This window comes from Sphingobium sp. TomTYG74 (assembly GCF_055393875.1).
The window spans coordinates 1,792,370-1,847,166 of record NZ_AP027341.1 but is presented as its reverse complement, the minus strand read 5'-3'; the positions used below and the strand labels follow the sequence as shown (position 1 = coordinate 1,847,166).

Annotated in this window: 54 protein-coding genes, 2 tRNA genes and 1 pseudogene (2 of these 57 running past the window's edge); 30 read left to right on the top strand and 27 right to left on the bottom strand. The window is 63.3% G+C overall.

Annotation, left to right across the window (positions count from 1 at the left end):
* Positions 1–1,061, bottom strand: the 5' end (the start) of a protein-coding gene (locus ACZ5TB_RS09260; protein ID WP_464791023.1) for an Rne/Rng family ribonuclease. 1,564 nt of this gene lie to the left of the window's left edge; only the first 1,061 of its 2,625 coding nucleotides appear in the window; its start codon is at positions 1,059–1,061; its stop codon lies beyond the left edge, outside the window.
* A gap of 473 nt (positions 1,062–1,534) precedes the next feature.
* Between ACZ5TB_RS09260 and ACZ5TB_RS09255 the strand changes: the two genes are divergently transcribed.
* Entirely contained in the window at positions 1,535–2,473 is a 939-nt protein-coding gene (locus ACZ5TB_RS09255; protein ID WP_464792520.1) for an N-acetylmuramoyl-L-alanine amidase family protein, read from the top strand.
* A 66-nt stretch (positions 2,474–2,539) separates the two neighbouring features.
* Positions 2,540–5,077 (top strand): penicillin-binding protein 1A, encoded by a 2,538-nt coding sequence (locus ACZ5TB_RS09250; protein ID WP_464791022.1) that lies wholly within the window; start codon positions 2,540–2,542, stop codon positions 5,075–5,077.
* Positions 5,078–5,098: 21 nt separating this feature from the next.
* On the opposite strand, the gene ACZ5TB_RS09245 is transcribed toward ACZ5TB_RS09250, so the two are convergent.
* A complete protein-coding gene (locus ACZ5TB_RS09245) occupies positions 5,099–5,608 on the bottom strand; it encodes a hypothetical protein (protein ID WP_464791021.1) in 510 nt (169 codons plus the stop codon).
* Positions 5,609–5,823: 215 nt separating this feature from the next.
* Between ACZ5TB_RS09245 and prfB the strand changes: the two genes are divergently transcribed.
* From prfB to ACZ5TB_RS09230, 3 genes are all read left to right on the top strand, one after another.
* On the top strand, positions 5,824–6,951 hold the full coding sequence (gene prfB, locus ACZ5TB_RS09240) for a peptide chain release factor 2 (protein ID WP_196224571.1): 1,128 nt from the start codon (positions 5,824–5,826) through the stop codon (positions 6,949–6,951).
* Positions 6,951–7,685, top strand: a complete 735-nt coding sequence (locus ACZ5TB_RS09235) for a class I SAM-dependent methyltransferase (protein WP_464791020.1) — start codon at positions 6,951–6,953, stop codon at positions 7,683–7,685. Before prfB ends, ACZ5TB_RS09235 begins: the two co-directional genes overlap by 1 nt.
* Before the next feature lie 101 nt (positions 7,686–7,786).
* A complete protein-coding gene (locus ACZ5TB_RS09230) occupies positions 7,787–8,098 on the top strand; it encodes a PilZ domain-containing protein (RefSeq protein ID WP_464791019.1) in 312 nt (103 codons plus the stop codon).
* A gap of 3 nt (positions 8,099–8,101) precedes the next feature.
* Here ACZ5TB_RS09230 and ACZ5TB_RS09225 read toward each other — a convergent pair whose 3' ends face one another.
* Genes ACZ5TB_RS09225 through ACZ5TB_RS09215 form a run of 3 tightly spaced genes read right to left on the bottom strand, consistent with a single transcriptional unit; the run spans position 8,102 to position 10,204 of the window.
* Positions 8,102–8,257 (bottom strand): hypothetical protein, encoded by a 156-nt coding sequence (locus ACZ5TB_RS09225; protein WP_464778171.1) that lies wholly within the window; start codon positions 8,255–8,257, stop codon positions 8,102–8,104.
* 18 nt (positions 8,258–8,275) lie between these two features.
* Positions 8,276–8,986: a hypothetical protein gene (locus ACZ5TB_RS09220; protein WP_464791018.1), complete on the bottom strand. Its 711-nt coding sequence runs from the start codon at positions 8,984–8,986 to the stop codon at positions 8,276–8,278.
* A 3-nt stretch (positions 8,987–8,989) separates the two neighbouring features.
* Positions 8,990–10,204: a toxic anion resistance protein gene (locus ACZ5TB_RS09215; protein WP_464791017.1), complete on the bottom strand. Its 1,215-nt coding sequence runs from the start codon at positions 10,202–10,204 to the stop codon at positions 8,990–8,992.
* A 191-nt stretch (positions 10,205–10,395) separates the two neighbouring features.
* On the opposite strand from ACZ5TB_RS09215, the gene typA reads away from it, so the two are divergent.
* Together typA and ACZ5TB_RS09205 are read left to right on the top strand one after the other, a co-directional pair.
* Entirely contained in the window at positions 10,396–12,213 is a 1,818-nt protein-coding gene (typA, locus tag ACZ5TB_RS09210) for a translational GTPase TypA (RefSeq protein WP_464791016.1), read from the top strand.
* A 125-nt stretch (positions 12,214–12,338) separates the two neighbouring features.
* A complete protein-coding gene (locus ACZ5TB_RS09205; protein ID WP_464791015.1) occupies positions 12,339–13,391 on the top strand; it encodes a DUF1176 domain-containing protein in 1,053 nt (350 codons plus the stop codon).
* Between the two features lie 26 nt (positions 13,392–13,417).
* Here the strand turns inward: ACZ5TB_RS09205 and ACZ5TB_RS09200 are convergent, their stop codons facing one another.
* The 3 genes from ACZ5TB_RS09200 to gluQRS are packed head-to-tail and all read right to left on the bottom strand — an operon-like array spanning position 13,418 to position 15,146.
* Positions 13,418–13,987: a cob(I)yrinic acid a,c-diamide adenosyltransferase gene (locus tag ACZ5TB_RS09200; protein WP_464791014.1), complete on the bottom strand. Its 570-nt coding sequence runs from the start codon at positions 13,985–13,987 to the stop codon at positions 13,418–13,420.
* Positions 13,988–13,994: 7 nt separating this feature from the next.
* Positions 13,995–14,228 (bottom strand): twin transmembrane helix small protein, encoded by a 234-nt coding sequence (locus ACZ5TB_RS09195; protein ID WP_464791013.1) that lies wholly within the window; start codon positions 14,226–14,228, stop codon positions 13,995–13,997.
* 9 nt (positions 14,229–14,237) lie between these two features.
* Positions 14,238–15,146: a tRNA glutamyl-Q(34) synthetase GluQRS gene (gene gluQRS / locus ACZ5TB_RS09190; protein WP_464791012.1), complete on the bottom strand. Its 909-nt coding sequence runs from the start codon at positions 15,144–15,146 to the stop codon at positions 14,238–14,240.
* A gap of 96 nt (positions 15,147–15,242) precedes the next feature.
* Between gluQRS and ACZ5TB_RS09185 the strand changes: the two genes are divergently transcribed.
* A complete protein-coding gene (locus ACZ5TB_RS09185) occupies positions 15,243–15,809 on the top strand; it encodes an HNH endonuclease (RefSeq protein WP_196224561.1) in 567 nt (188 codons plus the stop codon).
* Between the two features lie 14 nt (positions 15,810–15,823).
* Here ACZ5TB_RS09185 and ACZ5TB_RS09180 read toward each other — a convergent pair whose 3' ends face one another.
* Positions 15,824–16,558, bottom strand: coding sequence for a Crp/Fnr family transcriptional regulator (locus ACZ5TB_RS09180; RefSeq protein WP_464791011.1), 735 nt, complete (start codon positions 16,556–16,558; stop codon positions 15,824–15,826).
* A 211-nt stretch (positions 16,559–16,769) separates the two neighbouring features.
* Between ACZ5TB_RS09180 and murA the strand changes: the two genes are divergently transcribed.
* Both murA and ACZ5TB_RS09170 read left to right on the top strand, forming a co-directional pair.
* The gene (murA, locus tag ACZ5TB_RS09175; protein ID WP_464778162.1) at positions 16,770–18,053 is read left to right on the top strand and encodes a UDP-N-acetylglucosamine 1-carboxyvinyltransferase; all 1,284 of its coding nucleotides are present in this window, start codon (positions 16,770–16,772) and stop codon (positions 18,051–18,053) included.
* Positions 18,046–19,569, top strand: coding sequence for a PAS domain-containing protein (locus tag ACZ5TB_RS09170; protein WP_464791010.1), 1,524 nt, complete (start codon positions 18,046–18,048; stop codon positions 19,567–19,569). The genes murA and ACZ5TB_RS09170 overlap by 8 nt, the downstream gene beginning before the upstream one ends.
* On the opposite strand, the gene ACZ5TB_RS09165 is transcribed toward ACZ5TB_RS09170, so the two are convergent.
* The 3 genes from ACZ5TB_RS09165 to ACZ5TB_RS09155 form a co-directional block, all read right to left on the bottom strand.
* Entirely contained in the window at positions 19,514–19,951 is a 438-nt protein-coding gene (locus ACZ5TB_RS09165; protein ID WP_464791009.1) for a response regulator, read from the bottom strand. The genes ACZ5TB_RS09170 and ACZ5TB_RS09165 overlap by 56 nt on opposite strands.
* 69 nt (positions 19,952–20,020) lie before the next feature.
* Positions 20,021–20,251: a DUF2188 domain-containing protein gene (locus tag ACZ5TB_RS09160; RefSeq protein ID WP_464791008.1), complete on the bottom strand. Its 231-nt coding sequence runs from the start codon at positions 20,249–20,251 to the stop codon at positions 20,021–20,023.
* A gap of 4 nt (positions 20,252–20,255) precedes the next feature.
* On the bottom strand, positions 20,256–20,873 hold the full coding sequence (locus ACZ5TB_RS09155) for a DNA-3-methyladenine glycosylase family protein (RefSeq protein WP_464791007.1): 618 nt from the start codon (positions 20,871–20,873) through the stop codon (positions 20,256–20,258).
* A gap of 78 nt (positions 20,874–20,951) precedes the next feature.
* Between ACZ5TB_RS09155 and ACZ5TB_RS09150 the strand changes: the two genes are divergently transcribed.
* Positions 20,952–21,269, top strand: a complete 318-nt coding sequence (locus tag ACZ5TB_RS09150) for a 2Fe-2S iron-sulfur cluster-binding protein (protein WP_449474120.1) — start codon at positions 20,952–20,954, stop codon at positions 21,267–21,269.
* A 21-nt stretch (positions 21,270–21,290) separates the two neighbouring features.
* Here ACZ5TB_RS09150 and ACZ5TB_RS09145 read toward each other — a convergent pair whose 3' ends face one another.
* Positions 21,291–22,037, bottom strand: a complete 747-nt coding sequence (locus tag ACZ5TB_RS09145; protein ID WP_464791006.1) for a hypothetical protein — start codon at positions 22,035–22,037, stop codon at positions 21,291–21,293.
* Positions 22,038–22,089: 52 nt separating this feature from the next.
* The gene (locus ACZ5TB_RS09140; protein WP_464791005.1) at positions 22,090–22,830 is read right to left on the bottom strand and encodes a TrmH family RNA methyltransferase; all 741 of its coding nucleotides are present in this window, start codon (positions 22,828–22,830) and stop codon (positions 22,090–22,092) included.
* Positions 22,831–22,937: 107 nt separating this feature from the next.
* Between ACZ5TB_RS09140 and ACZ5TB_RS09135 the strand changes: the two genes are divergently transcribed.
* From ACZ5TB_RS09135 to ACZ5TB_RS09120, 4 genes are all read left to right on the top strand, one after another.
* Positions 22,938–23,024: transfer RNA gene (locus ACZ5TB_RS09135), tRNA-Tyr, on the top strand.
* A gap of 97 nt (positions 23,025–23,121) precedes the next feature.
* Positions 23,122–23,442, top strand: coding sequence for a DMT family transporter (locus ACZ5TB_RS09130; RefSeq protein WP_464778155.1), 321 nt, complete (start codon positions 23,122–23,124; stop codon positions 23,440–23,442).
* Positions 23,443–23,512: 70 nt separating this feature from the next.
* A complete protein-coding gene (bglX, locus tag ACZ5TB_RS09125; protein ID WP_464791004.1) occupies positions 23,513–25,792 on the top strand; it encodes a beta-glucosidase BglX in 2,280 nt (759 codons plus the stop codon).
* 293 nt (positions 25,793–26,085) lie between these two features.
* A complete protein-coding gene (locus ACZ5TB_RS09120) occupies positions 26,086–27,954 on the top strand; it encodes an ABC-F family ATP-binding cassette domain-containing protein (protein WP_464791003.1) in 1,869 nt (622 codons plus the stop codon).
* A 6-nt stretch (positions 27,955–27,960) separates the two neighbouring features.
* Here the strand turns inward: ACZ5TB_RS09120 and ACZ5TB_RS09115 are convergent, their stop codons facing one another.
* Both ACZ5TB_RS09115 and ACZ5TB_RS09110 read right to left on the bottom strand, forming a co-directional pair.
* Positions 27,961–28,407 carry a nuclear transport factor 2 family protein gene (locus ACZ5TB_RS09115; protein ID WP_464791002.1) on the bottom strand — a complete coding sequence of 149 codons (447 nt, stop codon included), beginning with the start codon at positions 28,405–28,407 and terminating at the stop codon, positions 27,961–27,963.
* Between the two features lie 206 nt (positions 28,408–28,613).
* A complete protein-coding gene (locus ACZ5TB_RS09110; protein WP_464791001.1) occupies positions 28,614–29,918 on the bottom strand; it encodes an NtaA/DmoA family FMN-dependent monooxygenase in 1,305 nt (434 codons plus the stop codon).
* 543 nt (positions 29,919–30,461) lie between these two features.
* On the opposite strand from ACZ5TB_RS09110, the gene ACZ5TB_RS09105 reads away from it, so the two are divergent.
* Positions 30,462–31,643 (top strand): HlyD family secretion protein, encoded by a 1,182-nt coding sequence (locus ACZ5TB_RS09105; RefSeq protein ID WP_464791000.1) that lies wholly within the window; start codon positions 30,462–30,464, stop codon positions 31,641–31,643.
* A 6-nt stretch (positions 31,644–31,649) separates the two neighbouring features.
* Positions 31,650–33,767: a glycosyltransferase gene (locus tag ACZ5TB_RS09100; RefSeq protein WP_464790999.1), complete on the top strand. Its 2,118-nt coding sequence runs from the start codon at positions 31,650–31,652 to the stop codon at positions 33,765–33,767.
* 63 nt (positions 33,768–33,830) lie between these two features.
* Here the strand turns inward: ACZ5TB_RS09100 and ACZ5TB_RS09095 are convergent.
* Positions 33,831–33,921: transfer RNA gene (locus tag ACZ5TB_RS09095), tRNA-Ser, on the bottom strand.
* A 225-nt stretch (positions 33,922–34,146) separates the two neighbouring features.
* Here ACZ5TB_RS09095 and ald point away from each other — a divergent pair.
* Positions 34,147–35,262, top strand: coding sequence for an alanine dehydrogenase (gene ald / locus ACZ5TB_RS09090; RefSeq protein ID WP_464790998.1), 1,116 nt, complete (start codon positions 34,147–34,149; stop codon positions 35,260–35,262).
* Between the two features lie 21 nt (positions 35,263–35,283).
* Here ald and ACZ5TB_RS09085 read toward each other — a convergent pair whose 3' ends face one another.
* Positions 35,284–36,486 (bottom strand): phospholipase D-like domain-containing protein, encoded by a 1,203-nt coding sequence (locus ACZ5TB_RS09085; RefSeq protein WP_464790997.1) that lies wholly within the window; start codon positions 36,484–36,486, stop codon positions 35,284–35,286.
* A 123-nt stretch (positions 36,487–36,609) separates the two neighbouring features.
* On the opposite strand from ACZ5TB_RS09085, the gene rpoZ reads away from it, so the two are divergent.
* Positions 36,610–36,954 carry a DNA-directed RNA polymerase subunit omega gene (rpoZ, locus tag ACZ5TB_RS09080; protein ID WP_196224478.1) on the top strand — a complete coding sequence of 115 codons (345 nt, stop codon included), beginning with the start codon at positions 36,610–36,612 and terminating at the stop codon, positions 36,952–36,954.
* A gap of 225 nt (positions 36,955–37,179) precedes the next feature.
* Here rpoZ and ACZ5TB_RS09075 read toward each other — a convergent pair whose 3' ends face one another.
* Positions 37,180–37,626: a hypothetical protein gene (locus ACZ5TB_RS09075; RefSeq protein ID WP_196224477.1), complete on the bottom strand. Its 447-nt coding sequence runs from the start codon at positions 37,624–37,626 to the stop codon at positions 37,180–37,182.
* 139 nt (positions 37,627–37,765) lie between these two features.
* Here ACZ5TB_RS09075 and ACZ5TB_RS09070 point away from each other — a divergent pair, with 139 nt between their 5' ends.
* A complete protein-coding gene (locus tag ACZ5TB_RS09070) occupies positions 37,766–38,437 on the top strand; it encodes a spermidine synthase (RefSeq protein ID WP_464778141.1) in 672 nt (223 codons plus the stop codon).
* Between the two features lie 92 nt (positions 38,438–38,529).
* On the opposite strand, the pseudogene ACZ5TB_RS09065 reads toward ACZ5TB_RS09070, so the two are convergent.
* Both ACZ5TB_RS09065 and ung read right to left on the bottom strand, forming a co-directional pair.
* A pseudogene (locus ACZ5TB_RS09065) lies at positions 38,530–39,530 on the bottom strand (IS30 family transposase).
* 128 nt (positions 39,531–39,658) lie between these two features.
* A complete protein-coding gene (gene ung / locus ACZ5TB_RS09060; protein ID WP_464790996.1) occupies positions 39,659–40,351 on the bottom strand; it encodes a uracil-DNA glycosylase in 693 nt (230 codons plus the stop codon).
* Positions 40,352–40,435: 84 nt separating this feature from the next.
* Between ung and ACZ5TB_RS09055 the strand changes: the two genes are divergently transcribed.
* The 3 genes from ACZ5TB_RS09055 (at position 40,436) to ACZ5TB_RS09045 (ending at position 42,962) form a co-directional block, all read left to right on the top strand.
* Positions 40,436–41,407, top strand: coding sequence for a serine hydrolase (locus ACZ5TB_RS09055; protein ID WP_464790995.1), 972 nt, complete (start codon positions 40,436–40,438; stop codon positions 41,405–41,407).
* A gap of 64 nt (positions 41,408–41,471) precedes the next feature.
* Complete coding sequence (locus ACZ5TB_RS09050) at positions 41,472–41,837, top strand: Mpo1-like protein (RefSeq protein ID WP_464790994.1); 366 nt, start codon at positions 41,472–41,474, stop codon at positions 41,835–41,837.
* A gap of 57 nt (positions 41,838–41,894) precedes the next feature.
* Positions 41,895–42,962 (top strand): GNAT family N-acetyltransferase, encoded by a 1,068-nt coding sequence (locus ACZ5TB_RS09045; protein WP_464790993.1) that lies wholly within the window; start codon positions 41,895–41,897, stop codon positions 42,960–42,962.
* Here the strand turns inward: ACZ5TB_RS09045 and ACZ5TB_RS09040 are convergent.
* Both ACZ5TB_RS09040 and ACZ5TB_RS09035 read right to left on the bottom strand, forming a co-directional pair.
* Positions 42,940–43,800 (bottom strand): cupin-like domain-containing protein, encoded by an 861-nt coding sequence (locus ACZ5TB_RS09040; protein WP_464790992.1) that lies wholly within the window; start codon positions 43,798–43,800, stop codon positions 42,940–42,942. The genes ACZ5TB_RS09045 and ACZ5TB_RS09040 overlap by 23 nt on opposite strands.
* Entirely contained in the window at positions 43,797–44,927 is a 1,131-nt protein-coding gene (locus tag ACZ5TB_RS09035; RefSeq protein WP_464790991.1) for a GNAT family N-acetyltransferase, read from the bottom strand. Before ACZ5TB_RS09035 ends, ACZ5TB_RS09040 begins: the two co-directional genes overlap by 4 nt.
* A gap of 190 nt (positions 44,928–45,117) precedes the next feature.
* Between ACZ5TB_RS09035 and ACZ5TB_RS09030 the strand changes: the two genes are divergently transcribed.
* The 4 genes from ACZ5TB_RS09030 to ACZ5TB_RS09015 all read left to right on the top strand — a co-directional run bounded on the left by ACZ5TB_RS09030 (position 45,118) and on the right by ACZ5TB_RS09015 (position 48,809).
* On the top strand, positions 45,118–46,116 hold the full coding sequence (locus tag ACZ5TB_RS09030) for an NAD-dependent epimerase/dehydratase family protein (protein WP_464790990.1): 999 nt from the start codon (positions 45,118–45,120) through the stop codon (positions 46,114–46,116).
* 287 nt (positions 46,117–46,403) lie between these two features.
* Entirely contained in the window at positions 46,404–47,411 is a 1,008-nt protein-coding gene (locus tag ACZ5TB_RS09025) for a KpsF/GutQ family sugar-phosphate isomerase (protein ID WP_464792519.1), read from the top strand.
* A 41-nt stretch (positions 47,412–47,452) separates the two neighbouring features.
* Positions 47,453–48,214 carry a cytidylyltransferase domain-containing protein gene (locus tag ACZ5TB_RS09020; RefSeq protein ID WP_464790989.1) on the top strand — a complete coding sequence of 254 codons (762 nt, stop codon included), beginning with the start codon at positions 47,453–47,455 and terminating at the stop codon, positions 48,212–48,214.
* Between the two features lie 4 nt (positions 48,215–48,218).
* The gene (locus tag ACZ5TB_RS09015; RefSeq protein ID WP_464790988.1) at positions 48,219–48,809 is read left to right on the top strand and encodes a histidine phosphatase family protein; all 591 of its coding nucleotides are present in this window, start codon (positions 48,219–48,221) and stop codon (positions 48,807–48,809) included.
* 119 nt (positions 48,810–48,928) lie between these two features.
* On the opposite strand, the gene ACZ5TB_RS09010 is transcribed toward ACZ5TB_RS09015, so the two are convergent.
* The 4 genes from ACZ5TB_RS09010 to ACZ5TB_RS08995 all read right to left on the bottom strand — a co-directional run bounded on the left by ACZ5TB_RS09010 (position 48,929) and on the right by ACZ5TB_RS08995 (position 51,698).
* Positions 48,929–49,717 carry a hypothetical protein gene (locus ACZ5TB_RS09010; protein ID WP_464790987.1) on the bottom strand — a complete coding sequence of 263 codons (789 nt, stop codon included), beginning with the start codon at positions 49,715–49,717 and terminating at the stop codon, positions 48,929–48,931.
* 148 nt (positions 49,718–49,865) lie between these two features.
* Positions 49,866–50,411: an LptA/OstA family protein gene (locus tag ACZ5TB_RS09005; RefSeq protein ID WP_464778130.1), complete on the bottom strand. Its 546-nt coding sequence runs from the start codon at positions 50,409–50,411 to the stop codon at positions 49,866–49,868.
* A complete protein-coding gene (locus ACZ5TB_RS09000; RefSeq protein ID WP_464790986.1) occupies positions 50,411–51,058 on the bottom strand; it encodes an LPS export ABC transporter periplasmic protein LptC in 648 nt (215 codons plus the stop codon). The genes ACZ5TB_RS09005 and ACZ5TB_RS09000 overlap by 1 nt, the downstream gene beginning before the upstream one ends.
* A gap of 22 nt (positions 51,059–51,080) precedes the next feature.
* Positions 51,081–51,698, bottom strand: a complete 618-nt coding sequence (locus ACZ5TB_RS08995; RefSeq protein ID WP_196224467.1) for a ribonuclease D — start codon at positions 51,696–51,698, stop codon at positions 51,081–51,083.
* Positions 51,699–51,940: 242 nt separating this feature from the next.
* On the opposite strand from ACZ5TB_RS08995, the gene ACZ5TB_RS08990 reads away from it, so the two are divergent.
* From ACZ5TB_RS08990 to ACZ5TB_RS08980, 3 genes are all read left to right on the top strand, one after another.
* Complete coding sequence (locus ACZ5TB_RS08990; protein WP_464790985.1) at positions 51,941–52,777, top strand: cold-shock protein; 837 nt, start codon at positions 51,941–51,943, stop codon at positions 52,775–52,777.
* 308 nt (positions 52,778–53,085) lie between these two features.
* Positions 53,086–54,138 (top strand): DNA cytosine methyltransferase, encoded by a 1,053-nt coding sequence (locus ACZ5TB_RS08985; protein ID WP_464790984.1) that lies wholly within the window; start codon positions 53,086–53,088, stop codon positions 54,136–54,138.
* A protein-coding gene (locus tag ACZ5TB_RS08980) for a hypothetical protein (protein ID WP_464790983.1) crosses the window boundary here: on the top strand, positions 54,138–54,797 show its 5' portion. The gene runs 408 nt beyond the window's last position; only the first 660 of its 1,068 coding nucleotides appear in the window; it begins with the start codon at positions 54,138–54,140; its stop codon lies off the right edge, out of view. Before ACZ5TB_RS08985 ends, ACZ5TB_RS08980 begins: the two co-directional genes overlap by 1 nt.

Sequence of the window (54,797 nt, the reverse complement as noted above, 5' to 3'; positions counted from 1 at the left end):
TCCTCGACGCCTGCCCGCTGGAACAGCGACACGGCGTCGGCATATTGCTGCACCCGGCGCGCATGGCTGGGCATCAGCAGCTTCATGAAGTCCTTGGCGGCCTTATAGCCATATTCGCCCTCAACAATGACCTCTTCGATATCCTTGTTGTAGATATCGCGGATCGCGCGCTTGATGAGGTCGCTGTCATTGTGGATCAGCGCGGGCGCTTCGGACTTCAGCGTCTTTTCGCGAATCTCGTCCCACAGGCGGGCGAGATAGTCGAAATCGCGCTTGATCTCCGGCTTGGTACGCTGGAGCCCGGCGGTGCGGACGATGCAGCCCATGGTCGAGGGCAGGTTCATCTCCGCGACGATCGTCTTCAGCCGCTTGCGGTCGGCGGCGTTGCTGATCTTGCGCGAAATTCCGCCGCCATGCGACGTGTTCGGCATCAGCACGCAATAGCGACCGGCCAGCGAAAGATAGGTGGTAAGGGCCGCGCCCTTGTTCCCGCGCTCTTCCTTGACGACCTGCACCAGCAGCACCTGACGGCGCTTGATGACATCCTGGATCTTGTAACGGCGGCGCAGAGCCATGCGCTTGCGGCGCAGTTCGTCGGCGGCTTCATCACCACCGCGCTTGCGGCGGCCACCCTTTGCGGGGCCTTCGCTGCTTTCGGCGGCCTCGCCTTCATCCTCTTCATGATGGGTGGCTTCGACCAGTTCCAGCCCATCGTCGCCATGATGATCCTCGTCATCCTCGAAATCGGCACGCAGCGCGGCCTCTTCCTCGGCATGCTCGCGCTCTTCGCGCAGCAGCGCCTCGCGGTCTTCGCGGGGAATCTGGTAATAATCGGGATGGATTTCGCTGAACGCCAGGAAGCCGTGGCGGTTGCCGCCATAATCGACGAACGCCGCCTGAAGCGAGGGTTCTACACGGGTAACCTTGGCGAGGTAGATATTGCCTTTGAGCTGCTTGTGCTCGGCCGATTCGAAATCAAACTCCTCGATCCGGTTACCTTTGACGACCGCGACCCGGGTCTCTTCCCGGTGGCGCGCATCGATCAGCATACGCATTGTCATTTATTATTCTCCGGCGAAGGCGGCCAGCGGCACTGGGCCGGGCTGCCACGCGATAGTGAAGGGACGAATGCAGTCGCGCCGCCAGCGGCGCGGGTGTTGCTATCGTCCGGTTTGACAGGAAAAACTGCGCTTCTGCTGCATCGGCAGGGCCGGGCAAATCGCCGGTCCGCTCCATCCACGCCGCATCGCCCGCTATCGGGCTCAGCGTGGAATGGAAATCATGCCTCATGCAGCGTCAACCTGTTCGTCGCATCGGGCCTCAAGCGCCTTGGCGCTCGCCGATGCTGCCGTGAAAGTTCCTGATTAAGAAACGGGCCTAATGTGGGCGTTTCTTTCAGGAATGTGAATGGGTAGCAGCCTAAGGCCAGCCTAGCAACGTCCCCCGCAAAATTGTTTGGTCCAGGACGAATGCTGCCATAACTGCGTTTAATCGCCCAACATGGTGAAGCAAAGGTAAACGCGGCGGCGAATGGCTGCCGCTGAAATGGGGCTGGACGGCATGGGGCGGGGCGGGGCACAAGCGCGCCATGCTGCACGCTCTTGCCCTGGCAACTGCTTTTCTGGCCGGTCCTCAGGGAGCGGAGCGCATCAGCTTCGATAAGCCAGCCTCCATGGCGCCCCGTCCAGCCAAGCGGCTGCACAGCATCACCGTGCCGATCCCGCCGGTGGCGCGCGGCCTCTCGCTACCACGGGTGGAAGGATCATCCGACGCGTCACGCCCGCTGATTGTCATCGACGCGGGGCATGGCGGGCATGATCCCGGCGCGATCAACGCGGAAACCGGCGAACGGGAAAAGGATCTGACGCTCGCGATCGCGCAGGCGATCCGGGATCAGCTGGTGAAGTCCGGCAGACTTCGCGTCGCGCTGACAAGGGATGACGACCGCTTTCTGGTCCTGCAGGAACGCTATGGCATCGCGCGGAAGATGAATGCGGATCTCTTTATTTCGGTCCATGCCGATTCGGCGGAAAATCATGACGCGCGGGGTGCGACGATCTACACCTTGTCGGAGGTGGCATCGGACCGGGAAGCGGCGAGGCTGGCGGCGCGGGAGAACAGGGCGGACGTTTTGAACGGCGTCAATCTGGGCGGGCAGCCCGATCAGGTGTCGTCTATCCTCATCGACCTTACGCAGCGCGAAACCATGAAGGAATCGGCGAATTTCGCTCGTCTTCTTCAGCGGGAGGGGGCGCCGTTCCTGACCTTTCGTACCACGTTCCACCGCTATGCCTCACTCATGGTTTTGAAGGCGCCGGACACGCCGTCGGTCCTGTTCGAGACCGGCTATCTCAGCAATGCCGAGGATGCCGCTTTCCTCGCCTCACCCGAAGGGCGTAGCCGCATAGCCAAGGGCGTTGCGAAGGCGGTCGAGATATATTTCGCCCGCAAGCTGCCCCTTGGCGGCGGCTGACCGGAACGCGGCCCATCGATCCGCACTGGCGCTGACCGCATTTTGACCTTAGAGCCTCCTCTCGTCATGGAAGAGGCCCGTCCCCACACCGCCCGCTTGTCCTTTGCCAACCGTTTGCGCGGGCGTGGACGGGATTTCCGGGAAAGGCTTTCCCCGCTGTGGCAGCGGCGCTGGTTCCGGTGGGCCGCGATCGCGCTCGGCGGAATTTTCCTCGCCATCCTGCTGTTCTGGATCATCTTCGCGCGCGGCCTGCCCGATGCGGCGACGCTTCTGGAATATGAGCCGCCGCTGCCCACGATCGTGCGCGACATCAATGGCCAGCCCGTGCACAGCTATGCACGCGAGCGCCGGGTCCAGCTGCAATATAGCGACTATCCGCCCCTGCTGATCCGCACTTATCTGGCGGCGGAGGACAAGACTTTCTTCGATCATCATGGCGTGGATATCCCCGGCTTTTTCGGCGCGGTGTTCGACTATGTGACGAAGATCGGCTCCGGCCAGCGCGCCAAGGGCGGATCGACCATCACCCAGCAGGTCGCCAAGAACCTGCTGATCGGCGATGAATATTCGCCCACGCGCAAGGTGAAGGAGATGATCCTCGCCTACCGCATGGAAGATGTGCTGACCAAGCAGCAGATCCTCGAACTTTACCTCAACCAGATATTCCTCGGCCGCAACGCCTATGGCGTGCAGGCCGCTGCGCGCGCCTATTTCGACAAGGATGTCGGCGATCTGAAGCTGCACGAGATGGCTTATCTCGCCATCCTGCCCAAGGGGCCGGCCAATTACCGTCCCGAAAGCCCGACTGGCCACGCACGCGCGCTCGATCGGCGCAACTGGGCGCTGGGCGAGATGTACAAGAATGGCTGGATCAGTCAGGCGCAACTGAACGAGGCGCAGGCACAACCGCTGGGCACGGTGCCACCGCATGGCTCCAGCTTCGACGCGCGCGCGGGCGGCTATTATATGGAGGAGGTTCGCCGCCGCCTGATCGACCGGTTCGGCGAAAAGGCGGAGGACGGCCCCAACAGCGTCTATGCGGGCGGCCTGTGGGTCCGCAGCCCCTATGATCCCAAGTTGCAGGAAGGCGTCGCGACGGCATTGCGCAACGGCCTGCTGCGTTTCGACGCGGGCAAGGGATGGTCTGGTCCGGTGGGCAAGATCGACATGGCGCGCGGATGGAAACGCGAACTGGCAGCGAGCTATATTGGGATCGATTATGCAGGCTGGCGCATAGCGGCGGTTATCAACCGCGATTCTTCGCGCGCTGAAATAGGCTTTTCCGATGGATCGACCGGAACGCTGCCCGCCAGCGCCGCGCAGATGCCCTATCGCCGCGTGGGCGGCCCCGCATTCAACGGCATGAAGGCGGGAGACCTGATCGCGGTAGCCCGCAATGGATCGACCTGGGCGCTGCGCAACGTGCCCGAAGTGTCCGGCGGGATGATGGCCGAACAGGTCCATTCCGGGCGCGTCCTGGCGATGCAGGGCGGCTTCGATAGCCGCCTGTCCTCCTATAATCGCGCGACGCAGGCGATGCGTCAGCCCGGTTCGACCATCAAGCCGTTCGTCTATGCCGCCGCGCTCGACGGCGGGATGACGCCCGCCTCCATCATCGTTGATGGGCCGCTATGCGTTTATCAGGGCGCGGGGCTGGGCCAGAAATGCTTCCGCAACTTCTCCGGCGGCAGTGCCGGACCGCAGACGATGCGCTGGGGCGTCGAACAGTCGCGCAACCTGATGACCGTGCGCGCCGCCAGCCAGACCGGCATGGATCGCGTGGTTCGTACGATCAAGGCGATGGGGATCGGCGATTATCAGCCCTATCTCTCCTTCGCTCTGGGCGCGGGCGAAACGACGGTCGAGCGGATGGTGAACGCCTATGCGATGCTCGCCAATCATGGCCGCCAGTTGTCGCCCAAGGTGATGGACTATGTGCAGGACCGGCGCGGCAAGGTGATTTGGCCGCTGCGCTGGCGTGCCTGCGACGGCTGCAACATGGCGAACTGGGATGGAAAGCCCATGCCGCGCTTCGGTTTTGAAGGGCGACAGGTGATGAACCCGATGACTGCCTATCAGGTGGTGCATATCGCCGAAGGCGTGATCCAGCGCGGCACCGCGACGGTCCTTGCCGACCTGAAGCGGCCGCTGTTCGGCAAGACCGGCACCACCAACGGGCCGACCAATGTGTGGTTCGTCGGCGGATCGCCCGACATCGTCGCGGGCGTCTATATGGGCTATGACCAGCCGCGCAGCCTGGGCGGCTGGGCGCAGGGTGGCCGCATCGCCGCGCCCATCTGGAAGGCGGCGATGGCGCCCGTGCTGGAAACCATGCCCAAGACGCCTTTTGTTGCCCCAGCGGGCGTCCGCATGGTCACGATCGACCGCCGTTCGGGCAAGCGCGTCTATGGCGTATGGCCGACCGACGACCCCAAGCCTGCGGTGATCTGGGAAGCGTTCAAGCCCGAGACCGAGCCGCGCCGATCGATCCGCAAGGAAGAGGTGGCCGCTCAGGAACAGGCCGCCGCCCGGCGCGAGGCAGGGTCGCAGACGCGGCAGCGGACGGACAGCGACTTCCTGCAGGATCAAGGCGGGATTTACTAACCTCCCGCCTTTGCTGACCCGTTATTGCGCCTTTGCGCGTAACCCGCCGGAGAAGCGCTTCATCAGAAATGCGAGGCTCCCGACATAGGCTGCCGCTGTCACGATGGCGACTGCCGCAGCGGCGAAATCGGCGTCCCTTTCAAATATGATCGGGTTGCCGAGCGTTAGCAGCAGCATGAAGGCATTGTTGACTATCAGGCTGGCTTGGCCGCGAATGAGCAGATAAATGGCAATGACCACGCCAACCAACCCAATGGCCATTCCGGCCATGCCCAGAACCGTCGGCAGGCTGTGCAGCAGAAATGCCAGGCCCAATCCGCCAAGCGAACCGCATAGCGCGGGTGCGAATTCCGCAGGTTTCATGCCTTTTATGCCAGCCCAATAAAGCACGAAGATGAAACCGAAGAAAAGGAAGCTCGCCACGCCCAAGGCGGATCCGATGGCGTAGAAAATGCCGATGATCGGTACGAGCGCGAGTATCACGAGAACGGCCTGCGCCGGTGCGGGATGGGTAGATTGTCCTTCAGCCAAGATGTCGTTCCTCTCCTTGCGCCTCTTTTGGGCGTGGTCGAGCTGTATGGCATAGCCTCTGGAGGGACAAGGCTTGCCTGGCCTGTTCGGAGACTGCGCGGCCATGGCTTGGAGGATTGAATCTTCCCAAATCCGCTGCCCTCGGATAGGGGCAGGCGTTTAGTGCGTTTCCTGCCTGATGCGGGGGAGCGCCCCGAATTGTCTGGAGATTTCCCATGCGCGCCGAAGCGCAGCAATATATCGACCGTATCGACGCCGCGCTGGACCTGCTGCGCCGCTTCCTCGACTGGGATCGCGCGCTGCGCCGCCTCGACGAGTTGAATGCACGCGTCGAGGACCCGACGCTGTGGGACAATCAGAAGATGGCGCAGGAAGTCATGCGTGAGCGCACGCGTCTGGAAGCCGCGATCGGCGCGACCCGGGCGATCGACAGCGAGAAGACCGACACCGCCGAACTCATCGAAATGGCCGAGGCCGAGGGCGATGAGGATATGGTGAATGAAGGCGTTGCGTCCCTGAAGGCGCTGGCCGACCGCGCGGACGAGGACAAGATCAAGGCGCTGCTCGCCGGTGAGGCGGATGCCAGCGACACTTACCTTGAAATCCATGCAGGCGCGGGTGGCACGGAAAGCCAGGATTGGGCGGAAATGCTGTCCCGCATGTACCGCCGCTGGGCGGAACGGCGCGGCTACAAGGTCGAGCTGGTCGATTATCAGGCAGGCGACCAGGCGGGCATCAAGTCCGCGACGTTCCTGTTCAAGGGCGAAAATGCCTATGGCTATGCCAAGACGGAAAGCGGCGTGCACCGGCTGGTGCGCATCAGCCCCTATGACAGTTCGGCGCGGCGGCACACCAGCTTCTCGTCTGTCTGGGTCTATCCGGTGATCGACGACAATATCGAAATTGAGGTCAATGAAGGCGACCTTAAGATCGATACCTATCGCGCGTCGGGCGCGGGTGGGCAGCACGTCAACACGACCGACTCCGCCGTCCGCATCACCCACATTCCCTCGGGCATCATCGTCGCGTCACAGAATGACCGTTCGCAGCACAAGAACCGCGCGACGGCCATGAACATGCTGAAGGCGCGGCTCTACGAAGCCGAGTTGCAGAAGCGCGAGGCGGCGGCTTCCGGCGAATATCAGGCGAAGACCGAGATCGGCTGGGGCCACCAGATTCGCTCCTACGTGCTCCAGCCCTATCAGCTGGTGAAGGACCTGCGCACCGGCGTTACCTCCACATCACCCGACGATGTGCTGGACGGTGCGCTCGACCCGTTCATGGCGGCCGCCCTGTCGCAGAAGGTGACGGGCGAGAAGGTCGATGTGGAGGATGTCGACTGATGATGCGGGGCGCGCTGGCGGGATCATTGTTCCTGCTGGCGGGCTGCGGCCTGTTGTCATCCGCCAAGCAGGATGACCGGCCCGCCGCCGCGCGCGATTTTCCGCGAGCCGACAGGCCGGTCGCACCCATCGTTTCTACCCGCTGGTCCAGCGAGGAAGCGCGCGATCGCGTCAACGAAGCCGACGATATCATGGACCGCGCGGGCATCCGGCCGGGCATGACCGTCGCGGATATCGGCGCTGGCGAAGGCTATTATACCGTTCGTCTCGCAAACCGGGTGGGTCCCAAGGGTCGCGTGCTGGCCGAAGACATCATGCCCGAGGTGATCGAGGCCCTGTCCCGCCGCATCACGCGGGAGGATTGGCGCAACGTCAGCGTCCGGCTGGGCGCGCCAGAGGACCCGAAGCTGCCGGAAAACAGCTTCGACCGTATTCTGATGGTCCATATGTATCATGAGATCGCGGAACCCTATGCCTTTCTGTGGAACCTCAGCCCCGCGCTCAAGAAGGATGGCGAGTTGATCGTCGTCGATGCGGATCGTCCGACCGGACAGCATGGCACGCCGCCACGCCTGCTGATCTGTGAACTTGCATCGATTGGTTTCCGGCTGGAGGAACTGGTGCCCAAGCCAACGGCGGGAGGCTATTTTGCCCGCTTTCGCAGAATCGCGGCCCGGCCCTCGCCCCAGAGCATCGTACCCTGTGCGATCAAAAGCACAGCTGATACAAATTAGCGGTTTCCCTAGGGGGAAAGGGGGCTAATGGCCAGTTAACCATGATTCTGTGGATGGCCTTGACCTTTTTGTGATTGATTGGCCGGAGGGAGAAGCTCGGTATGATCGACCAAGGCAAATTCCTGTCGGGCAACGCCGAACAGCGGCGGCACACTGCACGACACAAAATGTTCGGCCCTGTCACTCTATGCGTCGGCAATGCGGAGATGCGCGGTCATTTTCTCGACCTGTCCACATCGGGAGCGTTGGCGCACTGCGAAACCCCGCCGACTGCCGGCAGCTATGTGGCGATAAGGGCCATTGGCGTGGAAGCAAGTGGTCGGGTCATGTGGGCGCAGGGGAAGCGCTTCGGCATCCAGTTTAGTCAGCCCATGGCCGACGAGGCAATCGACACCCTCATTCGCGGCAGTTGAGGGTCAGCCTCGTTTGCGCCATTTCCTGAACAGGGATGCGCCGACCAATCCGCCGCCCAGCAGCGCCGCGATGGCGCCCCCGGCAGAGGCGAGCGCCCAGGCGCCAGCGGCCAGCAGTCCGGTCAGAAAATCGACGATGATCAACGTCAGATGGATCATGGCGGAAGGATCGCTGGCCTAGCGGCCAAGTTCCTTGGCTTCCTGATATTTGAGTTCCAGGAAACGGTTCTGCACCGCCAGTTTGTCCATGTCCCCACTGGCGAGTGTCTCGCTGATCCGCGCGAGTTCTCCGTCGATCACCTTCAGTCCTTCGATCAGCTGTTGCTCGGGGACGCGGCCGTTGCGTTCCTCGCGGCGAAGCGGATCGGGAATGGACTCATAGCCTGTGACCAGTTCGGGCAGGTGATCGGCCAGCAGCTTGCGGATTTCCTGCGCGGCTGGTTCCTTGTCGTTGAGGCGTTCGAGCTGTGGGGCAAGCGTCTCCAGCTTGATCCCGATGCTGTCCGCAACTGGAACGGCGGGAGCGGGAAGGGCTTTGCGCTGGTTGTTCAGCCATATTTCGGTCTGAAGCGGGAGCGTGGTTAGCGGGGCGGAAGCAAGCGACTGCGTCCGGATGCGCGGCTCGGAGGGGAGGGCCGCGATCAGCAGAAGCGCGGCGATCAAGATACCAAGCGCAATCATCAGGCCGCTTGTACCGAGTGGAATGAAGAAGCCGGCAACCATGCAGCCAATGAGCACCGCGAGTACCGACCAGAAGGCCCATTTGACCTTCCGCATCAGGGCCGCGATGCGCCTGCGCCGGGCGCGTGCCGACAGGCTGCGCGCTCTCAAGCCGTGACGGCGAAGCACTGCTTCGGCATTGGCAAGGACACGGTCGGACCTGCTCACGGCTTACGCCTCGATCGCGCTCAACAGGGGATTGTCGGCGCGCGCCTGCTGCGCTGCCTGCGCCTGGCCCTCAGCGCGGGCGATATAGCCTTTCGACTTTTCGACCTCCGCCGTCAGCGTGTTCACCGTCGTCTTCATATTCTCCAGCGCCTTGGCCTTGAACGTGTCGATATTGTCCATCGTGTCGTAGATATTCTGGAAGGCGCGCTGAAGCGTTGCGATGGGGATCGTGCTGGATGCCGCCTGCTCATGAATCTGGGCGGTCTGGTTCTTCAGCATCTCACCGGTCGAATCGATCATGTTCGCCGTGGTGGTGTTGAGCGCGGTGATCTGTTCGAGCACAAGCTTCTGGCCCGCGAGCGCCTGCGCCACGGTGACAGCGGTGCGTAGCGCGGCGACGGTGGTGGTGCTGGCGCGGTCGACGCCCTTCACCAACTCCACATTGTTCTTCTTGACGAGGTCGAGCGCCAGATAGCCCTGCACCGTCACGGCCATCTGCGTCAGCAGGTCCTGCGTGCGCTGGCGGATGTAGAAGAGCGCGCTTTCGCGGATCGCCTTCGCTTTGGTGGGATCGGCGGAATCGAGTTCCAGCGCCTTAGCCTCCAGCCGCGCGTCGAGCGTCTTGGAGATGTGGATCATCTGCTCCAGACGGCCCATCGTCGCCCACATATTCTGCCGCTCGACATCGATGGCGGCGTTGTCCTTGATGAGGACGTCCTTGCCGCTGGCAAGGGAGCCGAGGATTGAGTTGATGTGACCCTGCGCGCTTTTATAGCCGTCGAAATAGTCGCGCAGCTTGTTGCCGAAGGGGATGATGCCGAACAGCTTCTTGGGCGCCAGCAGGCTGCCGCGCTTGCCCGGATCGAGATCCTCGACCGTGCGGCGCAGTTCGGCAAGGTCCGCGCCCACCTTGTTGTCGCTGTCCATTGCACGCACCGGGCGATCGAGGAAGCGGTTGGAATGGCCGGCAGCCTCCGCGATTTCCTTGCGCCCCATATTGGTCAATTGATCGACGCGCTGGCCGAATTCGGGCGAGTTGGCGTCCTGCGCGACGAGATCGTCGATGAAGGCATCGACCTTCTCATCCAGCTTGGATCGCTGTCCGTCATCAAGCGGGACAAGACCCGCCGCCTTGTCGGGCGCGATCGGCGGCACCGGATCGGGCGGCGTCAGGTTGAGCGTGTCGGCTGTCGCCGTGGTGGGCGCGGTGCTGGCCATAACGTCTCCTTCAAGCTGTTATATGTAACTATAACAGTGGTGCTTCAATGTGGAATATGGTCTTGCGTTCCGGCCGATGCAAATGCGGCCCTCGCCCTTGCCGCAACGCGTCATTTCCTGTAGGGGCGCGCGCGATACATCTGGTCAGGCGTGGTGCCGGCCGGGAAAACCAAAATCCCAAAGGCACATGCATGTCCCTGCGTAATATCGCGATCATCGCGCACGTTGACCATGGCAAGACGACACTCGTCGATCAGCTATTCCGCCAGTCCGGCACCTTCCGCGACAACCAGCGCGTCGAAGAGCGCGCGATGGATTCGAACGACCTCGAAAAAGAACGCGGCATCACCATTCTGGCGAAGCCGACCTCGGTCGAATGGAACGGCACCCGCATCAACATCGTCGACACCCCCGGCCACGCCGACTTCGGCGGCGAGGTGGAGCGCATCCTCTCCATGGTCGACGGCGTCATCCTGCTGGTCGATTCCTCCGAAGGCGCGATGCCGCAGACCAAGTTCGTGACCGGCAAGGCGCTGGCGCTGGGCCTGCGTCCCATCGTCGTCGTCAACAAGGTTGATCGTCCCGACGAGCGCATCCAGGAAGTGCTGGACGAAGTGTTCGACCTGTTCGTGACGCTCGAAGCCAATGACGAACAGCTCGACTTCCCCGTCCTCTACGCCTCGGGCCGCAACGGCTATGCCAGCGAAGACCCGCAGCGCCGCGAAGGCACGCTGGAGCCGCTGTTCCAGAAGATCGTCGATCATGTGCCACCGCCGTCGCTGGAGCAGGATGCGCCGTTCAGCTTCCTCGTGACGCTGCTCGACCGCGACAACTTCCTCGGCCGTATCCTCACCGGCCGCGTCCAGTCCGGCACGGTCAAGGTGAACCAGGCGATCCACGCGCTCGACATGGACGGCAAGGTGATCGAAACCGGCCGCGCGTCGAAGATCATGTCGTTTCAGGGCCTCGACCGCGTGCCGGTCGATGAAGCCAAGGCGGGTGACATCATCAGCCTTGCGGGGCTAACCGTCGCGACCGTCGCCAACACCATCTGCGACACGTCGGTCAGCGAGCCGATCCAGGCGCAGCCGATCGATCCGCCGACCCTGTCGATGCGTTTCGCGGTGAACGATTCGCCGATGGCGGGCCGTGAAGGCAGCAAGGTGACGAGCCGCATGATCCGCGATCGCCTCGCTCGCGAAGCCGAATCCAACGTCGCCATCAAGGTGACGGAATCGGATGACAAGGACAGCTTCGAAGTCGCCGGTCGTGGCGAACTCCAACTGGGCGTGCTCATCGAAACCATGCGCCGCGAAGGCTTTGAACTCGGCATCTCGCGTCCCCGCGTGCTGTTCGGCGAAGACGAGAATGGCAACAAGACCGAGCCGTATGAAACCGTCGTCATCGACGTGGACGATGAGTTCTCCGGCACGGTCGTGGACAAGATGAACATCCGCAAGGCCGAGATGACCGACATGCGTCCGTCCGGCGGCGGCAAGACCCGCATCACCTTCTCCGCCCCCTCGCGTGGCCTGATCGGCTATCATGGCGAATTCCTGTCGGACACGCGCGGCACCGGCATCATGAACCGCCTGTTCGAGAAGTACGGCCCCCACAAGGGCAAGATCGAAGGCCGCAAGAATGGCGTCCTCATCTCGAACGGTGCGGGCGAAGCCAATGCCTATGCGCTGGGTCCGCTGGAAGAACGCGGCATCCTGTTCGTGGGCGTGGGCGAAGCGCTCTACGAAGGCATGGTGATCGGCGAGAACGCCAAGCCGGAAGACCTTGAAGTCAATCCGATGAAGTCGAAGGCGCTCACCAACTTCCGCGCCAGTGGCAAGGATGACGCCGTCCGCCTGACCCCGCCCAAGCGCATGACGCTGGAGCAGGCGATCGCCTATATCGACGATGATGAAATGGTCGAAGTGACGCCCAAGAATATCCGCCTGCGCAAGCGCTATCTGGACCCGAACGAGCGCAAGCGCATGTCGCGCGCCAAGGCGGCTTGATCAAAAAGGTCGGTGTCGAGGGACACCGACCTTTTTCATTATGGGATTCCCGTTGGCCAAAGGCTCATCGGGTCGCGCGAAGGAAGCTACTACCGTCCGCCTATGAATTAAGTTATACTTAACCAATGGGGGACACACGCTTAACCGCGCTGGCAGCGATGCTGTGCGCGTTCATCGCATCGGCGCCGCTTTCGGCCCAGACGCCTCGGCCCGGCACTTTGGAAACCTATAAGGACTGGATCATCGGTTGCGACAATCGCAGCCGGTGCGAAGCCGTGTCCCTGTTGCCGGAGGGAGCCGACTGGCCGGACAAGCCGGTCATGCTGGGTATTCAGCGGGATGCCGGTGGCGCGTCCCAGCCGGAAATCTGGATAAGCCGCGACGCGCGTGGACAGGAAGACATCAGTTTCCTGGTCGATGGCCGCAAGATCGCGACGGCCGCGAGCAGGGATGGGGAAGCCCGGCTGCAAGGACCGCAGGCGTCGGCGCTCGCCATTGCGATGGCGCGGGGGTCGAAGCTGGAGCTGCGGTCGGCTGGCACGCTGATCGCGCGTCCCTCACTTGCCGGTGCTGCCGCTGCCATGCGCTATATGGACGCAAGGCAGGGGCGCGCGGGCACGATGGCGGCGCTGGTCGCCACAGGTCCGCTGGCCGCCAGCGCCGTGCGGGCAGCGCCGCCGATGGTTGCGATAAGACGGGCGCCCATCCCGGCTGGCACTACGCCGGTGACGCTATGGCGCGAGGAACTGGCGGCGCTCGGCAAGTTCACCGCCTGTGCCGACGAGATGCGCGACGCATCCCCGCCGGAGCTTTACCGCCTCTCCCGAACCGAGACGCTGGTGCTGGTTCCCTGCGGCGCGGGTGCTTATAATTTTTCCGCGGTTCCCGTGATTGCGACCGGCATTCCGGGACGGCGCAGCTTCCGCTACGCGTCCTTCGATTATCAACCGGGGTGGAGCGAGAATGCGGCCAAGCCCATGCTGGTCAACGCATCCTGGACTCCCGAAAGCGCGTCGCTGGAAAGCTATGCCAAGGGCCGGGGCCTGGGCGATTGCGGCAGCAGCGAAAGCTATGTCTGGGACGGCATGAGGTTCCGGCTGGTATCCGCCAGCGCGATGGGCGAATGCCGTGGCGCGTGGCATTGGATCACCACCTGGTCGGCGAAGGTCCTGCGATAGGACTGCGGCGCCTTTGACCCGCCGCCTTAACGAGAGGCGCCGGGGACCCACTTGATGTCGTCTGCGCCATTGCCATTCAGGCGCCGGGCAAGGACGAAGAGCAGGTCGGACAGCCGATTGAGATAGGCGAGCGCCTGAGGGTTGAGCGGAACTTCCGCAGCCGCTGCCGTAGCGCTGCGTTCGGCCCGGCGCGTGATGGCGCGGGCGAGATGGACGGCGGCTGCTGCGGGCGATCCGCCGGGCAGGATGAAGCTGTCCAGAGGTTGCAAATCGGCGTTCATGGCGTCGATCTGGTCTTCCAGCCGCTTGACCTGCGTGGCGATGATACGCAGCGCCCAGGGTTCGTCCTGCCCATCCGGCACGGGCGTCGCCAGGTCGGCGCCCAGATCGAACAGATCATTCTGGACCGTCGTCAGCCAGCCCGCTTCAGGCCGTTCGCCGATGGCCAGGATGGCAAGGCCGATCGCGCTGTTCGCTTCATCGACATCACCGACCGCCTGCATGCGCGGCGCATGTTTGGGCAGGCGTGATCCATCCACAAGGCCGGTCGTGCCCGCATCGCCAGTGCGGGTGTAGATCTTGTTGAGCTTCACCATCGGCGGATCAGCCGTTGCCCTTCATCAGCAGCAGGATCGCGACGATGATGATGGCTGCGGCCTGAAACAGGATGCGGTTCATCATCATCTTGTTCTGCTTGAGGCTGGAAGGGCTGGGCGTGCCGTCCGGCGCGTTCAGTTGCTCCTTCGAGGCCTGAAGAAAGGCGATGATGCCCCGGATCAACGCAAAGAGCGTCGCGGCCATGGCAAGGATGAGGGCGATGATGAGAACGGTGTTCATGGCCTGAATCTAGGCCTTGGCTAACGAAATGCCAACCGGAAAGCGCCCGCCGCGCAGATCGGCGGCGAGGGCAGCGGGATCGACGCCCTGCGCGCGCAGGTCTGCAAGGGCGATCGAGCCATCGCGCTTGGCAAGACGCTTGCCATCCGCGCCGACGAGCAGCGGATGGTGACAGTAAACGGGTGTCGGCAGGTCGAGCAGCGCCTGAAGCAGCCGGTGAACATGTGTGGCGGCAAACAGGTCGTCGCCGCGCAGCACATGGGTCACGCCCATCGCGGCATCATCGAGGGTGCAGGAAAGATGGTAGCTCGCGGGCGCATCCTTGCGGGCGAGGACGACATCGCCTACGGGCTGGGGCTTCGCTTCTATCACCTGTTCGCAGAGGGGCAGCGGGGGAGTGGGGAGGGGAACAGACGTCCAGTGCAGTTCCCCTGCGGCTGCAATGGCGCTCGCCATATCCAATCGCCATGCATGGGGTTCGCCCGCCGCGATGCGCCGTTCGCGCTCAGACGGAGGCAATGCGCGACAGGTGCCCGGATAAACCGGCCCCTCTGGCCCGTGCGGCGCGCTGGTGCTGGCCGCGATGTCGGCGCGGGTGCAGAAGCAGGGGTAGATAAGGTCCGTCTGCCGCAATCTTTCCAGCGCGGCTTCATAATGATCGAGCCGGTCGGACTGAAAGACGATGTAGCCATCCCACGCCACCCCCAACCAGTTGAGGTCCTCCACGATGCCCGCGACATGTTCGGGACGGCTGCGAGTGCCGTCGATATCCTCGATGCGGAGGTGAAACGAGCCGCCATTCGCACGGGCAAAATCCATGGCCAGCAAGGCCGACCAGCCATGGCCGATATGCAGCCTGCCGGTAGGGCTCGGGGCGAAGCGGGTTACCACATGCTGTGGCGATGAGGATTGGATCATACAGGCCCTTGACGGGTCGGGGTGGTTAATGCTGTCATGTTGCCGTCACGTTCCTGATCAATCAGAAACTTGGCAAATGGGGGTTCGAGGGTTCTTATGTACCATCCCGACCTGATACGACATCCGGAAAACTGTCCGGCGCTGGTCCTGAACGCGGACTATACGCCGTTAAGCTATTATCCGCTCAGCCTTTGGCCCTGGCAAACCGCTATCAAGGCGGTTTTTTTGGAACGGGTGGACATCGTCGCCAGCTATGAGCGGGAGGTGCACAGCCCCAGCTTGCAGATGAAAATTCCCTCGGTGATCGCGCTCAAACAATATGTGAGGCCATCGGAACATCCCGCCTTCACCCGGTTCAACCTGTTCCTGCGCGACCGTTTCACCTGCCAATATTGCGGGTCGCCCAGTGACCTGACCTTCGACCATGTCGTCCCTCGCCGGGCGGGCGGGCGAACGACATGGGAAAATGTGGCCACGGCCTGCTCCCCCTGCAATCTGCGGAAGGGCGGGCGCACGCCGAAGGAAGCGGGCATGCGCCTGCATGTCACGCCGATCCGGCCGACAAGCTGGCAGTTGCAGGAACATGGCCGCGCCTTTCCGCCCAACTATCTGCATGAAAGCTGGCGAGACTGGCTGTACTGGGATGTCGAACTGCTGGCCTGACGCCCGCCAGCCCGTCAGCTTACGCCGGGTATCCAGTCCAGATCCACGTCCTTGTGGCGATTGGTGTAATGGCCAATCTCTTCCAGCCTCGCCATGTTCAGCAGGGTGATGCGGCCGTTCGCCCGGCTGATCAGCCCTTCCTGTTCCATCTGCCGCACCATGCGGTTCACATGGACGGACGTCAGCCCGATGGCGTCGCCGATTTCCTCCTGCGTCAGCTTCAGGTCGAAGCTGTCGGTGACGCCGTCATCCGTCACGCGCAGCCGGTCGAAAATGTCGAGCAGGAAGGACGCGACGCGCGCCTTTGCCGAAGTGCGGCCCAGCGAGGCAAGCCGATCGGTGAGGGCGACCTTTTCCGAACTGGACAGCAGAAACAATAGCGCCGCGACCCTGGGATATTCCTCCAGCAACCGGCGCAAGGCGTGCTTGTCGAACGGGCAGACAATGGCGTCGGACAGCGCGACGAGCGATTCGGGCGCCTTGCTGTAGATCGTGCTGGCAGACCCGATGAAATCGCCAGGGAAATAGACGCGCAAAATCTGTCGGCTGCCATCGGGCAGGATGACGAAGCTCATCACCCGTCCTTCGCGCAGCACGAACAATTCGGTCACGGTATCATTGACGCGCTGGATCATGGCCCCGCGCTTTATCTTGCGCGGATTTTCCTCCAGTCTGGTCAGCGCGTTCCTTTCCTCGTCGGACAAGGGCACATGCTTTGCGAGCCTGTCCGCGAAACAACCTGTCGCCACCCACAGCACCTTTAATCAAATTTGTCGTTACGGTGGCAAAACGCCCCTTGCGCCTTTTGGCTGCATTTGCGGGCCGCGCACTAAACTCGATCAATTTCAGCGACCCGAAAGTGTAAATGTTTCGCGAGCGTATGCCGGGAAGCACTGTCGCGTTAACCGCAATGATCGCTCGCGCCTTGCGCCAGACGCAATTAGCGTTAAGACCCAGCCGATGGACCGCATTCAAATACGCGGCGGCAATAAGCTCAGCGGCCGCCTTCCCATCTCCGGCGCCAAGAACGCCGCGTTGACCCTGCTGCCTTGCGCGCTGCTCACGGATGAGCCGGTCACGCTGCGCAACCTGCCTCGCCTGGCGGACGTGGACAGCTTTGGTCACCTGCTGAATCAACTAGGTGTGTCCACCATGATCGAAGGCGCGCGGCCGGAGGATTTCGGGCGCGTCATGACCATGCGCGCGGGCCGGGTCACTTCGACCGAAGCGCCCTATGACATCGTTCGCAAGATGCGCGCCTCCATTCTGGTGCTCGGCCCCTTGCTCGCCCGCGCGGGTGAAGCGCGGGTTTCGCTGCCCGGCGGCTGCGCGATCGGCAACCGCCCGATCGATCTGCACCTGAAGGCGCTGGAGGCATTCGGCGCGGTGATAGAGATTAATGCAGGCTATGTGCGCGCCTCCTTGCCCGATGGTGGATTGCCGGGCGGGATATACACATTCCCGGTGGTCTCCGTGGGCGCGACGGAAAATGCCCTGATGGCGGCGGTGCTTGCCAAGGGCACCTGCGTTCTGGAAAATGCGGCGCGCGAGCCGGAGATCGTCGATCTCTGCAAATTGCTCATCGCGATGGGCGCGGACATCGAAGGCGTGGGCACCGACAAGCTGATCATCCACGGTCGCGACCGTCTGCATGGCGCAACCTACAGCGTCATGCCCGACCGGATCGAGGCAGGCAGCTACGCATGCGCGGCAGCGATCACCGGCGGTTCGCTCGAACTGGCGGGCGCCTGCGCCGATGACATGCACGCCATTCTGGCCGCCCTTCGCGATGCGGGTGTGCAGGTCGATGAGCTGAAAGACGGCATCAGGGTGTCGGCCGACGGCAAGCTGAAGCCGCTGACATTGTCCACCGCGCCCTTCCCGGCATTCCCGACGGACATGCAGGCACAGTTCATGGCCATGCTGACGAAGGCGGACGGCGCATCCGTGTTGACCGAAACCATCTTCGAAAACCGCTACATGCACGTGCCCGAACTGGCGCGCATGGGGGCGGACATTGGCGTCAACGGCCGCACCGCCGTCGTGCGGGGCGTCGATCGGCTGGTGGGGGCGCCGGTGATGGCGACCGACTTGCGCGCTTCCATGAGCCTTATCCTTGCCGGGCTTGCCGCCGAGGGGGAGACGCAGGTCAACCGCGTCTACCATCTTGACCGCGGCTATGAGCGGCTGGAGGAAAAATTGTCGGCCGTGGGCGCGGACATCGAACGGGTTAGCGATGGCTGACGGCAGGGGGCTGGAGACGGATCGCGCGGCCGTCCTGGCGCGCTATGATCTGGATGTCGGCGGTTTTCGCACGCTGGACCAGATAACCGACTTCGCCGCCGCGCTTTGCGAAGCGCCGATCGCTCTGGTCAGCATTGTCGAGGACGAACGCCAGCGCTTCCTGGCTCGCACGGGGCTGGATGCGGAAGAAACGCCACGGGACCTCTCCTTCTGCGCGCATGCCATGCAGGATGGCGCGATCTTCGTCGTGCCGGACGCCAGTGCCGATCCGCGCTTCGTGGCAAATGCCCTGGTGACTGGCCCGCCGCATATCCGCTTCTATGCCGGGGCGCCCTTGCTGAACGGGGAGGGGGTGCCACTCGGCGCCCTGTGCGTCATTGATGTTAAGCCGCGCGACGACCTTACATCCCTTCAACGCCAGGGCCTTACCCTGCTCGCGCACCAGGTGATGATGGAATTGGAGGGCCGCCGTCGCGACCAGGATATCATTGCCCAACAAGTCAAGGATGCCGAGGCGGTAGCCGAAAGCGACCGGCTATTCCGCACATTGGCCGACACCATGCCGCAAATGGTCTGGTCCACACTGCCCGATGGCTATCATGATTATTATAACGCGCGCTGGTATGAATATACCGGCGCGGCCGAACATTCGACGGATGGCGACGGCTGGAACGGCAACTTTCACCCGGACGACCGCGAACGCGCATGGCAGTGCTGGCGCCATTCGCTGATGACCGGCGATCCTTATGAGATTGAATATCGGCTCCTCCATCACAGCGGCGAATATCGATGGACCCTTGGCCGGGCGCTACCCATCCGCGATGATGAAGGCCGCATCACGCGGTGGATCGGCACCTGCACGGAAATTCACGAGCAGAAACTGATGATGGAAGAGCGCGAGGTCATCGCGCACGAACTGTCGCACCGGATCAAGAATATCTTTTCGGTGATTTCAGGGTTGATCGGGCTATCGGCGCGTCAGGACCCGGCGATCCGTCCGGTGGCGGATGATTTGCGCGACCGGATCATGGCGCTGGGTCGCGCGCATGACTTCATCCGCCCGCACAGCGCGGAGGGCGACGAATATCTGCGGCACAGTCGCCTGCGCGGCATATTGGAGCAAATCTTCGCGCCCTATACCGATGCGGGGGAAAGCCGCATCGTATTTTCCGGCGAAGATCCCGCGATCGATGACCGATCGGCCACGCCGCTCGCGCTGCTTTTCCATGAACTGGCGACCAATGCGGCCAAATATGGCGCGCTTTCGGTGCCTTCGGGGCGTGTCCATATCGACGTCCGGCACGAGGACGCGGACATCTGCATCGAATGGCGGGAAGAAGGCGGGCCGCCGGTAAAGCCGTCGAGCCGTGAAGGCTTCGGCAGCCGCCTCATGGCACTCAGTGCCGAGCGGCAACTGGGCGGACGGATGCAACGTGACTGGCGGCCTGAAGGGCTGGTGATCAGCCTGTGGATTCCATCCCGTTCCATGAGCCGGGCCGTGGCTGAAATGGCGTGAAGCCGTAAATATCGGCTGTCTCCAAATCGCTTTGTTCAGACGCTGCGAGGCGAAGGGTTTCGGCAATGCTGTGCGGGCGAAACGGCTTGGTTATGACCCCCAGCGCGGCTTCGGCCGCGACACCGATCTGCGCGGGATTGGCGGTGACATAGATCACCCGAACGCCATATCGGGCGGCAAGCTCCATGCCGATGCCCGGCCCGGTAGGCCCGTCGCGCAGGTTCAGATCGACCAAAGCGATGTCGCAGTCATTGGCGGCCATAAGGGCGCTTTCACGGTCGGCGGCAATGGCGCTGACCGCGAAACCCGCGTCCTCCACAATCTGCTCGATTTCCAGTGCGACGAAAATTTCGTCCTCGACGATTAGAACCTTTTTATTCATGCCTCAGCCCGCGAAACTGGACCCGATAATGTCCAGTCCGCCATCTGGTTCCGCAACAATCGAAAAAAGTCAGGAAGACGCAGCGCCTTCCTGGTTCGTCCAGAGCGTGTCGAACTTGGTTCCCTGCATCAGCAGGACGCTGGCGGGGTAGCCACCATCCCCGGCCTTGCGTGCCGTCTCGGTCGCGTTTCCGACAGCGGCTTCGCGGGTGGCGAAGGGGCCATAATAGCGGTTGTCCAGATTGATCTTCCAGACGCCCTCATGTTCCAGGACGATGTAGCGGGCATGGGGCAGGGACATGGGTTTAGAGTACCTCCGTATTATAATGATGCCAGGCCATGATTGCGGCAGCACCCCTATGGGGCCGCCACCGTTCAGCAAGCGCCCGTGTCTCGCGCTCGCTGGGTCGTTCGGGCAGGCCAAGGATGCGGCCCACCTCGATCTGCACAGCGAGGTCGCCCGCAGGCCAGACGTCGGGCCGACCCTCGGCGAACAGCAGGTAGATTTCGGCTGACCAGCGGCCGATGCCCTTGATCTGGGTGAGGAGGGCGATCGCCTCCTCATCATCCTGGGGCAGGGTGTGAAGGTCGACCTGCCCGCTGGTGACCAGTTCAGCGAGGCTCCGGGCATAGCTCTGTTTCTGACGGGACAGGCCGCAGGCGCGGAGCGCGTCGAGATCGCGGGAGAGCAGCTGGTCCGGCGCGCATCCCTCGCCCAGTTCCGCCTCCAGCTTGCGCCACACGGCGGCGGCCGCCGCGACGCTCACCTGCTGACCGACGATGGTGCGCAGCAGCGTCTCATAGCCCGGCTCCCGCACGCGCGGCAGGGGATAGCCGACACGCGCCAACGCAGCGGCAAAACCGGGTTCGAGGACGGCGATCGCATCCAGGCTTTCGCGCAGCTGTTCCGGGGTGGTGACCATGCTCTGCTTGTTTCCGGCTCTTGATTTATCGGCGCCCCCGCCTATGAGCGGCGGTGGAAAATTTTGGGATCGAGGTACATGCCTAAACTGATAGTGGTCAACCGTGCGGGTGAAGAGCAGGCTGTCGAGGGCGACAGCGGCCTGTCCGTGATGGAAGTCATCCGTGACAACGGCTTTGACGAGCTTCTGGCACTGTGCGGCGGTTGCTGCTCCTGCGCCACCTGCCACGTTTATGTCGATCCCGCTTTCGCCGAAAAGCTGCCTGCGCTGAGCGAAGACGAAAACGACCTGCTCGACAGTTCGGATCATCGCAATGAGAGCAGCCGCCTGTCGTGCCAGCTGGTGATGAACGACGATCTGGACGGCCTGCGCGTCACCATTGCGCCGGAAGACTGATCCTCCCGGTCGGGGCGCCCGTTACCGGCTGACGCGCAGCGTCGCCATGGGCGCCTCGCTCGTCAGCGGGGTGATCCGCCAGACGATCCGCTTGCCGTCGGTGGTGCTTTGCGCACCATCCTCCTGATTCTGACTGACGATTTCCGCGTTGGTGGTCAGCGTGAAGTGGCCGTCGAGCGCCTTTGACGCGTCCTCTCCTGGCCCGCTTTGCCCCATCGGTTCACGACTCTTGTCGAACCCGTTGGAATAGCCCGGAGCCTTCACCCGCACCCTGTCGTCGCCACGCAGTTCAATCGCGACGAAGGGCAGGACGATTTCCGCGTCGCTGTTGAAGGGGAAGAGGAAGCCGTGGGTCAGCCGCCCGCTGATCGCATAGTCGATCTCGAACTTGTGGTTGCCCATATAGCGGGCGGAACGAAAGCCCTTCTCCTTCGAAAGGGCAGTGGCGATCGCCTGCATCTGCGCCTCGTTGCCCGATCCGCTGCCACCGCCAAATCCTTCTTCATGCCCCTTCTGCATCGCGGTCTTGTGAAGAGCGCTGTCCTTCTTCTCCGGGGAACCGTCGCCGATGGGATCATCGCCGGGCGTGCCGGAGGAGGAGCCAAGCCCCTTCATCTCGGACGACAATATCTCGCCCTTATAGGTGAAGTTGAACTGTCGATCCGCCCGGATATCGAGGGTTGATTCGAACTTGCCCGGCGTCACCAGACAGGCGCCCAGCATCAGGCAGCAGGCTAACGCGCCAGCAGTGCGAAGAAATGCGGCCATATCGTCCCCCGTTCCCATGCGCCGACGTAAAGGCGGCGCGCCTTGTGCCCCGTTACCGGCTCGCGGCGGCGTACAGGGCGATCGCAGCCGCGTTGGAGACGTTCAGGCTCTCCATGCGCGGGCTGATCGGCAGTTTAGCCAAAATATCGCAATGGGCCATGCTGTTGTGGCGCAGCCCTTCACCCTCCGCGCCCAGCACCAGCGCGACGCGCGATTCGCCGATAGCGTCGCCCAATATCGTATCCGCCTCACCATCCAGGCCAATGCGCCAATATCCCGCCTCGGCAATCTCATCGAGCGCGCGGGCAAGGTTCACCACGCGCACCCACGGCACGATCTCCAGCGCGCCGGAGGCGGAGCGGGCGAGCACGCCCGATTCAGGCGGCGCATGCCTGTCCTGCGTCACGATGCACAGCGCGTCGAACGCCGCCGCCGACCGAAGGATCGCACCCACATTATGCGGATCGGTCACCTGATCGAGCACCAGTACGGGCCGCCTGTCGTCCTGCCCTGCTTCCAGTGCGTCGCCAAGCCATACGTCATCCAGCGGCTCAACCTCCGCGACGATCCCCTGATGGGGAGCATCGGACGGCACCATGCGGCCAAGGTCCGCCACATCGGCATAGACGATGGGCAGCACCGGCGGCAGGTCCAGCGCATTGAGCGCGTCGCGCGTGCCCCAGATTTTACGGACCACCCGGTTCGGATTGGCCAGAGCCGCGATGACGGCATGCCGCCCGTAGAAGCGGGGGAAGTTGCCCTTGGGCTTTGCGCTGCGATGTCCTTTTTTCATGGAAGTGCTCTTTTCACATCCGGCCATTGACAGGCAAGCCTCCATTCGCCATTGAGCGCGCCTCCAGCGCGGTAAAAGGCAGTTTTTGCTTGCCGCGTAAGGGCACTGGACAGGTGGCCGAGTGGTTAAAGGCAGCAGACTGTAAATCTGCCCGGGTTTCCCGTACGCTGGTTCGAATCCAGCCCTGTCCACCACCCTTTGGCTTTAAGGCCTCCAGGGCGCGCCGCCTCTTTCGGGTTTCCGGCTCGCGCGCCTTTCATCCGAGCCCGCCTGAAATAAGGAACGCTGGTCATGGCGTGGCTCGTGCTTGGCATTGCTGTTTTTACCGAAATCTGCTGGGCGCTCAGCCTTAAATGGGCGGCGACCATCGGCAGTTGGCAGGCTTCGTCCGTGCCTATCGCCTTGAGCTTCCTCAACATGGGTCTGCTGGCGCTCGCGATGAAGGGCATTCCTGCCGGGACCGCCTATGCGATCTGGACCGGCCTTGGCGCTGTGGGCGTCATCATCGGCGGCATGATCCTGTTCGGTGACCGCATTGCGCCGGTACAGGTCGGGTTCATGGCGCTGATCGTCATCGGCGTCATCGGCACGAAGCTGTTCGCGCCCGCCTGACCGCGCCGCCGCAACATATGGCGGAGCAGGGCGTTGGCCCGGCAACGATCATCCGTTACGCTGTCGTCCAATGACCATCGACCGTCGCGCCTTCCTGGCTGCCGCCATGTCCGGCTCCTTCGCTTTCCCCTTTGCGCGCCGGGCGTTTGCCGCGACCGAAGTGGAACGCGTAGATGCCCTGATCGCTCGCATGACGGTGGAAGAAAAGGCGGGGCAGATGACCTGCCTCACCGACAGCTTCCGTCCCTATAATCCGCCCAATCCGCAAGTCGGCATCCAGGATGAAAAACGACTGGCGGAAGAGGTGCGCAAGGGCCGGGTAGGCTGCCTGTTCAACGGCATCGGCGTGGCAGGCGCCCGCCGCGCGCAGGACATCGCCGTCAAGGAAAGCCGCCTCGGCATACCCTTGCTACTGGCGGGCGACGTCATCCATGGGCTGAAGACCATCTTTCCCGTGCCGCTGGCAGAGGCGGCGAGCTTCGATCCCGCGCTCGCCGAACGCACCGCCCGCGCCATGGCGCAGGAGGCAAGCGCGGCGGGCCTGCACCTGACCTTCGCGCCGATGGTCGATGTCGCGCGCGATCAGCGCTGGGGCCGGGTCGTCGAAGGGGCAGGGGAGGATGTCTATCTCGGTCGCCTGTTCGCCGCCGCCCGCGTCAGGGGATTTCAGGGGCGTGACTTGCGGCGGGACGATTCGCTCCTTGCCTGCCCCAAGCATTTCGCCGCCTATGGCGCGGTCGCGGCGGGCCTTGAATATGGCAGCGTCGATATTTCCGATGAAACGCTGCGCGAAACACATCTCCCGCCCTTCGGCTCTGCCTTTGCGGCAGGCGCGCTCACCACCATGGCGGCATTCAGCGAGATCAACGGCGTGCCCGCGACCGCCGACCGGGAATTGTTGACCGACTTGTTGCGCGGCGAGATGAAGTTCCGGGGCTTCGTCTTTTCCGACTATACGGCCGACGAGGAACTGATCGCCCATGGCTTCGCGGAGGATGAGCGCGACGCTGCGCGGCTGGCGGTTCTGGCTGGCGTCGACATGTCGATGCAAAGCGGCCTTTATATCCGCCACTTGCCCGATCTGGTGAAGAGCGGCGCGGTGCCGATGGGGACGATCGATGTCGCCGTGCGTCGCATCCTCTATGTCAAAACGGCGATAGGATTGTTCGACAATCCCTACCGCTCCATCAGCGAAGAGGCCGAGCGCACCCGCATCGCCACGCCCGCGCATCGCGCCCTGGCGCGGGAAGCGGCGGGCCGCTCGATCGTGCTGCTCCAGAACAGCGGCATCCTGCCCCTCGACCCCGCCAAGCGCCAGAAGATCGCGCTGATCGGCCCGTTCGGTGAGGATCGCGCCAATATCTACGGCCCCTGGGCGTTTTACGGCGACAAGGGGAAGGGCGTGGACATTGCCGCCGGGCTGCGCGCCGCCATGCCCGACCCCACCTTGCTGAGCATAGCCAAAGGCTGCGACATCATGACGTCGATCGACGGCGGCACCGCGCAGGCGGTCGAGGTGGCCAAATCAGCAGACATCATCCTGCTCGCCCTCGGCGAATCGCAGGACATGTCGGGAGAGGCGCAGTCGCGCACCGTGATCGAATTGCCGCCGCCCCAGCAGATGCTGGCCGATGCCGTCGCGGCCACCGGCAAGCCTGTCATCGTGCTGTTGCGTCACGGCCGCGCCCTTGCGCTGCACGGTTCCGTCGCGAGCGCGCAGGCTGTCCTCGCCACCTGGTTCCTGGGATCGGAAGCGGGCCATGCCATCGCCGACATCCTGTTCGGTCGGGTCGATCCTTCCGCCAAGCTGCCGGTCAGTTTCCCTTGGGAATCCGGTCAGGAGCCCTTCTTCTACGACCGCAAGTCCACGGGCCGCCCGGTGATCGACAACCGCACCGAATATCGCGCGCGCTACATGACGACGGACAACAGCGCCCGCTATCCCTTCGGTCACGGGCTCAGCTACACCAGATTCGCGCTCGACAATCTGGAGCTGTCCGACACCGCCTTGCGCTGGGACCGGGCGATCGAGGTGACCGCCCGGCTCACCAACAAGGGCGACCGGCGGGGCAGCGAAGTCGTACAACTCTACATCCGCGATCGCGTGGCCAGCCGTACCCGCCCCGTGCGCGAGCTAAAGCGAATCGAACGCGTCACCCTCGACCCCGGTGAGAGCAAGACGGTGCGCTTCTCCCTGTCCCGCAGCGACCTGCAATTTGTCGGATCAGGCAACCGCATCCTTGCCGAACCGGGCCTGTTCGACCTGTGGCTGGGGCAATCTTCCGAGGGTGGCCTGCACAGCCAGTTCACCCTCTATGCGGAGGAAGCCACGCCCGCATCCGCCCGATAAGCCCGTCATCTCGGCGAAGGCCGGACAGGCACCGCGCCGCTCGAACGCGCTTTCCTACAGGGGCCGGTCCATGGCATGGCGTTATCGGCTCTTTCCCAGCGTGAACCTTCCCCGCCTTATGGGTCCGGGGCCTTATTTCGCAAAAATTCTCCTATTGCGAAATCGACACCACCCGTCCGTATCCACGCAAATGCGTCGGCCACAACGGCGTGAACTTCGCAAGGCCTTGCCCGGCTGTAAAACTCCCAGCCCGCACCTTCACCACCTTGCGCGGCTCTGCTACAGGGCGCCCCATGCTGAATATCAGGGACATCACCGTGCGGCTGGGTGGCCGTACCATCATCGACCGCGCCAGTGCCGCGCTGCCGCCGCGCAGCCGCGTGGGTTTGATCGGCCGCAACGGCGCGGGCAAGTCCACGCTGATGAAGGTCATGATCGGGCAACTCGACCCCGACGACGGCGGTTGCGACATGCCGCGCGACACGCGCCTGGGCTATATCGCGCAGGAAGCGCCCACCGGCACGGCGACGCCCTTCGAGACCGTGCTGGCCGCCGACAAGGAACGCGCCGCGCTGATGGCGGAGAGCGAAGCGACGCATGACCCCGATCGCCTCGGCCATATTTACGAGCGGCTGATGGCGATCGACGCCTATACCGCGCCCGCTCGTGCCGCCCGCATTCTCGTGGGCCTTGGCTTTGACGAAGAAATGCAGGGACGCCCGCTCGACAGCTATTCGGGCGGTTGGAAAATGCGTGTCGCGCTCGCCGCGCTGCTCTTTTCCGAGCCCGACCTGCTGCTGCTCGACGAACCCAGCAACCACCTCGATCTCGAAGCCACGATGTGGCTGGAAAGCTTCCTCAAAAATTATCGCGGCACCGTGGTGGTGATCAGCCATGAGCGCGACCTGCTCAACAATGTGGTCGATTATATCCTGCATCTGGAAGGCGGGAAGATCACCCTTTATCCCGGCGGTTACGACGCGTTCGAACGGCAGCGGGCCGAACGCCTCGCCCAGCAGGAGGCCGCGCGCGTAAAGCAACAGGCCGAGCGCGAGAAATTGCAGGATTATGTCGCCCGCAACTCTGCCCGCGCCTCGACCGCCAAGCAGGCCCAGTCGCGCGCCAAGGCGCTAGCGAAGATGCAGCCCATCGCCGCCGCGATCGAGGATCCGTCGCTGTCCTTCGCCTTTCCCAGCCCGCCCGAACTGCGCCCGCCGCTCATCACCATGGACATGGCGGCGGTCGGCTATGGCGACACGCCGGTGCTGCGCCGCGTGAACCTGCGCATCGATCCCGACGACCGGCTGGCGCTTCTCGGCCGCAACGGTAACGGCAAGACGACCCTCGCGCGCCTGATCGCGGCACAGCTGGCGCCGATGGAAGGGTCGATGAACAGCTCGGCCAAGATGAATGTCGGCTATTTCACCCAATATCAGGTGGAGGAGCTCGACATTTCCGACACGCCGCTCCAGCATATGACGCGCGTCATGAAGGGCGCGACGCCGGGCGCCGTCCGCGCGCAACTCGGCCGCTTCGGCTTTTCGGGCGAGCGCGCGACGCAGCAGGTCGGCTCCATGTCGGGCGGCGAGCGCGCGCGGCTGGCGCTGGCACTGATCACCCGCGATGCGCCGCACCTCCTGATCCTCGACGAACCGACCAACCACTTGGACGTCGATAGCCGCGAAGCGCTGGTGCAGGCGCTCAATGAATATTCGGGCGCTGTCGTGATCGTCAGCCACGACCGCCACATGATCGAACTGGTGGCCGATCGCCTCGTCCTGGTGGATGGCGGCACGGCCCAGCCGTTCGACGGCAGTCTGGAGGACTATACCGACATCATCTTGCGCAAGGCGGATGGCGGCAGCAGCGGCGGGGACGCGCCCAAGGCGGATCGAAAGGCGGAAAAGCGCAACGCAGCCGAATGGCGCGAAAAGCAGAAGAGCCTCAAGGCAGCGGTCAGCAAGGCCGAAAAGGAAATGGCCACGCTATCCGCCGAACGCAGCCGGATCGATCAGGCGTTGTTCGATCCCAAGGCAGCGACGGGTGCTGAGGCGAAAATGACCACGACCGACCTCATGGTCCGCCGCGCCTCGGTCGAAAAGAAGCTGGAAACGATCGAGGAAAGCTGGATCGAAGCGAGCGCCGCGTTGGAGGAACTCTAACGGCCGTCAGCCCGCGTCGATGCGGAGGCGCGTCAGGCGGATTGCGCTGATGCGCCAGCCGTCGGCCAGCCGCACATAGCGTTCGTGATAATGGCCATAGCCATGCATCCAGCGGAAGGGCAGGGGTGAGCCTTCCTGCACCCACAGCTTGTCCTCCATCGCCCAGATGCCGCTGGCTTGGCTGTCGGTCTCGATGTGGATTTCGGGCATATGGCCGTGGTGAACGGTTGTGACCTGCTCCAGCATCGGCGCCAAGCGTGCCATATAAGGCGCAGCGCCGTGGATCAGCATGCTCTCGTCCCGTTCCCCAGCGGCATCGCGGAAATCGGCGATGAGGTCGGGCGCAAAGACAGCTTCCAACGCAGGCCAATCCTTATTGTCCATGGACCGGAAGTAGCGCGCCTTCAGCGCATATATCGCCAAAGTCGCAGCGATCTTGTCGGTTTCGGTCAAACGTTCCTCCCACATGTGTGCACGACTTTGTGGCCGTTTGGGGAGGACCCTAACGCAGCGGATGCCACGTTCCAAGCGATGGCTCGCGTGAGCCAGAGCCGCCACATATTGCCAAAACAACTCGAGCGCGCCGCTATGTGCGGGCGCGCTCCAGCCTCAAGATTGAGGAGGGCGTGGAGCAGCGCAACCGCTCCACGCCAATCGCGTCAGAATTCGCGCAGGATTTCGCGCAGCGTCGTGCCCTCATATTCGGTGCGCACCGCGCCCGCCTTTTGAAGGGTAGGGATGACGCCGTTGACCAGATCGGCAAGCTGATGGTTGTAGCCCGATCCTTCGATCAGGAACCCGTCGCCGCCCACTTCGTCCATCACCGCCATCATCTTTTCGGCTACCTGTTCCACGGTGCCGCTGAAGTCCATGCCGCTCGCACCCTTCCCGACGGAGAACAGGTCGCGAAGGGATTTACCCTCTTCCCGGCCCGCCTTCTTCATGAACTCAAGGGCGCTGGTGTGACCGCCTGCCACGATATCCTGCGGCACGGGCGCATCCACGTCGTAGAGCGAGAAGTCCACGTCCAGCGACGACGAAGCCATCACGATATTATGCTCGAACGAAGCCTGCTTTTCGGCCTCGCTCATTTCGGGCCGCTCGCCGCCTTCGGGGAAGATTTCCACGGGCGTCAGGAAGAAGACCTTGATGTCGTCGGGATTGCGGCCCTGCGCTTCGGCGCGGTCCCGAATATCCTGGCGATAGGCTTTCATGCCCGGAACGCCGCCGGTCATCATGCCCAGCACGACTTCGGCATTTTTGGACGAAAACTGCCGTCCACGCTCGGACGCGCCCGCTTGCGCCAGAACCGGATAGCCCTGCGGCGATCGCAGCGTGTTCAGCGGCCCGCGCGAACGGAAATGCTTGCCCTCGAAATTGACCGTGTGGACCTTGGTGTGGTCGACATAGACACCCGTTTCCGTGTTCGCGACCAGCGCGCCCTCTTCCCAGCTATCCCACAGCTTCTTGACCAGCTCGACGAACTCATCGGCAATGTCATACCGCTCGTTCGGCGGCAGCAGTTTCTCCATGCCGAAGTTCAGCGCGGCGTTCTTCTCGCTCGACGTCACCATGTTCCACCCCGCGCGTCCCTTCGTCAGGGAGTCGATCGTCGAAAGCAAGCGCGCGAGGATATAGGGCGGATAGAAGGTCGTCGAAGCCGTCGCGATCAGGCCGATATGCGATGTTTCCTGCGCCATCACCGGCAGCAGCGGCATGGGGTCGAGCTTGGGCGACAGTGTCGCATTCTTGAGGTCCAGCTCCATCGAGCCACCATAGCGATCGCCAACGATCAGGCTGTCTTCGAAGAAGACGAAGTCGAACTTCGCTGCCTCCAGCATCTTGGCCAGTTCCTTATGATAGGAACCATCCGCCCACTGCGAGCCAAACTCCTTGCCATCGCCCGGCCAGGAAGTCGCGCCGAACTTCGTGAAATAGCCAAGGTGGAACTTCGTGTGGGCCATAGCCTGATACTCTCTCTAAGGTTTATCTCATTAGCATTTTCAAACGGTGGCCAGGCGCCCTTACGGCAGATCATCTGTTGAGGCACAACTACCCGGCCATCTGCTCCTAATAGTTGACGAATATCAACCTTTGTCAAGTGGTAGAAGCAATTCCGGTTCGAGGCGTTTCAAAAAAGGCAGCGTTTCGAGCATCGCTCGCACCGTTTCGATCGCGGCGGCCAGCGCGGCTTCGCCCTCGCTATCCAGATTGGAGTTGGGCTCGTCCAGCAGTACGAAAAACGGATCGCCATATAATGCGCGCGCAAGGCCGATGCGCTAGCCGCCAGGCACCGATCAAGGCGCGCGCGAGCGACGATTTACCCGCTCCGCTGGGACGAATGACGGTCTGACAGATCGCGCGGTTTATATACGCGGTTACTAGGGGTGGTGGCGGACTCACAGAACCGGCACAAGAGGGCACTCGCGAGACGTCATTAACGCGCCGCTAACTATCCGATGTTACGCTTCGGAAGAGTGTAAAAAGGCAGCGGGTCAGCGGCGAAAATGATTGATATTCAAAATCTTTTACGCGAGCGAAAGACGCGTATCATATTGGCCGCCGCCCTGATCGGCGGTGGCGCGATGGGATTCGCGCCCTATGTGTTGAACGACGTGTCCACCCAAGCGGCGATCAACGCTCCCCTGATCAGGCTTACGGCCGCTGCCGACGGGACAGTCGCCGATTTGCCGACGAACGGCCATTATTTCGACAAAGCCACTGGAATCCATTTGTTGGATTTGTCCCAAGATACGGGCGAGGTCGCCGATCTGAAGGCGGAAGCCGATATGGCAAAGGCGGAAATGGCGCTCAGCGAACGGCAACTGGCGGAACTGAACGGCCAAAGTCAGCGATTGGAGCAGCGCGCGACGCTTTTTTCCGGCGCGATGGCAATGCGCCTTACCGCTGATCGCGACTCCGCGCAGGCAGATCTCGCGGGGTGCCAGGCCGAACGCGCAGAGCAAGCCGCCAACCTTGCCCGCACGCGCGTTCTGGCGGCGCGGGGCTTCATATCGCCCGCCGGGGTGCAGAAGGCGGAAGCCGCCGCATCGCTCAAGAGCAGCAATTGTAGCAGCGCCGCCGCCAGGCTGCGGGCCATTCAGGTTACCCGCAGTGCCGCGCAATCCGGCGTGTTCATCGGCGACAGTTATAATGACGCGCCCTATGCGGTGCAGCAGGGTGATCGTCTGCTCTTGCAGAAGCAGGCGGTCGAAAAGACGTTGAGCGACGCGACTGCCCGTTACCGTCAGGCCAGTCTGAGATTGAAGGACGCGCTGGCGCGGGCGGGTTATCGTGCCCCGGCGGGAACTTTGGTATGGGCGGCGGTCGCCAGCCCCGGCGCCGCCATTCGCGCGGGCGAGCCGGTGCTCGACCTGATCGATTGCCGTCGGCGCTTCGTCCAGGTCGCCCTTCCAGAGCGGAAGGCTGAAGTGATTGGTCCTGGCACGCCAGCCGACGTTCGTATGATCGGTTCCGATCAATGGCTCAAGGGGCAGGTCGTGAACATCACTGGCGCGGCGGGGCGGCGCAGGGAGGAATTGCTGGCCGCATCCACCTATTCGTTGCCGGAGGATCGGGAGATCCTGGTCGACGTCGCCCTGCCAGCGCCCGAACCCCGGCAGATCGATGCCGCGCGCAAATGCGATGTGGGGCGTTTGGCCGAGGTCCGGTTCAGCCGCAGGCTCTGAAGGCACATGTCCGGCATCGCTACGACTGCGCCCTTCGCGCCTCTGGCGTTGCTGGTGGGCTTCCTGCTGCTTTTCGGCAAGATATGGCCGTGGCGTGCGGGGCTGGTCGCGACGATTGGATGCACCATTGTCTATTATCTGCAGTGGCGGATCTCACAGACGATTCCCTGGGGCGAGGGTGCGGGCAAGCTATGGTGGCCGCTGACCTGTCTGCTGGTGGAAAGTGCCGCACTGTTCGATGGCGCGATCTTGCTGGCAATCCTCTCCCGGCCGCGAGACCGGTCGGCGGAAGCTGATGCTGGGGAGGCACGGCTGCGCGCTGCATGGGAAGAAGACCCGCTGAATTTATCCCCGGTGGATGTTTTCATAGCCACCTATAATGAACCGCGCGAAGTGCTGGAAAAATCCATCCTCGGCTGTCTCGCCCTCGACTGGCCGGACGCGCGCATATGGGTGCTGGACGATGGTCGGCGACCCTGGGTACGCGACCTGTGCGTGGCCAAGGGGGCTGGCTACATCAACCGGCCGGACAATAAAGGCGCGAAGGCCGGCAATATCAATCACGGGCTGACGGTCACCGACGCGCCGTTCGTGGCGGTGTTCGACGCCGACTTCGTGCCACGCCGAGACTTCCTGCTGCGCACCATGGGCTTTTTCGAATCCGAGCGGATTGGCATCGTCCAGGTTCCGCACAGCTTCTACAATCACGACCCCATGCAGACCAATCTGGGCCTGCAACAGGCCATGCCGGACGATCAGCGATTTTTCTTCGAAGCGATCATGCCGGGCCGCGACGGTTGGGACGCCGCCTTTTGCTGCGGATCGAACTCCGTGACGCGCAGGACCTTGTTTGAATCGATCGGCGGAGGGCTGCCGGAAGGATCGATCACCGAAGACATGCTGCTGACGCTGGCCAGCTTGCGGCAGGGTTATGTCACCCGCTATCTGAATGAGCCTCTGGCCTTTGGCCTCGCTCCGGAAAGCACGACCGCCTTCTTTGTGCAGCGTCAGCGCTGGGCGCAGGGTGCGATCCAGATACTGTATCTAAAAGAAGGTCCTTTGGGGCCAGGATTGAAACTGCGCTATCGCCTGCTGTTCCTGCCCAGCGCATGGATCACGCAGGGCCTCCAATCCATGTTCACCGTGCTGACGCCCATCTGCTTCATGCTGTTCAATCTGGCTCCGATGGTCGGCATCGATCTGGAAGCGGTCATTCACTATGTCCTGCCGCTGATCGTCGCAATGCTGAGCGGCATCACGCTGCTGGCGCCGGGGCGCTATTACCCGCTTGCCGCGCAAATTTTGTCGCTGTTCCAGACCTTCCGCATTCTGCCCGTTGCCCTGCAAACATTGTTCCGTCCCAAAGGCCTTGTCTTCAAGGTCACGCCCAAAGGGTCCGACGCGGGCGGGAATCCATGGGAGAGAACGATATTGTTCGTAGCGCTTGGCCTCCAGGCGCTCAGTTTCGCTGGCCTGATGATCAATGTTACGCCGGAATATCGGGTCGTGTCGCAGGTCGGTCTGCTGCCGATGGTGACCTTCTGGACGATCGTGAACATGTTCATCCTCCTGCTGGTTGCCATGATGTGCCTGGAAAAGCCGCGTGTCCGGGGCGAGGAGCGCTTCGCGCTGCGGCAGGCAGTGACGATTCTGAGCGCGCAGGGACAGATGATCCGGTCAGATAGGGGCGACATTTCCATCTCCGGTCTTGGGCTGGAGCTTGCGGAACCGGCGGACCTGAGTGTCGGCGAGCGCGTCGAGGTCGTGTTGCCGGACGTCGGCCTGTTGCGCGGATTTGTCCGCCGTTCGGGCAGGCGCCTTGGCATTGAGTTCGACTTTCATTCAGAGGAAATCCGTGACCGGCTGATCGTCGCGCTGTTCACGAACGAAATCCGGATCAATGCCGTTCGCCCCTCCGCGGCCGCCGCTGCTCTGGCTGTCGCCAAACGCCTCTGGCTGGCGGATCTTCGGACCACTGAAGTGCATTCCCGTATCGCCGACAGGGATCCGGCGCCTGAGAAATTAAGCGCAACCACGCGTGTCGTCCCATCTGCGCTCCAAGGACCCAAAATAGCGCCTGAGCGCGATAGGCCCGGCAACGACAGGGTAACTCGGGCAGCCTGAATCCGATCAAGAACGGGTTGTCCAACAGGATCACATTCCGCTTCTAGGCTTTTCACAAGGTGGTGGCGGAGCGGGAGGGATTCGAACCCTCGATACGCTTTTGACGTATACTCACTTTCCAGGCGAGCGCCTTCGACCACTCGGCCACCGCTCCGCATGCACTGGAAGGCGGCTCCCTATCGTGCGGCGCGGCGGGTGGCAAGGGGATGCCGCGACTTTCCTGCTTCAATTTCGCGGCGCTACGTCACCCGTCGTCGCGCTACGTAGACCCTGACGGATAGGCAAATGGCCGGCCGCAACCTACATTCAGGAACAAACGTCCCATTTCCGGCGATACCTTATCCAGATGCGGCATCTCTCCGGAACGGAAAGGCTGAACATGATTGTAGGCACGGTCAGGGAGATCAAAAATCACGAATATCGCGTCGGCCTGACGCCTGAGAGCGTGCATGAATTGACCGCGCATGGCCACCGGGTGCTGGTCGAAAACGGCGCGGGGGAGGGGATTGGCGCGCATGATGCGCTCTATGCCAGAGCCGGGGGCGAGATCGTCCCGAGCGCGCGCGACGTGTTCGAAGCGGCCGAAATGATCGTGAAGGTGAAGGAGCCGCAGCCTGAGGAGCGCGCCATGCTGCGCCCGGGCCAGATACTCTACACCTACCTTCATCTCGCGCCCGACCCGGACCAGACCCGTGACCTCCTGGCGTCGGGCGCTGTCTGCATCGCTTATGAAACAGTCACCGATGCAAGCGGCGGCCTCCCGCTCTTAAAGCCGATGAGTCAGGTAGCCGGGCGCATGTCGATTCAGGCGGGCGCGACGGCGCTGGAAAAGGCGAATGGCGGGCGGGGCGTGCTGCTCGGCGGCGTGCCCGGCGTGCTCCCGGCCAAGGTCTGCGTCATCGGCGGCGGGGTCGTCGGCTTCAACGCGGCGCAGATGGCGGCGGGCCTCGGCGCGGACGTGACCATACTCGACCGCAGCCCCGAAGTGCTGGAGCGGCTCGGCATCTATTTCGAGGCACGGGCCAAGACCCGCTTTTCCAACCGTGCCAATCTCGCTGAATGCGTGGCGGACGCGGACCTCGTCATCGGCGCCGTGCTGATCCCCGGAGCCGCCGCGCCCAAGCTGGTCAGCGCCGACATGCTCAAGACCATGAAGAAAGGCTCCGTGCTGGTCGATGTCGCGATTGATCAGGGCGGCTGTTTCGAAACCAGCCATCCTACCACCCATGCCGATCCCACCTATATCGTCGATGGCATTGTCCATTATTGCGTCGCCAACATGCCCGGCGCGGTCGCGCGCACCAGCACCTACGCGCTCAACAACGTCACCCTGCCGCATGCGCTGCGCATCGCCGATCTGGGGTGGAAGAAGGCGCTGCAATCCGACCCGCATCTGCTCGCGGGGCTCAACGTCTGGGACGGCAAAGTGACCTATCAGGCGGTGGCTCAGGCGCTGGACCTGCCCTTTACCCCGGCGGAGGACGCGCTGGCCTGATGTCCGCCCCGGGGCGCCCCCCTAATCCGCGTCCGGATTGCGGAAGTTCAACCGCCGGGTGACGGTGTAATCCACCACTCCCACCAGGAAATAGCTGATCCACTGCTTCACCAAAGTCAGCACCCCGCGCTGCGCCTTGTATCGTTCCAGCGTGATCTGTCGGCTTTCCTCGGCCCGGCGGCTGATGAAGTCCCTCGCTTCGTCCGCCAGCGCCTTGTCCTCGATCCGCAGCATGATCTCCAGATTCAGGAACAGGCTGCGCATGTCGAAATTGGCTGATCCGATGAAGACCGCGTCATCAATGACGATCAGCTTCATGTGCAGCTTGCGCTTCTGATATTCCCATATCTCCACCCCGCGCCGCAGCAACGGTCCATAGAGCAGCCGCGCCGCCGCGACCGTCGCGCCATTGTCCGACCGGGACGGCAGGATCAGCCGAGCACCCTCCCGCCGCGCCGCGCGCGCAATGCGTTTCAACATGCCGCGTCCGGGCGAGAAATAAGCGGCCACCATGTCCACCCGCCGCGCATGTTCCAGGTCATGCTTCACCACCTGCGCCCAGGGGCTTAAGCGCCGGGTCGGCCCGCCGATCAGCCATCGCATCGGATCATCGGGGTCATGGTGCAACGACGGGTGCCAATGCCGCACCATCCGCCGCATTGTGCGGAAACTCTGCTTGCTGGTCGATACCCACCGCCACAGCTGCCCGTACCAGTTGGTCATCGCCGCGACCTGCGGCCCGTCGATCAGAAGGCCCAGGTCCACCCAGGCATCCTCTTCGGGCAATCCGAAATAGCCATCCTCCACATTGAACCCACCCAGCAGCAGCCGCCGATCGTCCGCGATCGTCATCTTCTGATGGTTACGGATCAGATAGCGGGTCGACCGCCGCGCGCCGAATCGGCCAAACCGTCCTCCCGCCTTGATCAGTGGGTCGAAGAAGGCGACCGGGGTGTCGGCCGATCCGAACGCATCGATCATCAACGTCACGGCAACGCCGCGCCCCCGGGCCGCGATCAGCCGGTCCAGCACCATCCGCCCGCTCTCATCTGCGGCGAAGATGTAATAATAGAGCTTCAGGCTGTCCCGCGCGCCATCGATCAGGCCGATCAACGTCTCTCGCAGGGCGGGACCGTGTTCGATCACGTCCAGCCGGTGCCCCCGGATGGACAGGCCGATCCCGGCCTCGTCGCTCTTCGCTGGGGACTGCCGGTTGGTCGCCATATCCCGTTCATGCGCCTAATTGCCGCTATGCGCCACGGCTTTATGGGCTTTTCATTGACTCCCCGCCCGCCCGCTGATAGGCGCAGGCCTCACGATTTCCATCATTTTGCCAGGAGCGCCCGTTTGGCCCGCGTTACCGTCGAAGACTGCGTCGACAAGGTTACCAACCGTTTTGACCTCGTCCTGCTTGCGGCGCAGCGCGCCCGTGAGATTTCCGGTGGCGCTGAACTGACGTTGGACCGCGACCGCGATAAAAACCCGGTCGTCGCCCTGCGCGAGATCGCTGAAGAAACCGTTCTCCCGGCCGAATTGCATGATTCGCTCGTCGGCTCGCTGCAAAAGGTGCAGATCGACGACGACGACACGCCGGACGAAATCGGATCGATCGCCCAGTCGGCAGAGGCCCTGCGCCTCACCGCCGCCGCCCCGCCGCGCAACCAGAATGTCGGCGGCGACTACGACGGCTGATCCGTCCACCGGTTCGGAGAGGGAATGAGGCTCGGCCTGCGCAAGCAGGACCGGGCCTCGATCCGTTTTGGGGCCTCATCAAATCCTCCCCATCGCTAGATGGGGAGGGGGACCGCCGCGCAGCGGTGGTGGAGGGGAAATGGCACGACCTGCGCTGTTTCCCCTCCACCAGCCTGCGGCTGGTCCCCCTCCCCACGCCTTCAGCGCAGGGAGGATTTGATATTTTCACCCCCCCAAACAAAAATCCCGCAAAGCCCGCGCATCATGCAGCGCATTATGCGGTATCCTGCTATTCGCCGCCGCACTAAATCCCGCCGCATTCACCAGCTGCAACTGCAACCCGTTCATATCCACCATCTGCCCCGGCCCGGTCACCAGCAGCGCGCAGAAATGCGCCAGATCCTCCGGCCAGTCCGCGACGATCACCGGCTCCGGATCACCCGCCAGATAATCGGCCAGATGATGCGCAGCCTCGACCCGGCTCAACTCCATGTCGATCCCCGGCGGCACATGGCGCAGATAGGGGATGACGTTGCGCTGCACCCAGCCATGCGGCTCCTCCGCCAGCGGCAGCGACACGTAAAATTCATCGTCGCCAAATTCCGGCACCAGCGCGACGCTGATCAGCGCGCCTGCAAATCCGTTGAATTCGGTGTCGAGGAAATAGCGCATGAAAAAAGAACTGCCTGCTGGAAAGGGGTGAAGGGGCTGTCCGCGAGATAGGGGCAGGGCGCCTCTTGCGCCAGCCTTTGATGATTTGCCTCGGCTCAAGCAAGCTGCCATGCGGGGCCATCGACACAAGGACCTGCCAGTGACCCCTCGCATACTCATCGACACCGCCGCCGTGCCGGGCGGACAGGAACTGAAGCTCTATAGCCGGGGCGGCGATCACATGATCGTTCTCGAGCGCAACGAGCTGATGAGCAGCCGCATGAGCGGTTCGGAAAAGGCGTTAGCCGTCATGTCGCTTGAGCGCCTGAAGGGCCGAAAAGCGCCGCATCTCCTGATCGGCGGTTACGGCATGGGCTTTACCCTGCGCGCGGCGCTGGCGGGCATGGGGCAGGACGGTCGCGCTACGGTCGTCGAACTGGTGCCCAAGATCATCGAATGGGCACGGGGTCCGATGGTCGAACTGGCGGCAGGTTGTCTGGAGGACCCGCGTGTCACCCTGATCGAAGGCGATGTCGCGGCAGAGATCGCCGCCAGCCAGCAACGCTACGACGCTATTCTCCTCGACGTAGACAACGGCCCCGACGGCCTCACCGCGCCCGCCAACGATCGGCTCTATTCCTCCGCTGGCCTCGCCACCGCCAAGGCAGCGCTCAAGCCCGGCGGCATCCTCGCCATCTGGTCCGCCGCCCCCGACGCCGCCTTCACCCGCCGCCTGCGCGACGCGGGCTTTCTGGTCGATGAGGTAGCGGTCAAAGCCCGCGATAATGGCAAAGGCCCGCGCCACGTCATCTGGTTCGCCCAAAAGCGGTAATCCTAACCCTTCTCCCGTAAGCGGGAGAGGGGCGCGACAACCTCTTCCCGTTGTCAAAACTTCGTCATCCCAGCGGAAGCTAGGATGTAGATTCACGTTTGAAGTGCAACATTTGGATTGAAGCGTGAGAATGCCTCTGCGGGAGTAAGGAAGTCGAGGCATTTTCTTGGCGTATGATTGTATCGCTGTACGGCGGCGAGGATGTCATCGGGGGTGATGGCATCGAGGTTGGTTTTGCGCGGCAGGCTGCGGCGGAGGCGTCCGATGGCATTTTCGACGCCGCCTTTTTGCCAGGGTGATCGGACATCGCAGAAGAAGGTCTGGATGCCGATCTGGCTTGCGAGCTGGTGATGCCGGGCGAACTCTGGTCCATTGTCGAAAGCGATGGAGCGCCGGAGGGTTTTGGGCAGGTCGGCCAGCATGTCCGCCAGATGGCCTGCGGTTCTTGGGGCCTTTCGATCCTGTGGCCGGTGGATGATCGTGACCGGGAGGCGCGTTCATGGGCGACGAGGATGGCCTGGCCATAGCGGGCAAACAGCATGAAATCGGCTTCCCAATGGCCTGGGCTTTGCCGATCATCGGCGTCAGGAGGGCGCTCGCTCAAGGAGCGGCGATGCTTGATGATGTCGAGCATGCTCCCGCCGGTAGGGACAGGGTGACCGCGCCTGTGCCGGGCGCGCGGCAGCAGGCGGTGCCAATAATCCTTCTGTGCCGAACGGTGGTAGATGAAGCGGTAGATTGACTCAGGGCTGATGAGGGTGCGACCATGTTCGCGCGTCAATCGGCCTGCGATCTGCTCGGGGGACCATCCCATCGCAAGGCCGTCCCTCACAAGGCCGCGCAGGTCCGGTTGGCGTTCCAGCTTGAAGCGGCAATCCCATCGGCGCCTGCGTTCGGCAAGCTGCTGGGCGCGGACAGGCTCATAGCCACCGGGCCAGACCTTGGTTCGCACGCTGTTGCGCCGCAGTTCGCGACTGATCGTAGCTGGCGCCCGCCCGAGATGCGCCGCTATGGCTCTTTGCGATTTGCCTGCATGCAGGCGGTAAATCTCGATCCGCTCCTCAAGGCTGAGCTGGCCATATCTCTGTCCCATCGCAACAACACCCTAGCAGGTGTTGCACTTGTTCCGTGAACTCAGGGGATCTCATGCGGCTTGGCCGAACGCTACCTCCCGAGATGCCAGCCTCCGCTGACATGACGATCAGTGGCGCTCAATGCCCATCAAACCCCACATTCCGGCAAAGCCCAATCAATCCCCCCACGCCCCTTCGCCTCCAAAAAGGCATTGGCCTGCGAGAAATGCCGACACCCCAAAAAACCGTTATGCGCCGACAGCGGTGAAGGGTGCGCCGTCTTCAACACCAGATGCCGCGCCTGATCCACAAACGCCGCCTTCCGCTGCGCATAAGCACCCCACAGCAGGAACACGACCGGCTCCTCTTGGCCGTTGACCAGCCGAATGATCGCATCGGTAAACTCTTCCCAGCCGCGCTTCTGGTGTGACGCAGCGCGCCCCATCTCGACCGACAGCACACTGTTCAACAACAGCACGCCCTGCCGCGCCCAATGCTCCAGAAACCCATGGCGCGGCGGGTCGATGCCCAGGTCGCTCTTCAGCTCCTTGTAGATATTCTTGAGCGACGGCGGCGTCCGTACCCCCGGCTGCACGCTGAAGCACAGCCCATGCGCCTGCCCCTCGCCATGATAGGGGTCCTGCCCCAATATCACCGCCTTCACATGGCCCAGTGGCGTCAGGTCCAGCGCGCGGAAATATTCGCTGCCCTTGGGGAATATGCGTTTGCCCTGCCGCTTTTCCTCTTCCAGAAATGTTTTAAGCGCCTGCATATAAGGGCGGTCGAATTCCTCGCGCAGCGGCGCGCGCCAGCTTTCGTCGAGCTTGATCGTTGCGGTCATGCCTGCCTGATGACCTGCCCGGCAACGGCCTGTCAACCGCACGGCGGCCTTGCTCCGCGCCGGAAAATGAGGGAAAGGAAAATCATGCCGCGCCTCTCCTTCACGACCGCCCTTTTGGCGGGCCTCGGCCTGTTTCTCGCGCCCCTGCCGACGGCGGATGCTTTCGGCCCTCAGCCCAATGTGGTGCATCAGACAGTGCAATCGCGCCTTCTCGGCGAATTCACCCGTTTCGCCGCGCTCAGCGACGGGACGGTCGGCATAGCGGTGCGCGACCTGCGCAATGGCGAGACGCTGGAGCTGAATGGCGACACGCTCTTCCCCATGGCCAGCACGTACAAGGTCGCGGTGGCCGGCAAGATATTGTCGCTCGCCGATGCGGGCACGCTGCGTTTCGATGAAAAGCTCCCGCGCCTTGGCACGCCGATGCCCATCACGACCTTGCTCGACTTCATGCTCACCCGCAGCGACAATGAAGCGACCGACGCGCTCGTCGCCCGCGCTGGCGGCCCGCAGGCGGTCCATGGCTGGCTCCAGTCGCTCGGCATTCGCGGCCAGCGGGTGGACAGCAACACAGCGCAACTGCTCGCCCGCGCAAAGGTGGGAGCGAGCGGGGCAGGGGACGACGTCGAAACCGGTCTGTCATCGCGGGCACGGGATGCGCGGGACCTGCCCAATCTCGCCTTCGCCGCCGATCCGCGCGACACCTCCACGCCCCGCGCGATGAACGACCTGCTTGCCGTCATCCAGCATGGCAAGGCGTTGAAGAAGGGCAGCACGGCCATGCTGCTCGGCATCATGGCCCGCTGTAAGACAGGCAAGGCGCGTCTCGTCGGCATGCTCCCGCCCGGCACGCCGATCGCGCATAAGACAGGCACGCTCAATGGCCTCGGCAATGACACCGGCATCATCACCCTGCCGGATGGCCGCCCGATCGCCATTTCCGTCTTCGTCATGAAGGATCATCGCGGCCACGCCGCGCGCGACCGCATCATGGCCGAAGTGGCGCGAGCGGCCTACGACTATTTCCTTTTCGCCCCTGAATCGCGCACGGCCTGACGCATCGCTCTTAACATGGATTGAACTTGGCTCTAGCCCGGTCTTCCCGCAGCGGGAGGATGACATGCGCGATGTCGCGTCGTTCAGCGATTTCTGGCCCTATTATCTTCAGGAACATGCTCGTCCCGCGACAAGGGCGATGCACTATGCGGGAACCAGCACCGTTGTCCTGCTGCTCGGTGCGATGCCGTTGACCGGCCATTGGTGGTTGCTTCCGGCCCTGCCTGTCGCCGGTTACGGCTTCGCCTGGGCCGCCCACGCCCTGATCGAACGCAACCAGCCCGCCACTCTCCGCCATCCCCTCTGGTCCCTGCGCGCCGATTTCCGCATGTGGTTCCGCTTCCTCACCGGACGCATGCGCCGTGATCTCGCCCGCGCAGGCGTCCGCCCGGACGGATCGGTCGACCCCGCCAAGCGCCTCAGCCTCTAAGGCACCCCCCACGCCAGTGACTTGACCGCTCCCGCCGCTCTGCCACAAGAGGCGGCGATGGCCCTTAACGCCCACTTCTCCCCCTTGCCCGATCTCGCCGCGCTGGCCCCCCGCTGGCAGGCGCTTGAGGCTGCATCGGACGCCTCCTTCTTCCTGGGCTGGACCTGGGCCAGCAGCTGGCTCGAAAGCTACGCCGTCCGCCCCGACCTCCTAAGCGTCACGGACGGAGAGGGCAGGGACGTCGCCCTCGCACTCACAGGCCACGCGATGCAGCCACGGCTGCTCGGCCGCTGCGCCACCCTCTCGCTCAACCAGTCGGGCGATCCCGCCGCCGACCGGCCCTATGTCGAATATAACGGCCTCCTCGCCAAACGCGGCCTGGAAGCCGAATCCGCTCAAGCCTTCCACGCCGCCCTCCAGCGCCGCACCGACTGGCGCGCCCTACGCCTCAGCGGCATTACGCCCGGCTCTCCTTTGCTCGGCCTGCGCACCCACCGCGCCACCCGCCTAGACCGCTCACCCGTCTATCAAGCCGATCTCGAAGCCGTCCGCGCGGCCAATGGCGACTATCTCTCCCTGCTAAGCGCCAACACCCGCAGCCAGATCCGCCGCGCCATCAAGGATCATAACGGCCTCCCCATCGTCACCGCCAGCACCACAGACGAAGCCGCCCCATGGCTCGAAGAAATGCGCGCCCTCAACGAAGGCCGCCACGCAGACAATGCTTGGGAAGATCCAGCCTTCCGCCGCTTCCTCCTGACCCTCACGCGCAAAGGCATCCTCAGCGGCGAAGTCGAACTCCTCCGCTTCACCGATGAAGGCGGCCCCGTCGGCCTGCTGGTCAATTTCATCCATCACGGCCAGGCGATGAACTATCAGTCCGCCTTCGCCGCCCCGCGCACGGCGAAGGACAAGCCCGGCCTCCTCTGCCACGCCGCCGCCGTCACCCATTATGCGAATAAGGGCCTAACCCTCTACTCCCTCCTCGCAGGGAAGGATCGCTACAAGCAAAGCCTCGCCACCCGCGAAGAGGCGCTGGAATGGTGGCTCCTCGAACGCTTCTCGCCCCGCCTGGAAGCCGAAGCGCTGCTCCGCCGGTTGCTTAAACGCCCAGCTTCCGCATGATCCGGTAAGCGAGCCGCCGCGCGCCCTGCCGCTCCGGCGCAGCGCCGATCCGCGCCACTGGCAATCCCCGCCGCCGCAGCAGCGCGTTCAGCCCATGCAACTCGCTTTCCGCAACGCTACGCTCCGACCGCCAAGTCACCGACAGGCTGACCGACACGCCCGCGCCATTCTCCACGAAATGCGGGGCCTTCACCGGCACATGGATCGCATCCCCAGGCAGCAGCTTCACCGCCGTCCCGCGCCCGCGAAAATGCTCCTGCCAATTCAGATTGCGATGCCCGCCCGCATGAAATGCCTCGCTTTGCATAGCGGGCACCAGCTCCTGATCACCAGCCGGAAAGACCGTCATGACCTTTTCGCCCATGATCTGGAGCAGAATATTATGCTCCGGGTCCATGTGAAACGGCGTCACGCTGCCCGGCGATGACAGGAAGATAAACGCCTCCCGGTTCAACATCGGCCCCGTCCGCGCATCCACGATAGGAGCCAATTCCGCCAGCGCCGCATCCAGCAGCGCGCCATAGGCCGCATCCCGCTCGACATTCTTCAGCACCGCCCAGCTGCCATTGGTCTCGATCGTCCGGATCGTCTCGCCCAGCGTCAGCCCATTGGACGGCGTATCCTCCGGCCGCACGCCCAAAGGCAGCTTGCCCAGATTATACTCGACCGAAGCCGCAGGCATCCGCTCCGCCAGCCCGGCCAGCGCGTCGATCGCCAGCAGCGGGTGTCCAACAAGCCCATGGTGCAACTTCACCGACGCATCCGGATAGGCGCCCGCGAATATCCGCCGCGCCTCCTCATCGAAAACCTGCGCGCTGATCGGCAAATGAGCAGTCATCCCTGTCCCTTCATATGGCTGGCGATCGCCTCGACGCCATTGGCCAGCGCGAAGGCTGCCGTCCGCCCGATCCGATCGATCCCGCTCCCATGCAGCGCCACGCGATATTGCACGATCGTCCGCCGCTCGGCCCACAGGCTGTCGATCATCGGATGATCGGGCGCAGCACAGCTGTCCATCCAGCCGATCGCCGGATCACCCTGCACCGCATGCAGGTTGGCCAGCTCGATCAGCACGCCCGGCGAAAAGCGCCCCATCTCCTCGTCAAAGGCGATCTTGAAGGAAAAGGCGCCCTCGCCATGGCGGAAATTCGCCAGCATCGCGATCGGCCGCCCGCCCAGGTCAATGCGCAGGAAATGCAGCAATCCGGCATCGAAAGCCGCCGCGCAGGCCGCCCGGAAAAAGGCCGCGTCCTGCGGAGAACAGCCAAGCGCCGACCCCTCACGCCCCTTCCACCCCGAAGCCTCCAGCGCCAGAAAATCGGCACACCAGTGCGGCAGCTCCGCCCGATCCACCAGCAGGCGCTGGCTCACCGTGCCAAGGTCCGCCAGCCGCTTTTGCAGCCGCCTGATCTCCTTGCGCTTCTTGGCGCGCACATGCGTTTCCCAATAGGCATCGGCATCCAGATCGGATCGCAGCATGGCGCGATCATAACGATGCACCTCGCGCCGCCCCCGCCGCTGCTCGACGCACAGCGCCTCCAATGCCGCTGCATTGGCGCCCGCTGCGTCCAGTCCCCGCAGATACAAAAATCCCGCCGCCCAATGCGCGTCATCCAACTGTGCCAGCAATCCCCGCCAAGCCGCCACCTCATCACCCCGCCGGATCAACGGCGCGCCAAAGAAGCAATGCTCATGCATCCAATTGGTGACGCAGGAAATCGGCAGGCGCCCGTGACGGGCCGCCACCGTCACCGGCAACAACCCGATCAGCGCCCCTCCCGCATGTGCCTCGACCATCCGCACGCCCGGTGTCCCCGCCAGATGATCCAGCGCCGCGCACAGCATGTCCGGCGCGTAAAAGGCGTTCGCCTCCGCCGCCTCCGCCGCCAAAGCGGTCCAGCGGGCGCGCTGCGCGGGGCCATAGGCACGGGTGCCGTTGGGCAGGGGATGCGATGCCATGTCCATGGCAAAGCGCATAAACTTCAATGATTAGGGAAAGACTAAACTGCCTCATTTGGGGCAGCAGGCCGCCTCTTTGGGGGAAAGCCCTTTACATCGCGCGTCGGATTGTCTGTTAACGATGGGCTAACCCGCGACGGCTGAAAGAGATTCCCATGGCGACCCACCTGATCCTGTCACATAGCGTGGTGGCCGCATGACCATTCTCGTCACTGGCGCTGCCGGCTTCATCGGCATGGCCGTCGCCGACCAGCTGCTCGCCGCCGGGCGGGCGGTGATCGGCATCGACAATATGAACGACTATTATCAGGTCTCGTTGAAGCGCGACCGGATCGCCGCGCTGCAACAACGGCATGGAAAGCTATTCACCTTCGCCGAACTGGATTTCGCTGACATGGACGCGCTTCACGCCGCGCTCGCAGGGCAGACGGTGGAGGCGATCGTACATCTGGGCGCGCAGGCGGGCGTGCGTTATTCGCTCATCAATCCGCATGCCTATGTCCGCTCCAATCTCGCCGGGCATGTCAACATGCTCGAACTGGCGCGCGAACGGCGGGTGCGGCATCTGGTCTATGCCTCATCCTCCTCGGTCTATGGCGGCAATGACAGCCTGCCTTTCCGCGTGGAGGACCGCGCCGACCATCCCGTCTCGCTCTACGCCGCGACCAAGCGCGCCGATGAATTGATGAGCGAGACCTACGCCCATCTCTTCCGCATTCCGATGACGGGCCTGCGCTTCTTCACCGTTTATGGCCCCTGGGGTCGCCCGGACATGGCGATGTGGATCTTCACCAAGAAGATCCTGGCGGGGGAGCCGATCCCCGTGTTCAACCATGGCCGGATGCAGCGCGACTTCACCTATATCGACGACATCGTGAATGGGGTGATCGGCTGTCTCGATCACGCGCCTGCGGATGATGGATCGCTAAAGGCGGGCGGCAGCCGCTCGCCGCACCGGCTTTATAATATCGGCAACAATCGGCCCGAAGAGCTGATGCATCTCATATCGGTGCTGGAACAAGCGATCGGGCACAAGGCAGAGATAGATTTTCAGCCCATGCAGCCGGGCGACGTGCCCGCCACCTTCGCGGACATCAGTGCGATCGCCCAGGATATCGGCTTCGCGCCGACCACCGGCATAGAGGTCGGCGTGCCGCGCTTCGTGTCCTGGTATCGCGACTATCACGCAGGATAACCGGGCAAAACCCGGCACTACGCACGCATCGGGGGAAAGTTCCAACCCTCAACATATAAGCAATAATTTGCAGGATATGTGGCAATAAAGGCGCGCAAATCTTCGCTCATATTGGCAAATTGAATTGCCATTCTGCCGTTAACGGTTCTATTCCCGTCACCGGGACGGCTTCGAGCCGAAATGGGTCGCTTATAATGAGGTTTAGGGTGGAGCGCCGGATGGCGGCCGCCGCCATGCAGCATCGATCAGGAAAACCTGCCGTGCGTCATGGAAAAAAGGGCGAACTTGTGTCGACACTATCGAAAATTGTGCCTTTTGGTTCTGGCAGCCGGATCGTGGAAACCGCCTGTAGAACCTTGTCTGTCGCTTCCCAGGGACTGAACGCGCTGGAGGCGAAATTCTCCGACCGTGATTTCGCCGCGATATTCCTGCGCGTCGCTGGTATGATCATGAGCGTGCGCGGGCGCCTGATCGTCACCGGCATGGGGAAAAGCGGCATCGTCGCGCGCAAGATGACGGCGACCCTGACCTCGACCGGCACCCCCGCGCTCTTCATGCATCCGGCCGATGCGGGTCATGGGGACCTTGGCATGGTGACGCCCGACGACATCGTGCTGATGCTGTCCCATTCTGGCGAATCCAACGAACTTGGCCCCATCATCCAATATTGCAAGCGGTTCGGCATTCCGCTGCTCGGCCTCACGGCGCGCGCGGACAGCACCGTCGCCAGCGCTTCCGACGTCTGCATACTGTTGCCCGCCGTTCGGGAAGCCTGTCCCAACGAACTGGCGCCCACCACGTCCACCACGGTCCAGATGGCCTTTGGCGATGCGCTTGCCATCGCGCTCATGGAAATGCGCGGTTTTTCGGCCGATGACTTCCACAAATTCCATCCCAATGGCCGCCTGGGCGCGCAGTTGCTGAAGGTTCGCGATCTGATGGCGGCCGGTGACAATGTCCCCCGCGTTGCCGAAGATGCGTCGTTGCTCGACGCCACCATCGAAATGACGCGCGCGCGCCTTGGCGGCACGGCGGTCGTCAACAGCGCTGGAGAACTGATCGGCGCCTTCACCGATGGGGACCTGCGGCGAACCCTCACCGATACGCGGCAACTGACCGAAACCGTCGGCCAGTTCATGACCGTGCCTCCGCTGTCCGTGGGGCCTGACGATCTGGCGTCCGAAGCGCTGCGCCTGATGCACATGCATAACATCACGCTGCTCTTCGTCTGCGAAGGCGGGCGGTTGGCGGGTGCCGTCCACATGCACGACCTGCTGCACGCCGGGGTCGCCTGAACAGCATCATCGTCATTCCGGCGCGGGCAGGCTCGTCCCGGTTGCCGCGCAAGCCCCTGCGCCCGATCGCCGGGCGCACGCTGCTGCACCGGACCATCGCCATGGCGCGCGCCGCCATCTCGGGCATTGCCGACGCGGAACTGGTGGTGGCGACCGACGACCGCGAAATCGCTGATCACGCCAATGCCGCAGGTTGCGCCGCCGCCATGACGGACAGCGCCATCGCGACCGGCTCAGGCCGCGCGCTCGCCGCCGCGCTCCAGCGCCCGGCTCCCCCGCGCTTCGTCGTCAACCTGCAAGGCGACTCTCCCTTCCAGCCCCAAGGTGCCCTGCGCGCCGTCATCGCCGCGCTGCACGCAGGCGCTGAGGTCGCGACCCCCGTCATCGCCCTCGATTGGCAGGCGCTCGACGCCCTGCGCGATCATAAGCTCCGCTCGCCCTTCAGCGGCACCACCTGCGCCCGCGCTCCCGATGGCCGCGCCCTCTGGTTCTCCAAGACCATCATGCCCGCCATCCGCGACGAACAGGCCCTGCGCGCCACCCAACCACTCTCGCCCGTCTGGCGCCATGTTGGCCTCTATGGCTACACGCTCGAAGCCCTGACCCGCTTCGAGGCTGCACCCCCGACCACGCTCGAACAGCTGGAGGGCCTGGAACAGCTCCGCCTCCTCGAACTCGGCATCCCGGTCACCACGGTCGCGATCGACCCGCCCATCTTCGACAGTTCCGGCATAGACACAGAGGCCGACATCCGGCGCGTAGAGGCCTTCATCGCCACCCATGGCGACCCCACGCCCGCCTAATCCCATGCGCCGCATCTTCATCATCCGTCACGGCAACACCTTCGAAAGCAGCGCCACCGCCTGCCGCATAGGCGCGGGCACGGACCTGCCCCTCGTCGAAAGCGGTCGTGCCCAGGCCGACCGCCTCGGCCACTGGTTCGCTGCGCAGAGCCTCACCTCCTGCCGCATCCACAGCGGCCCCCTCAGCCGCGCGCGCGAGACCGCAAGCCGCATCGCCGCCGCGCTAGATCAGCCGGTGGAAGGCACGCTCCCTTGGCTCGATGAAATCGACCACGGCCCTGACGAAGGCCGCCCCGAAGCCGAAGTCCTCGCCCGCCTCGGCCAACAGACGCTCGCCCAATGGGACGAGCAAGCCATCCCACCCCCCGGCTGGATCGTAAACGCGCCATCCCGCATCGCCGCCTGGCAAAGCTATTTCGCGCAAAGCGGGGAGGGGACGGACCTGCTCGTCACCAGCAACGGCGCCGCCCGCTTCGCCCTGCTCGCCCTCAGCCTCTCGCCCGCCTCGCTCAAGCTGCGCACCGGAGCCTATGGCGAGTTGACCGTCGCCCCGGACGGCAACGTCACGCTACGCAACTGGGATCAGCGGCCCTAAACGTCGTCACAACCCAAAAAGCCTCTCTCCTTCAGGTTCAGACGAGGCATGTGACTCGTGTGAAGGGTTGGGGCGGGGGCGCTCCCCGGATTCCGATTGCTCCTGTCAAACCACGCCACTCACCCCACGGGCGTCGCGCTGGCCGTCACAGGTTGCAGCACGGCGGGCTTCGTGTCAGGCGCTGCGACCGGCTTATCCGCCACCGCTTCTGTGGTGGCAGCCTGCGCCTTCAGGCTGGCTGCCGCATTTTGCAACGCCACCGCCGCCGCCTCCAGCGCTGCCGCCGCGGAACCTGACCGCCCAGTCGGTTCCCCCGTCTTCGCGACAGTCACTCCCGCAGCCGTGATCGCCTCATGCGGCGCATCGACCTGCGCCGCTCCTCCAGTCCCAGCGGCCGGAGCCGCAGCCACCGCCGTCACCACCGGCTGCGCCTCACACACCGCATCAATCCCCAGCGCGCTTTCGGAAAAGTTCGTCGCCAGCTGCGGCAATTCCCTGTCCTGCGCCTCGGTCGCCAGCGTCAGCAGCGTCTCGGTCATCTGGCAATTGCTGCCCGTCTGCACCGTCCCGGAATGGCCGTTGCCCAGCTTCGTGTTGAACTGCTCATAGGCGCGCTGCCCATCAGCAATGCCGTTCACCCGCATGAAGCGCGTCTTCAGCACATTATTATAGCTGCTCAGCAGGCCCATCTTCTTGTCGACAAAGGCGGAATATTTCGCCTCGATCTCCTTGTTCACGCCTTTGCAACGCAAAGCCCCCAGCATCAGCATCACATGCAGATCCCGGACCTTCGCCGCTTCTATTTCATAGGGTTGCCAGCACTGATTTGGACCGGAGGCGGCTACCTGGCCGGAAGAGAGCGCAACAAAACAACAGGCAGCAACCGCCGCCATCTGCAACCGTGACATGATGGACCTCGCAGAATCGAAAGAGGCGACCCCGCTATCCCGATAGTAGCATTTTGCCCCAAAAATGCCATGTTTATTAACGCGCATACGCCCGCCTGGGCGCAGGAAAACGCTCCCCGGCCCCTACCGCATCAGCACTGGTAAAGCGTCAATTCTTCCGCTGCGGCACGGTAAAGGTGCCCGACACACGGCCCGATCCGCCCGAAACCCCCGGCACGCCGCCGCCGGAAGACCGCCCGTCCACCGTCGACCGACCGCTGGTCAGGTCAATCACCAGCCGCCCGCCGGTCAGCCGATTGGCCCCCTGCGTCAACGTCACATTGCCCAGCATCGTGATCAGGCGGCTGTTAAGGTCATAGATCGCCACATTGCCGCGCGCCGTCTCGTTCCCTTTGGTCACGATGACATTGCCCGAAGCGTCGATCCGGTCGACCTCCACACCATTTCCGCCAGTACCATTGCGGTAAGCGACGGTCATCCGTGCGGCGTTCAGAGTCATGCCCGCCTGCGTCACCTGGACATTGCCCGAGACGACGACGCGGTCGGCGCGGTCCTGCACCTCGATCCGGTCGGCGGTGAAGTTTACCGGCGCGTTGCTGTCATGATTCTTCAGCACCTGCGCCCCGGCGCCCGCGAAAACCATGGCCGCGCCCAGGGCGCCAGCGCTCGACAGCAGGATCAGCGATCTTTTCATCACTTTTGCCCTTTGATGCCATTTTGTTCGATGCGCAAGCTCGCCCTGCCATTGAGCGTAACCGTCCGCGCGTTCAGGTCGGCGTCCAGATGGTCGCCGCTGAACGTGCCGATGGGTATCCGGCCGTCGACGCGCCCGGCGCTGCGCATGCGTCGGCTCTTTAGGTCGATGCCCACGTCCCGCGTCGTCAGCCTGTATCCGCCCGCCGCCTCGAACTGCACCGGCCCGTCCACCGCGACGCGCTCCTTGTCCATGTCATAGCGCCCCTTGCGCGCCTTGAGCACGGCCGGGCCTTCGGACAGCAGGATGCGCGCCGACATGTCATTGAGGTCAACGATCGGCTCGCGAGAGCTTTTCTGCACCGCGCTTCCCGCGCGCAAGGAAAAGGGCTGCCCCTTGCTGTCCTCGCCCCGGTACAGCGCCTCGCTCACCCGCATGCGTTCCTTCGCCACCTCGACCTTGTTCTTGTCGAGCACGAAGCTCACCTTGTCCCCGCCGGTAAAGGGCGCCATCACCAGCAAGGCCGCCAGCACGCCCACCAGTACCGGCAACCAGTTTTTCAGCCGCGCGACCAGCCTGTCATGGCTGCCACCCGGCCGCGCCCAATGGCGCCTGACATGACGTTGCTGATCGGCCTGTATGGACATGGGAAAGCGCTTCTAAGGTCCCTTACATATGCGCGAAGATGTCGATCTCCGGCCATCCCGCCAGGTCCAGCTCGGCCCGGTGAGGAAGGAAATCGAAACAGGCCTGTGCCAGTTCCATCCGTCCTTCGCGGATCAACCGCTTGTCGAGTTCAGCCTTCAGCGCATGCAGATAGCGCACGTCCGACGCTGCATAATCCTTCTGCGCGTCCGACAGGGTGGGGGAACCCCAGTCGCTCGACTGCTGCTGCTTGCTGATTTCCTGCCCCAGCAATTCGCGCACCAGTTCCTTCAACCCATGGCGGTCGGTATAGGTGCGGATCAGGCGGGAAGCGATCTTCGTGCAATAGACGGGCGCTGCCACCACGCCCAGATAATGCTTGATCGCCGCGATGTCGAAACGCCCGAAATGATACAGCTTCAACCGTGCCGGATCGGCCAGCACCGCGCGCAGGTTCGGCGCGGCATAATCGCTGCCGGGCATGAATCGCACCAGATGCTCGTCGCCCTTGCCATCGCTGATCTGCACGACGCAAAGGCGATCGCGCGGCGTGATAAGGCCCATGGTTTCGGTGTCGACGGCGACGGGGCCGGGGGCAAGGACGTCTGCGGGCAGGTCCTCTTCGTGGAAATATACTGTCATCCAACCCCTCTATGGCGAAAGCGGCGGCAACTCAATCGACGCTTTTTCGGCGCTGCCAAAATGCCCCACGCTGGTTCATTCGGGCAAATGTGGCGGCAATCGGGCTAAAATCATTCGCGCATGGCTGAAAAGTTGATATAGTGATTCTCAAACCCGCATACGTGCGGTGGATTCTGCATGTCATTTCGCCCGGCATGTTTGTCCGATTTAGTCGGGGGCGAAGCGAAAGTGACCAACAGGGCATGAGTTTTGATAGAGGTCGCCGCGGCGGGCGCGGCAAGGACAAGCGCGACGGTTTTGGCGACGACAATTTTTACGGCGGCGGTAACGATCGTGGCGGCTTCGGCGGTGGTTTCGGAGATCGTGGTGGTTTCGGCGGTGGTGATCGCGGCGGCTTCGGCGGCGGCGGTGATCGCTTCGGCGGTGGCGGCGGCGGCGGTGGCTTCCGCAGCGGCGGTGGCGGCGGCTTCGGCGGCGGTGGTGGCGGCTTCGGCGGCGGCCGTGGCGGCGGCGGCGGCATGCCTGCCCAGGTCGTTGGTGAAGGCACCGGCGTTGTAAAGTTCTTCAACGGGCAAAAGGGCTTCGGCTTCATCGTCCGTGATGACGGTGCGGAAGACGTGTTCGTCCACATCAGCGCTGTCGAGCAGGCAGGCCTCACTGGCCTCGCCGAAGGTCAGCAGCTCGGCTTCACCCTGGTGGACCGTGGCGGCAAGATCTCCGCGACCGACCTTAAGATCGAGGGCGAGCCCCTTCCGGTCGTGGATCGTCCGCGCGAACCCCGTGAACCCCGCGCAGGCGGCTTCGGCGGTGACCGTGGCGGCTTCGGCGGCGGCGATCGTGGCCCACAGCGCCAGCTGACCGGCGAACGCGCCAGCGGCACGGTCAAGTTCTTCAACGCCATGAAGGGCTTCGGCTTCATCCAGCGCGACGACGGCCAGCCCGACGCATTCGTGCACATCAGCGCAGTCGAACGCGCAGGCATGTCCGCCCTCAACGAAGGCGACCGCCTGGACTTCGAACTCGAAGTAGACCGCCGCGGCAAGCACGCAGCCGTCAACCTTCAGTCGAAGGCCGACTGACACATAACTCTGCCCGCATAAGCGGAGAGGATAGAAGGGGTCGCCTGCCCGGCGGCCCCTTTTTTGTTGGTGTGGGAGATCGCAAGGCTTGCGCCCTTATTGGTAACTGACCTTTGTCATACCGGGCTGTGTGGCGGATGTTCAAATCCTCTGATGCTGACAGCTTGGTCCAGTCTATCAACTCCCCTCCCGGCATGGGCAACCTCTGGGGGGACTATCGTAGGTTTCGTTGGTCCGACTTGGCTTTCCAGGAAATTGGACAGGAACAAACTTGCCTTTCGCCTTGTGGGCGTTGCATGTGTCGACACATGAAAGCCCTCGACCTATTTTCTGGACCCGGCGGATTATCTATCGGAATGAAGCGCGCCGGTATCCAACCTGTCGCATGTGTCGAGAAAAATAAGGACGCGGTTGCAACCTATGATGCCCACACTCCGACCGCCGAACATTTTGCGTCGGACATTCGTGGTATTTCCTTTGAACGATATCGTGGCAAGGTCGACGTAATTTTTGGCGGCCCACCATGTCAGCCATTTTCGACTGGCGGATTGCGTCGCGGCACCGCCGATGCCCGTAATATGTTTCCCGAATTTATGCGCGCGTTAAAGGAAGTTCAGCCCGCCGCATTCTTGGCCGAAAATGTGCCGGGTTTGGCGACGCGCAACCGAATTCAATATCTGACCGCGCTGCTCAGTGAATTTGAGACGTTAGGCTTCAATATATCCTGGAACGTGGTTTCGGCAGCTGATTATGGCGTTCCGCAAAAGCGTCGTCGTCTCATTATCGTGGGCATGAAAAAAGGTGCGTTTTGGTTTCCAAAACCCACGCACGGGCCGGATGCCGAAAATCCACATGTCGCGTCGGGCAGCGTAATCGACAAGGCGTCGCCGCTCGGCGAGCCGCCGGACTGCCCCGTCATCTATGCGAAATATCCCGACCCGCGCCGAAGTCCATACGCCGGGCATGTTTATAATGGCGGGGGACGGCCTGTTGATCTTAGCGCGCCATGCCATACGCTGTTGGCCTCGGCGGGCGGATATAAGACGCATTGGATTGACACGATGGACATTGCGCCTGCCTATTCGGCGCATTTGATGGCAGGCGGAACGCCGCGCGACGGCACGGTTCCCGGCGCGCGCCGTATGACGTTGGAAGAATCGGCGCTCATTCAGACATTCCCCGCCGACATGTGGTTCGCTGGTTCGCGGTCGTCGCAATATACGCAAGTCGGTGATGCCGTTCCGCCGATGCTTGGCCACGCTCTTGGCACCGCCCTTCGAAGTCAACTTGAAGGCGTGCCGATCAGTTCGACAACGCATTATCGTTCCGAAGCCGCGCTGCCGTTGTTGGTCGCCGCCTAATGCCTCGCAACATATTGGTCGAACGCGCGGTTGACGTCGCGCTTGATAGGCTGGACGCCTTCATCGAAGGCGAGAAGTTGGCAGCTCTACCCCACGCGGGGGCACGAGCCGCGATGGAAGCGCAGCTGGGCCATGGCGCCAATAGCGTCCGATTGGCATCGTTGTTCTTCGTCTTCTATGCGACGGTCGATCCGGCGTGGAATTGCAATTCGATCCCGACCGGCATTCGCGGGACCTATGGCGACAAACGGCTGGCGACACAATTGGGGCTTCGCAGCATCACGCTCCATAATGCCATCACGGCCTTCGGTGAAAACCTTGGATGGAAAGGCAACGTCACCAATTCGCGCCTTCAAAACGATGTGCGGTTTGATGGCTTTGCCCGCACCCTGGCCGATCTGAATGCCGAACAGCGAACCTTTTGCGCCGATTATATGGCCGCTCGGTTCGCCGAAAGCAGGAAGGTCATTGCGCCGCTGCCGCCCGTCGCCGACGATGTTCTAACCTACGCTCGTGCGCGAAAGCTGTTCTATTCGCTGCTCGCCATTCCGTCGGAAGGTAATGTTCAGCAATTTCTGATTGCGGCGCTGCTGTGCGTCCACCGCCAGCGATACGGTTATGATATTCGAACGCATCACGTTCATGCGTCCGACCGTTTC

What these genes read in the sequence shown, in the direction of transcription:
- prfB (WP_196224571.1), top strand. Translation starts at nt 5,824, where the DNA reads ATGCGCGCCGAAGCGCAGCAATATATCGACCGTATCGACGCCGCGCTG.
- ald (WP_464790998.1), top strand. Translation starts at nt 34,147, where the DNA reads ATGATTGTAGGCACGGTCAGGGAGATCAAAAATCACGAATATCGCGTC.
- ACZ5TB_RS09225 (WP_464778171.1), bottom strand. Translation starts at nt 8,257, where the DNA reads ATGATCCATCTGACGTTGATCATCGTCGATTTTCTGACCGGACTGCTG.
- ACZ5TB_RS09200 (WP_464791014.1), bottom strand. Translation starts at nt 13,987, where the DNA reads ATGGTGAAGCTCAACAAGATCTACACCCGCACTGGCGATGCGGGCACG.
- ACZ5TB_RS09110 (WP_464791001.1), bottom strand. Translation starts at nt 29,918, where the DNA reads ATGGCCCACACGAAGTTCCACCTTGGCTATTTCACGAAGTTCGGCGCG.
- ACZ5TB_RS09035 (WP_464790991.1), bottom strand. Translation starts at nt 44,927, where the DNA reads ATGGACATGGCATCGCATCCCCTGCCCAACGGCACCCGTGCCTATGGC.
- ACZ5TB_RS09030 (WP_464790990.1), top strand. Translation starts at nt 45,118, where the DNA reads ATGACCATTCTCGTCACTGGCGCTGCCGGCTTCATCGGCATGGCCGTC.
- ACZ5TB_RS09000 (WP_464790986.1), bottom strand. Translation starts at nt 51,058, where the DNA reads ATGTCCATACAGGCCGATCAGCAACGTCATGTCAGGCGCCATTGGGCG.
- ACZ5TB_RS09005 (WP_464778130.1), bottom strand. Translation starts at nt 50,411, where the DNA reads ATGAAAAGATCGCTGATCCTGCTGTCGAGCGCTGGCGCCCTGGGCGCG.
- ACZ5TB_RS09130 (WP_464778155.1), top strand. Translation starts at nt 23,122, where the DNA reads ATGGCGTGGCTCGTGCTTGGCATTGCTGTTTTTACCGAAATCTGCTGG.
- ACZ5TB_RS08985 (WP_464790984.1), top strand. Translation starts at nt 53,086, where the DNA reads ATGAAAGCCCTCGACCTATTTTCTGGACCCGGCGGATTATCTATCGGA.
- ACZ5TB_RS09195 (WP_464791013.1), bottom strand. Translation starts at nt 14,228, where the DNA reads ATGAACACCGTTCTCATCATCGCCCTCATCCTTGCCATGGCCGCGACG.
- ACZ5TB_RS09185 (WP_196224561.1), top strand. Translation starts at nt 15,243, where the DNA reads ATGTACCATCCCGACCTGATACGACATCCGGAAAACTGTCCGGCGCTG.
- ACZ5TB_RS09235 (WP_464791020.1), top strand. Translation starts at nt 6,951, where the DNA reads ATGATGCGGGGCGCGCTGGCGGGATCATTGTTCCTGCTGGCGGGCTGC.
- typA (WP_464791016.1), top strand. Translation starts at nt 10,396, where the DNA reads ATGTCCCTGCGTAATATCGCGATCATCGCGCACGTTGACCATGGCAAG.
- ACZ5TB_RS09160 (WP_464791008.1), bottom strand. Translation starts at nt 20,251, where the DNA reads ATGTCCCTGCCCCATGCCCGCTACATCGTCCTGGAACATGAGGGCGTC.
- ACZ5TB_RS09120 (WP_464791003.1), top strand. Translation starts at nt 26,086, where the DNA reads ATGCTGAATATCAGGGACATCACCGTGCGGCTGGGTGGCCGTACCATC.
- ACZ5TB_RS09040 (WP_464790992.1), bottom strand. Translation starts at nt 43,800, where the DNA reads ATGACTGCTCATTTGCCGATCAGCGCGCAGGTTTTCGATGAGGAGGCG.
- ACZ5TB_RS09165 (WP_464791009.1), bottom strand. Translation starts at nt 19,951, where the DNA reads ATGAATAAAAAGGTTCTAATCGTCGAGGACGAAATTTTCGTCGCACTG.
- ACZ5TB_RS09085 (WP_464790997.1), bottom strand. Translation starts at nt 36,486, where the DNA reads ATGGCGACCAACCGGCAGTCCCCAGCGAAGAGCGACGAGGCCGGGATC.
- ACZ5TB_RS09155 (WP_464791007.1), bottom strand. Translation starts at nt 20,873, where the DNA reads ATGGTCACCACCCCGGAACAGCTGCGCGAAAGCCTGGATGCGATCGCC.
- ACZ5TB_RS09170 (WP_464791010.1), top strand. Translation starts at nt 18,046, where the DNA reads ATGGCTGACGGCAGGGGGCTGGAGACGGATCGCGCGGCCGTCCTGGCG.
- murA (WP_464778162.1), top strand. Translation starts at nt 16,770, where the DNA reads ATGGACCGCATTCAAATACGCGGCGGCAATAAGCTCAGCGGCCGCCTT.
- ACZ5TB_RS09150 (WP_449474120.1), top strand. Translation starts at nt 20,952, where the DNA reads ATGCCTAAACTGATAGTGGTCAACCGTGCGGGTGAAGAGCAGGCTGTC.
- gluQRS (WP_464791012.1), bottom strand. Translation starts at nt 15,146, where the DNA reads ATGATCCAATCCTCATCGCCACAGCATGTGGTAACCCGCTTCGCCCCG.
- ACZ5TB_RS09105 (WP_464791000.1), top strand. Translation starts at nt 30,462, where the DNA reads ATGATTGATATTCAAAATCTTTTACGCGAGCGAAAGACGCGTATCATA.
- ACZ5TB_RS09140 (WP_464791005.1), bottom strand. Translation starts at nt 22,830, where the DNA reads ATGAAAAAAGGACATCGCAGCGCAAAGCCCAAGGGCAACTTCCCCCGC.
- ACZ5TB_RS09250 (WP_464791022.1), top strand. Translation starts at nt 2,540, where the DNA reads ATGGAAGAGGCCCGTCCCCACACCGCCCGCTTGTCCTTTGCCAACCGT.
- ACZ5TB_RS09230 (WP_464791019.1), top strand. Translation starts at nt 7,787, where the DNA reads ATGATCGACCAAGGCAAATTCCTGTCGGGCAACGCCGAACAGCGGCGG.
- ACZ5TB_RS09015 (WP_464790988.1), top strand. Translation starts at nt 48,219, where the DNA reads ATGCGCCGCATCTTCATCATCCGTCACGGCAACACCTTCGAAAGCAGC.
- ung (WP_464790996.1), bottom strand. Translation starts at nt 40,351, where the DNA reads ATGACCGCAACGATCAAGCTCGACGAAAGCTGGCGCGCGCCGCTGCGC.
- ACZ5TB_RS09055 (WP_464790995.1), top strand. Translation starts at nt 40,436, where the DNA reads ATGCCGCGCCTCTCCTTCACGACCGCCCTTTTGGCGGGCCTCGGCCTG.
- ACZ5TB_RS08990 (WP_464790985.1), top strand. Translation starts at nt 51,941, where the DNA reads ATGAGTTTTGATAGAGGTCGCCGCGGCGGGCGCGGCAAGGACAAGCGC.
- ACZ5TB_RS09075 (WP_196224477.1), bottom strand. Translation starts at nt 37,626, where the DNA reads ATGCGCTATTTCCTCGACACCGAATTCAACGGATTTGCAGGCGCGCTG.
- ACZ5TB_RS09050 (WP_464790994.1), top strand. Translation starts at nt 41,472, where the DNA reads ATGCGCGATGTCGCGTCGTTCAGCGATTTCTGGCCCTATTATCTTCAG.
- ACZ5TB_RS09010 (WP_464790987.1), bottom strand. Translation starts at nt 49,717, where the DNA reads ATGTCACGGTTGCAGATGGCGGCGGTTGCTGCCTGTTGTTTTGTTGCG.
- ACZ5TB_RS09215 (WP_464791017.1), bottom strand. Translation starts at nt 10,204, where the DNA reads ATGGCCAGCACCGCGCCCACCACGGCGACAGCCGACACGCTCAACCTG.
- ACZ5TB_RS09100 (WP_464790999.1), top strand. Translation starts at nt 31,650, where the DNA reads ATGTCCGGCATCGCTACGACTGCGCCCTTCGCGCCTCTGGCGTTGCTG.
- ACZ5TB_RS09145 (WP_464791006.1), bottom strand. Translation starts at nt 22,037, where the DNA reads ATGGCCGCATTTCTTCGCACTGCTGGCGCGTTAGCCTGCTGCCTGATG.
- bglX (WP_464791004.1), top strand. Translation starts at nt 23,513, where the DNA reads ATGACCATCGACCGTCGCGCCTTCCTGGCTGCCGCCATGTCCGGCTCC.
- ACZ5TB_RS08995 (WP_196224467.1), bottom strand. Translation starts at nt 51,698, where the DNA reads ATGACAGTATATTTCCACGAAGAGGACCTGCCCGCAGACGTCCTTGCC.
- ACZ5TB_RS09045 (WP_464790993.1), top strand. Translation starts at nt 41,895, where the DNA reads ATGGCCCTTAACGCCCACTTCTCCCCCTTGCCCGATCTCGCCGCGCTG.
- ACZ5TB_RS09205 (WP_464791015.1), top strand. Translation starts at nt 12,339, where the DNA reads ATGGGGGACACACGCTTAACCGCGCTGGCAGCGATGCTGTGCGCGTTC.